Genomic DNA, 55,848 nt, shown 5'->3' with positions numbered 1-55,848 from the left:
ATCGGCCAGCGACCACGTCGCGCTCGAGGTTAATGCCCCGCTTCCGGAAGCAACCTGGCTCACTGCCTACCCGGACGCCCCCGCCGACACCACCAGCCCCGCACCCCTCGACCCCGCTGCCCGCTACGAACAGCGCGAAGCCGTCGAACTAGCCTTCATCGCCGCCCTCCAATACCTGCCCGGCACCCAGCGCGCCGCACTAATCCTGTTCGACGTCCTCGGCTACCCGGCCACCGACATCGCCGCGATCATGAACACCACCCCGTCCGCGGTCAACTCCGCCCTCGCCCGTGCCCGCAAACTCCTCGCCCGCCGCCTGCCCGACCGCACCCAGCAACAGACCCTCCGCCACCTCGGCGACCAAAAGGCCAGACACCTCGTCACCAAGTTCGCCACCGCACTTGAACAAGGCGACACAGACACCCTGATCAGCATCCTGACCGCCGACGTCACCTGGTCCATGCCCCCGCTGCCCGTCTGGTACCAGGGCCGCGACCGGGTCCTCGATTTCGCCGTCGAGGTCCCCATCACCCGCTGCCCCAGCTGGCAACACCGCCTCATCACCGCCAACGCCCAACCCGCCGTCGCCTTCTACCTCGGCGAATCCCAAACGGCAACCCACCTACCCTGGTCGATCACCGTCTTCACCCTCCGCGGTGGACGCATCAGCGGCATCGTCTCCTTCCTCGCCCCAGAAGACTTCCCCCGCTTCGGCCTCCCCGCCAACCTGCCGCCGATCACCGATCCACGCCAAAGCTGAGCTCCGGTGAATCCCCTCGGATCCCCGGAATCCCGCAGGATCTCCTTCGGGTCGGGTCCGGCGCCCGGCCGTCTACTCTGCAACGCCGCCGGTGGCGGATCGTGACGTGCACCGGCGCCGAAGAACGGCATTGGGATCCGTCACCTGCGCTCTCCTGGCGGCGGGCGAGATGCTTCCGGCGCGGTCAACTCCAGGTCCGCGCTGCGCGCCGGAGGCTTCTCCGGGCCGGTGCGCTACGGCCGAAGGAGGACTTTGCCGACATGGCCGGGGTCGAAGTTCGCGTGGGCGGCATCCCGGACGTCGTCGAAGGCGAAGATTTCATAGACGGGCAGGGTCGCCTCTCCCGAAGCGACCCTGCGGAACACTTCTCCCACTAGCTCTGCCCTGCGCTCGGCCGGCATGGCTGCCGAGATCCTGCTGCCCCAGAAGCCCTTAACGGTTGCCTGCTTGAAGATGACGTCGCGCGAGGCCAGATCCATCCTCGGGGACCCCATCGCGCCGAAGGCCACGAGGGTGCCGCCCTCGGCCAGCAGCGAGAGCACCTCGCCCGAGGCCGCGCCGCCGATCGAGTCGATGCCAACGCTGATCGGCGCGCCGCCGGCGAGGGCGGCGACCTCTTCCCGCCACCCTTCGTTGTCGGTCGCGACGACGCGTCCGATGCCCTGGGCGGCAAGCTCGGCGATGCCTTCGGTGCGGCGGACGAGGCCGATGACCCCGATCCCGCGCGCTGCGGCGAACTGCGCGACGAGGCGGCCGACGGCGCCGTTTGCGGTGTTCTGCACCATCAGGTCGCCTTCGCCGAGGCCGAGGGAGTCGACGAGGGAGAGTGCGCTGAAGGGCATCGAGATCAGCTGCGCGGCGGCTTCGTCGGGGATGTCGTCCGGCACCGGGACCAGCGCCGCGGCTGGCGCCGTGAAGGCCTCAGCCCACACGCCGAAAGTGCCTCCGGTGACGACCCGCCGCCCGACGGCGAGCCCCGTGACGCCCTGCCCGAGCGCCTCGACGATCCCGAGCGCCTCAGTGCCCGCGCGGGCGGGCAGCTCGGGCTTGAAGCCATAGGTGCCGCGCACCGTCCAGAGGTCGTGGTTGTGCACTGCGGCGAGCACGGTGCGCACGAGCACCTCGCCTGGACCGGGTGCGGGGGTCGGCACATCCTCGACGAGGAGGACCTCGGTCGGCTCGCCGAAGGTGCGGTGGACGATGGCACGCATGGGATTCTCGATTCTCTTTGGGTTCTGCGCCTGCGCGGACAGGACTGCGGTCGGAGTAGCCGGGGTTGCCGGGTTGGTTGCGGATGTAGGCGGCGCGTCAGGCGGCGAGCGGGACGACGACGGTGGAGCCCGCCCCGCCGCCGATCAGTTTGCGAGCTTCAGGTCACGCGATCGCGAGGCTGACCTCGACATTGCCGCGCGTCGCGTTCGAGTACGGGCAGATGCTGTGGGCCTTCGCGAGGAGCTTGAGCGCTGAATCGAAGCACGCCGCGTACCCGCCGGAGCTGCTCAGGGTGGTCGCCCCGCCTGGCCCGCCGAGGTCGTGGGGAACCCGAACCTGCGCGTCCAGGTGCCCGTCCGTCGACTGGATCCTGCCGTTGCGTCCGTCGCCCATCGCCGCGACGGCTGCCGTGTAGAGAGCTGTCATGCCCGCAATCATATTGCGCACAATTTAATTTGTGCAAGTTCTTGAGGTGTGGGAGGCGCCGGGCTGGGCGTTCGGGTGCGGTGGCCCGAACGGGGTGCGGGCCGTGGTGCGGGAGAGCCGCAGATGGTGGCCGCGGTGGGCGTCGGCGAGTTCCGGCTCCAGCTCGATGTCCGCGAGCAGTCGATCGAATGCGGGTCGTTCGCCCACTACCCGTTGTGTCGTTTCCGCTTCAACGTCTGACCCGGCGACGCGGGACCTTGGACCCGTGCTTCGTCCGCGGTCCGCGGCCTACACTGGCGGCATGTCGACGCAGCCAATGCGGTATCCGCCCGTGCACGAACTCTCGAGCGAGGAGTGCTGGGCGCGGCTCCGGACGATGGTCGTGGGCCGGCTCGCGCTCGCGGGCAAAGAGCACCCCGAGCTGTTCCCCGTGAACTACGTCGTGGATCGCGGAACGGTCGTGTTCCGCTCGGATCCCGGAACGAAGATCGCCGCGTCGATGGACCAGGCGCGCGTCGCGTTCGAGGTGGATTCCTTCGAGCCGGCCACGAACGAAGCGTGGTCTGTCGTGGTCAAGGGCAGCCTCGAGCCCGTCCTCCAGACCGCCGACGTCATCGACGCGATCAGCCTCCCGCTCTTCCCGTGGCAGTGGGGTTCGAAGGGCTTCTTCGTGCGGATCGTCCCGGCCTCCCTCTCCGGACGGCGGTTCGTCGTCGCCGACCCGGGCCACTGGGCCTCCCAGCTCATGGGCATCCGCCGCTCGTCGGACGAGTAGGCCGGAGGCGTAGGCCTCAGATCGCGTTCCATCCGTTGTCCGAGGCGAGAACGATGCCATTGATGTTCGAGGCGTCTCTGCTCAGCAGGTAGGAGATCGCCGATGCAAGCTCCTCGGCCTCGGCGATCGGAGGAACGTTGGCCTGCATGAACGGCCCGAGCACCTCCGCCGCCAGCTGAGACCGGAACTCGGCGTGGATGTTGGTCCTGGTCCCGCCGGGGGCCACGGCGTTGACGCGGATGCCCTTTCGGCCATACATGACGGCCGAACTCCTTGTCAGGCCGATGACCGCGTGCTTCGACACCGTATACGCGGCTCCCGCCGCGGAGCCGCGGAGGCCGGCCTCCGAGGAGACGTTCACGATCGAGCCGGAGGAAGCCTCCAGCATGAGCGGCACGACTGCGCGCATGAGGCGCATCATCGATGTCAGGTTCACACTCAGAACCCGCTCCCACGTCGCGTCGTCGAGCTCGTGCACGGGCTGGAAGCTGTCCATGATCCCCGCGACGTTGGCGAGGCCGTCCACGCGCCCGCCGGCGGCGGCGACGACGAGCCGAACGGCATCCTCATCGCTGATATCGCCTGGGACCGGCACGAACTCCAGTTCGGGGAACTCGGCCACGAGCTTGTCGAGGCCCTCCTGATCAAGGTCGCTCGCCACGACCTTTCCGCCCTCTTTCGCGACCCTGAGCGCCGTCGTGCGCCCGATGCCGGACGCAGCCCCCGTGACAATGACGGTCTGGCCGTCGAAGCGGCCCGGCGTGATGATCTCTTGCCATGCGGACATGAGGTTGCGCCTCCTGAGCGTTCTGTGGGATGGAATCCCCTCAAGCATTGACCACGACGCTGGCCGGACCTAGGGCAGAAGGTCCCGACGCAGGGGCAGCTGAGCAGTCAGCTTCTACCGCTTTCGACGTCGCTGCGCCACAGGAGCCACGCGATGGGCAAGCCCACGAGGATGCCGACGACTGCCGCCCCGAACGCCTGCCCCCACGCGAGGACCACGGCCTCGGCAGTCAGCAGGACCACGACCCTGATGCGAAAGCGCAGCTTGGGCGGGATAGGCATCAGCTTCTGGACGGGCACGCTCATCGTGGCGCCTCCCTTCGGGTATCGAAGGCCGCCCCGCGGCTCAGAACGGCCTAGGAACATCGTCGCCACATCTGCGCCAACTCCACAGGGTCGAAAGTCACCGTGGATCTGAGCAACCTGACTTTGGCCCCGGTCGGAGCGTGTCCTAAGGCCCTATTGGCGGCACTCGTGCCAAACCTACCCTCGAAGGCATGAGCGAAGTCCCGCCTGCCGCAGCCTCATCACCCGCCGAGGTGCAGCCCGCCGAGGAGCCGACTGGCATCGTCGTCGGAGTGGACGGCTCGCCGCTCTCGATCGAGGCACTCAGATGGGCGAGGCGCCTCGCACCCAGCGTCGGCGGTCCCATCACCGCACTGAGCGCGTGGCAGTACCCCGCGACGTGGGCAATGGGAGCGTATCCCACTCTTGATTGGAGCCCTGAGGCTGACGCGAAAGAGGCCCTCGAACGCGCCCTTCAGGAGGCATTCGGCGCCGATCGCCCAGCGGGCCTTACAGCCGAAGCGGTCGCGGGAAGCGCCGCCCACGTGCTCGTCGAGAAGAGCCGCAAGGCCACGCTGCTCATCGTGGGCTCGCGCGGCCTGGGGGGATTCATGGGGCTGCTTCTGGGTTCCGTGAGCGCTGCGTGCGCCGAGCACGCCGTGTGTCCCGTCCTCGTGCTGCACGGAACTGAGCACGAGGCCCGGCCAGTCGTCAGCGTCCCCGGGGCGGCCGGGGATCAGAGGGAAGGAAATGATCGGAAATGAAGAGATGGATGCGGTGGGAAGACTACGTCGCCGGCGCCTGTGGCGTCTTCGCGGCGTTGTCGGTCATCTGGACCGCACAGACAACAGCCTCGACGAGCCTCATGCTCGTCTTCGGGGCGCTGCTCGTGGTGACAGCCGTGCTCAACCTCGCGCTGCCAGGGATTCCATGGCTCGAATATGCACAGGCCGCCGTTGGCGTCCTCCTGTTCGCGTCCCCATGGCTGGGCGCCTACTCCGACCACATGGGCGCGTCGTGGACGTCATGGGTCACCGGGATCATCGCGGCCGGCGTGACGGCAGCGGCCATCCGGCCGGCCATCGACGCGCACCACAAGATGATGCCGTCGCACTGAATCGCGTGCCGGCATCCCAGAGTGACCGCGGCGCACAAGCACCGCGGTCGCTTCGTGCTGTCACGCATGCCGCGCCTGCCGACGCACTTCGGGGCCTCACCTCCCAAGAGGCCGCCGAAAGGTCGGCGCAAGGGCTCGCAAACAGCCAGCCGACAGGGACGAGCCGCACGCTCTGGGCGATCGTCCGCTCCAATGCCCTGACCTTCTTCAACGGCGTCGTCCTGGCTGCCTTCTCCATCTTCCTGGTGCTCGGCCGCTGGCAGGATGCACTGTTCGGGCTCACGGCCCTGGCCAACGGGGTCATCGGGGTGTCGCAGGAGTATCGCGCCAAGCGCACCCTTGACCGGCTCAGGATCGTCAATGCTCCCATGGCTCGAGTCCTCCGCGATGGCCGCGAGGCCGAGCTGCCTGCCGAGGAGGTCGTGCTGGACGATCTCCTGACGCTCCGCGCCGGCGATCAGGTCACGGCGGACGCGGAGATCCTCGCGGCGCGCGAGGCCACCGTCGACGAGTCCCTCCTCACGGGAGAGTCAGAGCCCGTGGTCCGAGGCCCAGGGGAGCGCCTCCTGTCCGGTTCGACGCTCGTGGGAGGTTCCGCCGTCGCCCGCGTCACGGCGGTGGGGGAGGCCGCGACCGCGAGCAGGCTCGCCGTCGAGTCGCGGCGGTTCTCGCTCGTCCGGTCCGAGCTGCGAGAATCCCTTGATCGCCTCCTCTCATGGATCGCCTGGGCCGTGCTTCCCTTGGGCGCGCTCGTGCTCAACGCCCAGATGGAGGTTCAGGGCGGCTGGCCGGCTGCGCTCGCCGAGGGCCGGTGGCGGACCGCCGCGGTCGATACTGCCGCGGCCATCATTGCGATGATCCCACTGGGCCTCGTCCTCATGACGAGTGTCGCGTTCGCGGTAGGCGCCGTCAGGCTGGCGCGCGAGCAGGTCCTCGTGCAGGAGCTCCCCGCGGTCGAGGGACTCGCGCGCGTCGACGCCCTGTGCATCGACAAGACCGGGACGCTCACCGGCCGGGACCTCGAGCTCGACGGCGTCTATCCGGCCCTCGCGCGGCCGGTCCCGGACGAGGCGTGGGCCGCGGCCCTCGGATGGTTCGCGGCGGAACCGGGCGCCAATCCCACGGTCCGCTGCCTCGCGCAACGCTTCCCGCCGCCGGCCGGCGTGGACGCGGCGCTCGCGATCGACTTCTCGTCCGCACGGAAGTGGAGCGCCGCGACCCTCGACGGGCCCGCTGCGGGGACGTGGGTGCTCGGGGCGCCCGAGATGGTCGCCGGGCTGCCTGGCTTCCTCCCCACGACGACGACGACGGCGGCGACGGCGGCGGGCGACGGGAGCGGCCCGGCCGCGCGCGACGCCGTCGAACTCGCCGACGAGCTCGCGGGATCGGGCCTCAGAACCCTCCTGCTCGCCCACGCGAGCGCGCCGCTCACCCCGGAGGAGGAGGCCGCCGAACGGCCTCCGGCGGGCCTCCGCGCCGTCGTCGTCCTGGCCTTCCGCGAAAGCCTGCGGGCCGACGCGGCACAGACGATGTCCTATTTCCGCGGCCAGGGGGTGGACGTGTGGATCCTCTCCGGCGATCATCCCCGGACCGTGGCCTCGGTGGCCCGGGCAGTGGGGCTCGACGCCGGCGTCGGCATGGACGCGCGCGAACTCCCGGAGGAGCCAGGAGAGTTCTCCCGCGCTGTCCTCGCCCATCGCGTGCTCGGCCGGGTCACCCCCGAGCAGAAGCGTCGGATCGTCCACGCGCTCCGCGACGCCGGGCACACGGTTGCCATGACCGGCGACGGCGTCAACGACGCGCTTGCCGTCAAAGACGCCGATCTCGGCATCGCGATGGGCTCCGGCTCGGCGGCGACGAAGGCCGTGGCCCGGATCGTCCTGCTCGACGACTCCTTCGCGCACGTTCCCAGCGTCGTCGCCCAAGGACGGCAGGTCATCGCCAACATCGAACGCGTGGCCGTCCTGTTCCTCGCGAAGACGGCGTATTCGATGACGATCTCGATCATGCTCGGCATCCTCGCCGTGCAGACGCCATTCCTTCCGCGGCAGCTCTCAGTGACCGACGGCCTCACGATTGGGATCCCCGCGTTCTTCCTCGCGCTCGTGCCGGACGCGCGGCGCTATCGGCCGGGCTTCCTTCGGCGCGCCGTGGGGTTCGCGCTGCCGAACGGCGCGATCGTCGCCGCGTGCCTGCTTGGGCTCGCCCTCGTCGGAGACTCGGCCGGCCTGGCCATCGACGAGGTCCGCACCGCGACCACGCTCGTCCTGACCGCCGTCGGCCTATGGATCCTCGTGTGCCAGGCGAGGCCGCTCTCGGGGTGGCGGATCGCCGTCGTCCTCGCGATGCCGGTCGCGGCGGGAGTCGCCTACACCATGCCGTGGACACTCGCCTTCCTCGCGTTCGCGGCCCCGCCGGCTTGGTTCGGCGCACTCGCCGCGGGCGTCGCGCTCGCGGGCTGCGCCGCCGTCGAACTCGTGCATCGGCTCCGCACGCGGTCGGCACCGGCTACTTGAGGCTCAGCACATCGTCGATCGGGCGGCCGTTGACGAAGACGCGCGCGCTCGTCGCGCCGGCCGCCGTCATGGCGGTGAACTCGAGCTGTGCCTTGGCCCGCGGGATATCGCACACTCCGCCGAGCGAGAACTGCCCGCTGAGGTTGATCGTGATCGTGCTCCCGTCGAGCTCCCCGCCCTCGTAGACGAGGTTCGACTGGGAGAGGACGTTCACGAGCCCAGACATGCCGATCGTGCGGCTCTTGTTCGCGAGCAGCGTCCGGATGCTGGGGCCGACTTGGTCTGTAAAGCGGACGGGCTCGGTGTGTGTTGCGACAAGGCTGTCGCCGCAGCCGATCAGGGGACCGGACGCGCCGTTGTCGCCGATCGCGACGTAGTAGATCGTGAGCGGAGCCACCTGCTCGGGGAGCCCCGTCGGGGTCGGCTCGGTCGTCGCCGACTCGCTGGGGCTGGGCGGCGCGGACGACGACGGCGAGGCCAGCGTCGGGGACGGCGTCGCCGACGCGCTCGGGCTGGGGGAGGGGCCCGACGCCGTGGCCGGCGCCGAGCCGGAAGTCGAGGGCGAAGCCGATGGCGGACCGAAGCAGCCCGTCAAGCCGAGCAGGATGGACAGTGCCAGACCGCTCAACGCCGAGCGCCGGTGCGTGGCCATGATGATCTCTCTTTGCGTGGATCTCGAGCGGATCGCCTGCGGGTGCGGGCTGCTTTCACACTACGGCTGCGCCGTAGTCCTGCCATGGGACTTTGGTCCGGCGAAATCGGCCTCCGGACAGCAGCTTCGAAGGCTGGACGCGCGGGCCCGGAACGGGACATCATCGCTCATGGGGATCCTCCGAGTGGTCCGGCGATATCCCGTGGTCGCCGCCGGGGTCGCAGTCCTCGTCGCCTCCCTCGGGCTCTCCGCCTCGGGCCAGAGCGCGGGCGCGGAAATCGTGTCGGTGGCCTTCGCAGGTTCTGTCGGGGCGTGGACTTTCGTCGGCATGGTCCGCGACATGGTCCACGGGCGCTGGGGCCTCGACATCCTCGCGGTGACCGCGATCGCGGCGACCCTGGCCGTCGGGGAGTATCTCGCGTCCGTCATCGTCGTGCTCATGCTCACGGGCGGAGGTGCGCTTGAAGACTATGCCGCGGGCCGCGCGAAGCAGGAGCTCACGGCACTCCTCGACCGCGCGCCACGCGACGCGCACCGCGAGCTGCCGGACGGGCGCGTCCAAGAGGTGGACCTCGGCGCCGTGCGTCCGGGCGACGTCCTCGTGGTCCGACCGAACGAAGTCGTGCCCGTGGACGGCCTGCTCATCTCCGCGGCCGGCGTCTTCGACGAGTCGTCGCTCACGGGCGAGAGCTTGCCTGTTGAACGGTCGGCGGGCGATCCGCTCCTGAGCGGGTCGGTCAACGGCACGGGAGCCATCAGGCTGCGCGCCACGGCGACGGCAGACGAGAGCCAGTTCGCGCAGATCGTCGTGCTCGTCCGTCAGGCCGCCGAGAGCAAGGCACCCGTCGTCCGGCTCGCGGATCGCTACGCGGTTCCGTTCACGGTCTTCTCTTTGGTTCTCGCGGGCCTCGGCTGGTGGCTCTCGGGAAGCCCGCTTCGCTTCGCCGAGGTGCTTGTCGTCGCGACCCCGTGCCCACTCCTCATCGCCGCCCCCGTCGCGTTCCTCGGCGGGATGAGCTGCACGGCGAAGAACGGCGTCATCGTCAAGGGCGGGGCCGTGCTCGAGGTCCTCTCGCGAGTCCGGACTGCGGCGTTCGACAAGACGGGAACGCTCACCCAGGGGCGGCCCGAGCTCGTGGGCGTCCGTCCGGAGCCGGGGATCGACGCCGACGAGCTCCTCCGGCTTACGGCCTCCGCCGAGCAGTACTCGACCCACGCGCTCGCGGCGTCCGTCGTCGCGGCCGCGGCCACACGGGGGATCGAGGTCGTCCCGGGCGAGGACGTGACGGAGGTCGCCACCAACGGGGTGGGGGCCCGCGTGGGCGGCCGCGACGTCCTCGTGGGCAAGCGCGCCTACGTCTCGCGCGCGATCCGCGCCGCGCTCGCCGAGCCGGCCCTGCGGCCCGGCGAGCTTGCCGTGCACGTAGCGGTCGACGGCGAGCCGGGCGGCGTCGTCGTCCTCCGCGACACGCCGCGACCCGAGGCTGCCGCGACGCTGGACCGCCTGCGGAGCGCTGGCGTGTCCCAGCTCATCATGCTCACGGGGGACACCCCGGCGACGGCGAGCAGCATCGCCGACGAACTCGGGATGACGGAGGTGCGAGCCGAGCTCCTGCCGCTCGACAAGGTCGACATCGTGCGCAGCGCGTCGCCGCGACCCGTTCTCATGGTGGGCGACGGCGTCAACGACGCGCCCGTCCTCGCCGCAGCCGATGTCGGGATCGCGATGGGCGCTCGCGGCTCGACGGCCGCGAGCGAGTCTGCCGACGCCGTCGTCCTGGTCGAGGACCTCACGCGTGCAGCGGAGGCCGTCGAGATTGCGCAGCGGACCGTCCGCATTGCGCTGCAGTCGATCTGGTTGGGCATCGCGCTGAGCGTGGGGCTCATGGGTGTTGCGCTCACGGGCGCACTGCCTCCCGTCGCGGGCGCGCTCCTTCAGGAACTCGTCGACCTCGCGACGATCCTCAATGCGCTCCGCGCCGTCCGTCCTCCATGGCGGGCGCGGCCGTAGGCCTGTGTGGTCCCTGCGGCTCGTCGAGCCGGACCGTCTCGAGGTACTCGGGGACGCGCGCGGGCCAGCCGAGCTCGTGGCGGATGCGGCGCCGCAGCGCGTCGGAGGCATTCAGCTCGCCATGGGTCACATACGTCATGCGCGGCGGCGTCTCCGCGTGCGCCATCCAGCGGATGATCGCGTCCGCGTCGGCGTGCGCTGAGAGGCTCTCGAGGCTCACGACCTCGGCGCGGACGGCGACATCGCGCCCGTAGACGCGAAGGGACCGTGCGCCGTCCCGGAGGGCGGCCCCGCGCGTCCCGCCGGCCTGGTACCCGCTCAGCACGATGCAGTTCCGAGGATCGTCCGCATACGCCTCGAGATGGTGCAGCACGCGGCCTCCCGTGAGCATTCCGCTCGCCGAGATGATGACCATAGGGCCGCCGCGGAGATTGAGCAGCTTCGAGTCGTCGACGGTCCGGACCATGGTCGGGAGCCGGTACATCTCGCGGAACTCGGCGTCCGTGATCCGATGCTCCTCGCGGTGCCGCTGGTACATCGCGGTCGCGTCGACCGCCATGGGGCTGTTGAGATAGATCGGCACGTCCGGGATGCGATGTCTGCGGCTCAGGCGGGAGAGATGCAGCATGAGCGTCTCTGCGCGTCCGACGGCGAACGAGGCGATGAGCACGACCCCGCCGCGCCGCACGACCCGGCTCACGACGTCGCCGAGTTCGCGTTCGGCGTCCTCGGGCGGATGGGCGCGGTCGCCATAGGTCGATTCCGTCACGAGGACGTCGCAGCGCTCGAGCGGGGCCGGAGGATACATGAGCGGATCGTCGTCGCGTCCCAGGTCGCCTGTGAAATGCGCGGAGTGGCCGCCTGCCTCGAGGTGTACCTGGGCCGCGCCGAGGATGTGGCCCGCACGCCTGAACGTGGCCCTGAGCCCTGCGCCCAGATCGACCGGCTGATCGAAGTCGCACGGCCGGAACTGATCCAGCGAGTGCACGGCGTCCTCGGCCGTGTAGAGGGGGCGGGGACTCGCGTGCCGGGACGATTGGCGCCTCAGCGCCGTCTCGGCCTCTTCCTCCTGAAGGTGCCCGCTGTCCGGGAGGAGGAGGGTGCACAGCTCGGCGGTGCCGTGCGTCGCGAAGACGGGCCCGCGGAAGCCTTCCCGCACGAGCGCGGGGACGTACCCCGTGTGGTCGAGATGGGCGTGGGTGAGGACGACGGCGTCGATCGAGTCGGGGGAGACCGGGAACGGCCGTCGGTTGCGTTCGCGGAGGACCTTGTAGCCCTGGAACAGGCCGCAGTCGATGAGGATGCGCCGGTTCCCGTGCTCGACGAGATAGCGGGAGCCCGTGACCGTGTCCGTTGCGCCGAGGAACCTCAGGCGAGCGCCGTCGTCGTCCATGGATGACCTGCCTTCCTTCCCGACGAGTGTCGCCGCAGACCGGGGTTCCGGAACAGGGCCAAAGGGCCCGCTCAAGCGCGGGGGAGCAGGGGCCTTTGGACCCGTCGCTACGGAAGGGGACGAAAGTCCCGGGACGCCCTGGCCTCGGCGTCCGCGACGATCGGGAGCGTTCGCACGAAGGTGTCCGGATTGAGGGAGATCGAGTCGATGCCGAGGGCGACGAGGAATTCGGCAAAGTCGGGATGGTCGCTCGGCCCCTGGCCGCAGATGCCGATGCGGATCCCGGCCGCGTGGGCTCTCGCGACGGCGTCCGCGATCATCGAGGTGACGGCTGCATCGCGCTCGTCGAAGAGCAAGGCAAGCTGCTCCGAATCGCGGTCGACGCCGAGGACGAGCTGTGTGAGGTCGTTCGATCCGATCGAGAAGCCGTCGAAGCGCGCCGCGAACTGCTCGGCGAGGATCACGTTCGAGGGGATCTCGCACATGACGTACACCTCAAGGCCGTTGTCGCCACGGGCGAGGCCGTTCTCCGCCATGATGGCGAGGACCGCGTCCGCTTCGGCCGGCGTGCGGCAGAACGGCACCATGACCACGATGTTCCGGAACCCGAGTTCCTCGCGAGCCTTCCGGAGGGCTCGGCATTCGAGGGCGAAGCCTTCACGGTAACGGGGATCGTGGTACCGCGACGCCCCGCGGAAGCCGAGCATCGGATTCTCCTCGTGCTCCTCGAAGGCCGCGCCGCCCACGAGGTGGGCGTATTCGTTGGTCTTGAAATCGCTCAGTCGAACGATCGTGGGCGCCGGGTGGAAGGTGCTCGCGATCTTGGCGATGCCGCGGGCGAGGGAGTCCACGAAGTAGTCCGCGGGATCGGCGTAGCCGCGCGCCAGTTCACGGATCGCCTGCGCGTCCGCCACATCGGCGACCCGCTCGGGGTGGACGAGGGCCATGGGGTGGACGCGGATGAGGCTTCCGATGATGAACTCCATGCGCGCGAGGCCCACGCCGGCCGCAGGCAGGCGCCACCACCGGAAGGCTGCGGACGGGTCGGCGAGATTGACCATGAGGTGCGTCCTCGTCGAGGGGAGCTCGCCGACGTCGACCTCTTCCGTGTGGAACGGCAGGCGACCGTCGAGCACGAGTCCTTCCGCGCCCTCCGCGCACGAGACGGTGACCGGTGCCGCGTCGGCGATCGCGGAGGTCCCGTGGACGGTCCCGACAACGGCCGGCACCCCGAGCTCGCGGCTCACGATGGCCGCGTGGCTCGTAGGCCCGCCGTGATCGGTGACGATCGCCGACGCCCGCTTCATGACGGGAACCCAGTCCGGGTCCGTCATGGCCGTGACAAGGACCGATCCGTCGCGGAAGCGCTTGATGTCGCGCACGTCCGAGAGGACGCACGCCTCGCCGCCGGCGATCCCGTCTCCGACGGCCGCGCCGCGCGCGAGGACCGTCCCCGCGCCGTCGAGGTGATGGACGCGCAGCACGGACTGGCTGCGCGCCGAATGCACGGTCTCGGGCCGCGCCTGGACCATGAAGAGCTCGCCCGTCGTCCCATCCTTCGCCCACTCCATGTCCATGGGACGGCCGTAGTGGTCCTGCACGGCGACGGCCCACCGCGCAAGCTGGAGGATCTCGTCGTCATCGAGCACGCGCGCTTCCCGCTCGGCCGGCGACGTCTCGACAAGGAGCGTCCCCACGCCCTGGGGCGCGAGGATGAGCTTGCGCTCCTTCTGCCCGATGGCGCTGCCGATGATCGGGCGGAGCGAGGAATCGCTGAGGAGTGGGGAGAAGACCTCGTACTTGTCCGGGTTGACACTTCCCTGGACCACCGTCTCGCCGAGGCCCCACGCCGCGCTGATCACGACGACGCGCGGGAAGCCGGATTCCGGGTCGAGCGAGAAGATGACGCCCGAGCCGCCCACATCCGACCGGACCATCTGCTGGATGCCGACCGACAGCGCGACATCGAGGTGGTCGATGCCCCGGAGTTCTCGGTAGACGATCGCGCGGTCCGTGAAGAGGGACGCGTAGCAGCGTCGGCACGCATCCAGGAGCTCGCGTTCTCCGACGACATTGAGGAACGTCTCCTGCTGCCCCGCGAAGCTCGCCTCGGGGAGGTCTTCCGCCGTCGCACTGCTGCGCACGGCCACGGCCGGCAGGTCATGGCCGATGCGGCGTGCGAGGGCGCGGTACGCGCCGAGGACGGCGTCCGCCGTCGGGGTGGGAAATGCGCCGGCCAGCACAAGCCCACGAGCCCGCCGACCGGTCTCGGCGAGGCTTTCCCGCCCCTCGCGATAGGCCGACAGCGCCGCGCCGAGCGGGGCGCGGAGGCCGTTGGCGTCGAGGAATCCGCGGTAGGCCGCGGCGGTCACAGCGAAGCCGTCCGGAACGGCGACCTTCGCGTCCCTGAGCCCCCGGATGAGTTCGCCGAGGGAGGCGTTCTTCCCGCCCACGAGGGGGACGTCCGCGATGCTGACGCTGTCGAAGGCGAGAACCAGCTCGCTGGGAGCAGGCATGGCGTGTCCTCAGACCAGGGCCGTGAGAGCGGCCACTGCGTCGAGCACGCGCTCGCAGGCGGAGGCCGAAATGCCGCAGTGGGGGTAGAACTGGGCGACCTCGAGGCAGGATTCCCGGCACAGCGAGCACCATTCGGACAGGATGCGCAGGATCGAGCCAGGCGTGTTCCCGAAGTCTGAGCCGAACCGCGAGAGGATCTGGACCGCCGCCGCGCACACGGAGGCGCAATTCTGCTGGGCGCGGATGACGCTGCGCAATTCGGCGACGGCAGGTTCCTCGAGACAGCTGTCGGCACCGGACGTACAGATCTGCGCGCAGGCGAGCGCGGCGTCGATGCAGTCTCCGAGGGCGGTCCGCTCGGTCTCTCCCATGTCGGGGGCTGCAGGGTGGACAACGAGTGCCTGGCGAGACGTGGACATGACGGGCTCCTCGGGCTCATGCGGAAGCGTGATGCTGACAGCTTTCGATTGTTCGCCGCCGGAGCGGGGGGTTGAAGAGGCTTTGGTCCCGCGCAGTGCGTGATGCGGAGCTAGTGCTTGCGCGTGACCGGTGGGCATACTCTGTGGTGGAGGTGCACGTGGACGCACAGGGCGAGGGTGGAGGCGGCTCCGTCTTCCCGGAGGCCGCCGCAGGCCGGATCGAGGATCTGCTGCGGCAGTTCGTTTCGCGTGCCCATGAGCTGCTCGACACCCAGGAGCGGATGCGCGGCCTGGTCTCGGCCGTCGTGCCGCTTGCGGAAGACCTCGACCTCGCGGTCGTGCTGCACCGCGTCGTGAACGCCGCCCGCGATCTCGTGAGGGCCGAATACGGCGCGCTCGGCGTCCTGGCCCCCGACGGCACCGCCCTGAGCCACTTCATCACGGCGGGCATCCCGGATGAGCTCATCCGCGCCATCGGGCCGCTTCCCACCGGGCATGGCGTGCTCGGCCTTCTCATCCGCGAGCCGCACCCACTGCGGCTCCATGACCTCGGAACCCATCCCGAGTCCCACGGCTTCCCGGCTCACCATCCCCGCATGAGCTCATTCCTCGGGGTCCCGATCAGGGTCGGCGACGAGGTCTTCGGGAACCTCTACCTGACTGAGAAGCGGGGCGGCGGCGATTTCACGGCCGAGGACGAGGATCTGGTCGTCGCCCTCGCGGCCGCCGCCGGCGTCGCCATCCAGAACGCGCGCCTCTTCGACGACACGGCGCGGCGCGAGCGCTGGCTCGAGTCGAGCATGGAGGTCGCCGGAACGCTCTTGGACGCCGAGGACCTCGACGAGGCCGTCGGGGGCGTCGCGGCAGAGGCCCTGAGGGTTTCGGATTCCGCGATGTCCGCGATCCTCAAGCCGTGGGGGACCGGGCGCGAGCTCTCCTGGGGCGCGAGAGCCGGCGAAGGATGGGCCACGCTTGACTCGGCGGCGCTCGCGTCCGCCGCCGGGCGCGCCGCCCAGGTCGCGTCCTCAGGCAAGGTGGCCGTGGTTCCGGCCGCGGAGCTCTTCGGAGACGGCCCGGCCGTCCGATTCCTGCGCGAGGCCCTCCTCGTGCCCTTCGGCCACGGGACGCAGGACCAGGGGGCGCTGCTGCTCGCCCGCGGTGCGGGCGCGGCGGCTTTCCCGGCGGTCGACGTCGAGATCGCCCCGGTCTTCTGCGGGTATGCGTCGCTCGCCCTGCAGGTCGCACGCTCCCATCGGCTGCGCGAGGAGCTTCTCGTCGTCACGGACCGGGACCGCATCGCGCGCGATCTCCACGATGTCGTCATCCAGCGGCTCTTCGCGGCCGGCCTGAGCCTCCAGGGGCTCCGGCGCTTCATCCCGCCTGGCTCTGCCGAGGACAAGGTCGACCAGATCACGGCGGAACTCGACGACACGATCTTCTCGCTGCGCAGCACGATCTATTCGCTCAACGAGGCGCGGGCCCGCGACAGCCTGAGCGTGCGCCTCGTCCGCGCGGTCCAAGACGGGGCGGTCTCCTTGCGCAGGGCGCCGCGCGTCGAGCTGAGCGGACCGATCGACACCGCAGTTCCGGCCGACGTCGCCGATCAGGCGCTCGCGGTGCTCTCCGAGGGTGTCTCGAACGCGGTGCGGCACGCCGACGCCGACACACTGTGGGTTTCGGCGGGCGTGGCCGACGGCGAGTTCGAGCTCGTCGTGGTCGACGACGGGAAGGGCCTTGGCGAGGTCAGCCGCCGCAGCGGGCTCAAGAATGTCGAGGAGCGCGCTGCCGAACTCGGCGGCGAATTCGAGGTGGGCCCAGCGGACGACGGCGGGACTCGCTTCCGCTGGGCCGTTCCGCTTCCGAGCGGGTGACGGCGCGCTAGCGTTCTGGGTGGCTCCGGGCGATGAAGAGGGCGGCTTGGGTACGGCGCTCGTAGCCGAGCTTCGCAAGGAGCGATGAGACGTAGTTCTTGACTGTCTTCTCCGCGAGGAAGAGCTTGGCTCCGATCTCCCGGTTGGTCATCCCCTCTCCGATGAGCTCGAGCACGCGGCGCTCCTGCGGGCTCAGCAGCGAGAGCCTCGGATCGGCGTCCGGGTGGCGCGCGATTCCGTTCAGGATCCTCGCCTTCTCCGCGGGGTTGAAGAGGGACTCGCCTCGGGCCGCCCGGCGCAGCGACGTGAGGAGCTCCGTTCCGCGGATCTCCTTGAGCACGTAGCCGCTTGCGCCCGCGAGGACGGCGCCGCGCAGGGACTGCTCGTCGTCGTAGCTCGAGAGCATGACGCACGGAATGCTCGGATCGATCGTGTGGACGTCGCGGCAGACTTCGATGCCCGTGCCGTCGGGAAGCCGTACATCCAGGACCGCGAGGTCAGGCCTGAGTGCGGGGATACGCCGCGTGGCCTCGGCCGCGCTGCCCGACGTCCCGACCACTTCGAAGCCCTCGCCTTCGAGGAGTTCCTTGAGCCCGCGCCGCACCAGTTCGTGGTCGTCCAGGATGTAGACGCGAAGCCGCGCGCCCTCGGTGTTCTGCAAAGACTCGTTCACGATTCCCTCCCCTCAGATCGGTCCCAACCGCCAACCCTCGCTCCATTCTGGCCCCGCCCGTGGGCCTCGGATAGGGACTTTGGGCCGGGTGCCGCGCGGGCCGCGTCGAGGCGAAGCCGTCCAGGACTGCGATTTGCGCATCACGGCCTACTCGCGAGTAGGCCGCTTGATTTCGCGATGCAGGTGATTGGGTTTTCCCAATCGGAAGCCGGCAACAGCGCGGTGATGCGAGAAATCTGAAAGATATGTTGCAGCTCGATAACAACCTGAATCTGAAACGTAGCTTTCGTAGCCAGCCGGGCCACTCTGTGCGTAGGCTGTGTGGCATGTGAGGCGCGCCACGTCCCTGTCTCTGGGGGAGGGCCGTCCGGTCGGGTTCATCCGGCACTGACATTCATGGAACAAGGAGGCGGAATGCGTTTCGGGCGTATTTCGAAGGCGATCGGGCTTGCGGCAGTTGCTGCACTTGCGCTCAGCGCCTGCGCTACCCAGGGCGGAGCTCCGGCGGCATCGTCGAGTGGCGCCGCTGCCAAGCAGGGCGGCACTGCCACTGTCGTCGAGGTCAACGCGTTCAACACGTTCAACCCTGAGACAGCTGACGGCAACACCGACATCAACTCGAAGATCAGCCTCGCGACCCACTGGGGCTTCTACTACATCGACAATCAGCTGAAGGTCGTCCACAACGACAAGTTCGGCAAGTACGAGAAGACCTCGGACAATCCGCTCACGGTCAAGTACACCCTCAACGACGGCGTCAAGTGGTCCGACGGCACCCCCGTGACGGCCTACGACGTCGCCCTCAACTGGGCTGCGAACTCCGCATGGTTCGACGATGCGAGCCCCGACGGCAAGAAGGGTACGAGCTACTTCTCCACGGCGGGCGACCCGACCGGCCTCAACAACACGAACTTCCCCGAGGTCTCCTCCGACGGGAAGACGTTCACCCTGACGTACACCACGCCGTACGCTGACTGGGAGACCGCGATCGGCGCCAACAACGGCACGATCGACGTCCCGGCGCACGTCGTCGCGAAGAAGGCCGGCCTCGCAGACGCCAAGGCCCTCTTCGATCTCATGAAGGGCCTCAAGAAGGGCGACCCGAGCAACCCGCAGCCGGCGAACGAGACGCTCAAGAAGGCCGGCGACTTCTACAACACGGGCTTCGACACGAAGACCCTCCCGAGCGACACGAGCCTGTTCCTCTCGAACGGCCCGTACGTCGTCAAGGACATCGTGGCCGACCAGTCGATGACCCTCGTGCGGAACAAGGACTTCACGTGGGGCCCGACTCCGAACCTCGACCAGATCACGATCCGCTACATCGGCTCGGCTCCGGCGCAGATCCAGGCGCTCAAGAACGGCGAGGCAGACATCATCGCCCCGCAGGCCTCCTCGGACACGATCCAGCAGCTCAAGGCGATCCCCGGCGTCACGGTTGACCAGGGCCACCAGCTCTCGTACGACCACATCGACCTGAACTTCTCGGGTCCGCTCGCCGACAAGGACGTCCGCACGGCGTTCATGCTCACGGTTCCCCGCCAGGACATCGTGGACAAGATCATCAAGCAGATGGACCCGAACGCGAAGCCGCTCGACTCGCAGCTCTTCGTGCCGGATCAGGCGGCCTACGCCGACTCCGTCAAGAACAACGGCTCGTCCGCGTACGACCAGGTCAACATCGACAAGGCGAAGCAGCTTCTGGCTGGCAAGACCCCGACGATCAAGATCATGTACAACAAGGACAACCCGAACCGTGTTGACGCCTACACCCTCATCGCGGCAAGTGCGACGAAGGCAGGCTTCAACATCGTCGACGGCGGCCTCGGCAAGTCTGACTGGGGCAAGGCGCTCGGCAAGGGCGGCTACGACGCGACGATCTTCGGCTGGATCAACCCGGGCGTCGGCGTCCAGGGCGTTCCGCAGATCTTCAAGACGGGCAACGGCTCGAACTTCAACAAGTTCTCCGACCCGGAGGCCGACAAGCTCATGACGCAGCTCGTCCAGACGACGGACGCAGCCAAGCAGGTCGACCTCGAGAAGCAGATCGACCAGAAGATCTGGGCCGCCTCCTACGGCGTCCCGCTCTTCCAGGCGGTCGGCGTGGACGCGTACAGCGACAAGGTCACTGGCGTGAAGTACATGCCGAACAGCAGCGGCGTGTGGTGGAACTTCTGGGAGTGGGCCGCGAAGTAGCCCCTTCTGAGTTCTGATGCTTGCGGGGCGCCGGGACCGAGCTAGTGGTCCCGGCGCTTCGCAGCGCCCCGGCACATCCCCGCCACCCGCCGTCGGGCTTCCGCCGACCGCGGACTTCCGTTCACGGCCCCTTCACGAGCAGCCCAGCACCTACCGGGCAGCTGACATTCGAGGTACAACGAAACATGGTGACATACGTCGTCCGGCGCCTCATCACCGCAGCACTGATCCTCCTCGGCGCATCCTTCTTGGTGTACAACCTCACCGCGCTCTCAGGGGATCCGCTCGAGGATCTGAGGACCAACCCCAACGCAGCGCAGCTCATGCAGTCGCGCTCCCAGCTCTTGGATCTGTCCACCCCGGCCCCCATCCGCTACTTCAAGTGGCTCGGCGGTGCGGCCGGCTGCCTCGTGGGCAATTGCGATCTTGGCAAGAACATCGCCGGCCAGCCTGTCACGCAGGCCCTCGGTCAGGCCCTCGTCCAGACCCTGACCCTCGTCACGGGCGCGGCCGTGCTCGCGATCCTCATCGGCATCGCGCTCGGCATCATCACGGCCCTCCGCCAGTACAGCGCCCTCGACTACGGCGTGACCTTCATGGCGTTCCTCTTCTTCTCGCTGCCGATCTTCTGGGTCGCCGTCCTGCTCAAGGAATTCGGCGCGATCGGCTTCAACAACTTCCTCGCGCACCCCGACATCCCGTTGCCTGTGGCCCTTGCCATCGGCCTCGTCTTCGGGATCATCGCGGCAGTGGTATCGAGCGGGGCATTCCGCCGGCGCCTCATCGTCGGTGCGATCGTGTTTGCCTTCGTGACGACCGTCCTCTTCGTCGCGGGCATTTCGCAGTGGTTCCGCACCCCGGCCCTCGGCCTCGGCGTCATCATCCCTGCCGGCGTCGGCATCGCCTTCGGGACGACCGTGCTCGTCGCGGGCCTCCAGAACCGGCGGGCCCTGTACGCGACCCTCACGACGGTCGCGGTCGGCGTCGCCCTCTATTTCCCGATCCAGCCGCTCCTCGACCTCGCGACCCCGCTCATGATCTTCATCCTCGCGGTCGTCGCCGTGCTCGTCGGCGTCGCCGCAGGCTACTTCTGGGGAGGCTACGACCGCAGCCAGGGCATGCGCGCCGCCGGCATCACGGCGTTCGTCGTGGCGGCCATGGTGCTCCTCGACCGCTTCATGCAGTCGTGGCCCGCCTACTTCGACAACAGCAAGATCCGTGGGCGCCCCGTCGCGACGATCGGCGCCTCGACCCCGAATCTCCAAGGCGATTTCTGGCTCTCCGGCATCGACGGGTTCACGCACCTCGTGCTGCCGACCATCGCGCTCATCCTCATCTCGCTCGCGAGCTACACGCGCTACACGCGATCGTCGATGCTCGAGGTCATGAACATGGACTACATCCGCACGGCGCGGGCGAAGGGCGTGAGCGAGCGTTCCGTCATCATGCGGCACGCGTTCCGCAACGCGCTCATCCCGATCTCGACCGTCGTCGCGCTCGACATCGGCCAGCTCATCGGCGGCGCGGTCATCACCGAGACCGTCTTCTCGGTGCGCGGCATGGGCTTCATGTTCCTCGACGGCATCTCCCACGTGGATCCGAACCCCGTCATGGGCGTCTTCGCGTGCGTCGCGATCACGGCCCTCGCGTTCAACCTCATCGCGGACCTCGTGTACTCCGCGCTCGATCCTCGCGTAAGGGTGAAGTGACATGAGCCAGCAGTCTCAGCAGGAAGACCTCGTGTCCGGAACCCCGGGGACCGCTGCGGCCGGCGTTCCGGCCGCAGGCATCGAGCCGGTGATCGAGGCGAAGGGCCTGAGCCTCGGCCAGATCGTCCGCAAGCGGTTCTTCGGCCACTCGGGCGCCCTCGCGGGCCTCGTCGTGTTCGGCGTCATCTTCGTGCTCGCGTTCTCGTCCGAGGGCTGGGGGCCGTTCCCCGGCTGGTGGAAGTACAACCACACGGACGTCCTGCCCCTTGTCGGCGAGGGGCAGCCGACGTGGACGTTCGCCCCGTTCAGCTTCGGAGACCACCCGTTCGGGCAGGACCGCATCGGCCGCGACCTCTTCGCGATGACGATGCGGGGCGCGCAGCAGTCGATCATCATCATGCTCATCATCGGCCTCGTCGCGGGCATCATCGGCGTCGTCGTCGGCGCACTCGCGGGCTACTTCCGCGGCTGGGTCGAGACGATTCTCATGCGCCTGACCGACATCATCATCATCATTCCCGTGCTGCTCCTCGCGGCCGTCATGTCGCAGACCGCCGGCCGGCGCGACACCGGGACGTGGTTCGCACAGTTTGCGGCGAGCAACGGCGTCGTCGTCCTCGGCATCTTCCTCGGCCTTGTCGTGTGGGTCTCGCTGGCCCGACTTGTGCGCGGTGAGTTCCTCTCGCTGCGGGAGCGCGAGTTCGTCGACGCGGCCCGGATCTCGGGTGCGTCGAACTCGCGGATCATCTTCAAGCACATCCTGCCGAACGCCGTGGGCGTCGTGATCGTCAACGGCACGCTCATCATGTCCTCGGCAATCCTGCTCGAGACGGCGCTGAGCTACCTCGGCGTCGGCGTCAAGGCGCCGGACACGTCTCTCGGCCTTCTCATCTCGCAGAACCAGGAGGCGTTCTCGACGCGTCCATGGCTCTTCTGGTGGCCGGGCCTGTTCATCGTGCTCATCTGCCTCAGCATCAACTTCATCGGCGACGGCCTGCGCGACGCGTTCGACCCGCGCCAGAAGAAGTTCAACGCGAAGAAGGCCAAGGCGCGTACTTCGCACGGCGGTTCCGCCGCGGGCGTCTCGGCGCCGGCGCCGGTCGAGGAGGTCGGCGGAACCGTGGTTCCCGCGACCGGCGTCGCGCCTGATTCGGCTGCGTTCGGCGGCGCTCCGGACCGTTCGGAGGGAACGCTCGGAGGGGCTCCCTGACATGAGCCCCTCGGGAGCCGGAGTGGGCCGCCTAGACGGCCAGCGTGACGATCGTCGCCGCGATGAGCACAGCCGCCGCGGCGACGACGCTCCACTCCGCCCTGCGCAGCACGGGCGTCTCGTCGGCCTTGCCGCCGCTCACCACGCCGCGCTCCACCTGTTCCGCCCAGCGGCGGCGCACGAGGAGCGCGGCCTGGCCGGACACAGTGTGCGCGAGGTCGCCTGGCCGGACCGAGCGCTCGGGGCCGTAGCTGCTCTCGGGGAGCCCCGTGAGGTGCTGCGGCTTGGCGCCGCGGGCGCCCCACATCCCCGGCGCGGGGGCGGCCCACGACGTGAAGCGTCCGGAGCCGGTCACGAGGGTCAGCGCGTATTTCGTGTCGACGAAGGCGAGGGCTTCCCAGGGGACGCCGATGCGGCGCAGCGGGTTGACGAGCTCGACGCCGGTGTCGCTCACGACGACGGCGGGTCGCCAGAAGAGAGCCCAGCCGGCGAAGGCCATGAGCACGAGCGGCGCCGCAAAGCGGAGCCCGGGGAGGCCGGTCTGGACGACGGTCACGACGATCCCGAAGGCCGCCGCTGCCCACAGGAGCACCGCCAGGACGGTGTTGCTCCGGGCCTTGAAGACGTTGACCGGACCGGCGTGCTGCATCGCATTCATGCACCCAATATTTCAGGATTTTTTGAATTCCGTCCGCACGGGCCGCACGCGCCCGGCGAGGCGGTGCACGGAAGGAAGAGCAGGGGATGACAGAGAACCTCGGCAGGGCGGGAGGCCCCGGAAGGCCGCGCCGTGGCGCGAAGGGCACCATCGGCGGCGATCTGGTCAAGGGCCAGATGGTGCTCGAGGTCAGCGACCTGAGCGTCGACTTCGGCGTCGAGAAGGAATGGGTTCCCGCTGCGATCAAGCTCAACTACGAAGTGCGCGCAGGCGAGGTCCTCGCGATCGTCGGCGAGTCCGGATCCGGCAAGTCGGCGAGCTCGATGGCCCTCCTCGGCCTCCTGCCCTCGAACAGCCGCGTGTCGGGCAGCGTCAAGCTCGCGGGCCAGGAGCTGCTCGGCAAGGACCGCTCGGCCATCCGGCAGGCGCGCGGCAACGACGTCGCCGTCATCTTCCAGGAGCCCATGACGGCCCTCAACCCCGTCTACACGATCGGCAACCAGATCGTCGAGACCATCCGTCTCCACAACCCGGTCTCGCCCGAGGAGGCGAAGGCGCGTGCCCTCAAGATGCTCGAGCTCGTCGAGCTGCCTGACCCCGAGAAGGCCTTCAAGTCCTACCCGCACCAGCTCTCTGGCGGACAGCGCCAGCGCGCGATGATCGCCCAGTCGCTTTCGTGCGATCCCAAGCTGCTCATCGCCGATGAGCCGACGACGGCGCTCGATGTCACCGTGCAGGCCGAGATCCTCGACCTCATGCGGCACCTCAAGGACAAGCTCAACAGCGCCGTGATTCTCATCACGCACGATATGGGCGTCGTCGCGGACCTCGCCGACCGCATCGCCGTCATGCGCCGCGGTCTCATCGTCGAGGCGGGCACGGCCGAGCAGATCTTCCACAGCCCGCGGCACGAATACACGCAGGCGCTCCTCGCCGCAGTGCCGCACCTCGGGCAGGGCTCCGAGGAAGAAGCGGAGGTCGACATCACGGCGGCGCTCGCTGCCGCGACGGGTACCGAGCTCGAGGCGGTCGACGCCGAAGAGCTCGCCGCGCGCGAGCGGGAGAACCTCGAGGCGCTCGCCGAGGCCGAGGCCGCGAAGGAGCGCAGGGGCGCGCCTGTCCTCGAGCTCAAGGGCGTCGCGATCGAATACCCCAAGCAAGGGCGCGTGCCAGCGTTCCGTGCGGTCGAGGGGGCGGACCTCGTCGTGTACCCGGGGCAGGTCGTGGGCCTCGTGGGCGAGTCCGGCTCGGGCAAGACGACGATCGGGCGCGCCGCCGTCGGCCTCCTCCCGGTCGCGGAGGGTTCGCTCAAGGTCGTGGGCCGCGAGATCTCGAACCTCAAGAAGAACTCGAAGGAGCTCCACGACATCCGGCGCTCGGTGGGCATGGTCTTCCAGGATCCGTCCTCGTCGCTCAACCCGCGCCTCCCGATCGGCGAGTCGATCGGCGAGCCGATGTTCCTCGCGGGCGTCGCGAAGGGCGCCGACCTGCAGAAGCGCGTCGAGACGCTCCTCGACCAGGTCGAGCTCCCGCGCTCGTACCGCAACCGCTACCCGCACGAGCTCTCGGGCGGCCAGAAGCAGCGCGTCGGCATCGCCCGCGCGCTCTCGCTCAAGCCAAAGCTCATGGTCGCGGATGAGCCGACCTCGGCCCTCGACGTCTCCGTCCAGGCCAAAGTCCTCGAGCTCTTCCAGGCGCTCCAGAAGGAACTCGGCTTCGCGGCCCTCTTCGTGACGCACGACCTTGCCGTCATCGATGTTCTCGCCGACCACATCTGCGTCATGCAGCGCGGCAAGATCGTGGAGCAGGGCTCGCGCGACCAGATCCTGCGGAACCCGCAGGAGGCCTACACGCAGCGGCTGCTCGCGGCGGTCCCGCTTCCCGATCCGGAGAAGCAGCGCGAGCGGCGCGAGCTGCGCGAGCTGCTCCTCGCGAGCGGGATCGAGTAGGGCGCGGCGGAGGCCCGCGGCATCACGCCGCGGGCCTTCAGTGTGTCAGAACTGGCCGAGGCTCATCGGCCGAGGGCCTCAGGCGCAGGCTTCGGCTGCCCAAGGCGGGCACTCTTCTCCGAGGGAAGTGGCAGAGTCTCAATCATCGTAAAATGGACGTGCTGGCCCTCAAGAGGGTCTGTTCCGTTGTGCCTCAAACCGCTCCACCATGCTTCCGCGAGGCCTCGGACCGTCGCGACCCACCGAATCGAGCCCGAAGCGAATGACTGAAACTGTGTCCACCGCGTCCCGCACTGACCTCCGCAATGTCGCCATCGTGGCGCACGTCGACCACGGCAAGACCACGCTCGTCGACGCGATGCTCAAGCAGACGAACTCCTTCGCCGCGCACGGCGAGGTCGAGGACCGCGTCATGGACTCGGGCGATCTCGAGCGCGAGAAGGGCATCACGATCCTCGCGAAGAACACGACCGTGCTCTACCGCGGCGACTCCGCGGCCGAGCTCGGGGAGCCGAACGGCATCCTCATCAACGTGATCGACACCCCGGGCCACGCCGACTTCGGCGGCGAAGTCGAGCGCGGCCTCTCGATGGTCGACGGCGTCGTGCTCCTCGTCGACGCGTCCGAGGGCCCGCTCCCGCAGACCCGCTTCGTGCTCCGCAAGGCGCTTGCGGCGCACAAGCCCGTGATCCTCGTGGTCAACAAGACCGACCGCCCCGACGCGCGCATCGACGAGGTGGTCCACGAGACGATGGACCTCCTCCTCGGCCTCGCCTCGGACCTCGCCGACGAGGTTCCCGACCTCGACCTCGACAAGGTCCTCGACGTCCCCGTCGTCTACGCCGCCGCCCGCGCCGGCGCGTCCTCGCTCGAGCAGCCCGCGGACGGCACCGTGCCCGCGAACGACAACCTCGAGCCGCTCTTCGAGACGATCGTCAAGCACATCCCGGCCCCGACGTACGACCCCGAGGGCGTCCTCCAGGCGCACGTGACCAACCTCGACGCGTCGCCGTTCCTCGGCCGCCTCGCGCTCCTGCGCATCTACAACGGGACGCTCCGCAAGGGCCAGCAGGTCGCGTGGGCCCGTCACGACGGCTCGATCAAGCAGGTCAAGATCACCGAGCTCCTCGCGACGAAGGCGCTCGAGCGCGTGCCCGCAGAATCGGCCGGCCCGGGCGAGATCGTCGCCGTCGCCGGCATTGAGGACATCACGATCGGCGAGACGCTCACGGATGTCGACAACCCCCGGCCGCTTCCGCTCATCACGGTGGACGACCCCGCGATCTCGATGACGATCGGCATCAACACGTCCCCGCTCGCGGGTCGCGTCAAGGGCGCCAAGGTCACGGCCCGCCAGGTCAAGGACCGCCTCGACAAGGAGCTCATCGGCAACGTCTCGATCCGCGTCCTGCCGACCGAGCGTCCCGACGCGTGGGAGGTCCAGGGCCGCGGCGAGCTCGCGCTGGCCATCCTCGTCGAGCAGATGCGCCGCGAGGGCTTCGAACTCACGGTCGGCAAGCCGCAGGTTGTGACCAAGAAGGTCGACGGCCACGTGCACGAGCCCATGGAGCACATGACGATCGACGTCCCCGAGGAATACCTCGGCGCCGTGACGCAGCTCCTCGCTGCGCGCAAGGGCCGCATGACCAACATGTCGAACCACGGCACGGGCTGGGTGCGCATGGAGTTCATCGTCCCGTCGCGCGGCCTCATCGGCTTCCGCACGAAGTTCCTCACGGACACCCGTGGCGCAGGCATCGCGTCGTCGATCTCCGAAGGCTATGAGCCGTGGGCGGGGGACATCGAGTACCGCACGAACGGCTCGCTCGTCGCCGACCGCGCGGGCGTCGCGACTCCGTTCGCGATGATCAACCTCCAGGAGCGCGGAACGTTCTTCGTCCAGCCGACCGCCGAGGTGTACGAGGGCATGATCGTCGGCGAGAACTCGCGTGCCGATGACATGGACGTGAACATCACCAAGGAGAAGAAGCTCACGAACATGCGGTCTTCGACCGCGGACAACTTCGAGGGCCTCACCCCGCCGCGCACGCTCACGCTCGAGGAGTCCCTCGAGTTCGCGCGCGAGGACGAGTGCGTCGAGATCACGCCTGAGGACATCCGCATCCGCAAGGTGATCCTCGACGCGAACGAGCGGCTCAAGGCGAGCCGGTCGCGCGCCCGCGCCTGAGCCCTCGGCGGCTTGAGGCGAGCGGACGACGGCGGGTGCCCACCCGGCGTCGTCCGCCCGCCGACCCGTGGCCACATCTCACCTACGGCTGGCCACATCTCACCTGACGCGTGGCCTTCGCCTCAGTCGGCCGTCGGGTCGGGGTGGTGCGCGACCATGAGCGAGCTCGCGACGCCGTCGGGATCGCTCGGCATCGCGACGTATTCGTCGACGACGGCGCGCAGCTTGGCGAGCATCTCATCGCGGTGCTGTGCGTTGAGCTTGAGCCCGAGGCGCCACACCTCGATGTCCTCGGGCGGGAGCGCCGCGGTCTCCTGGACGAACGTCTCGATGAGCACGGGAGCGACGTCGTCGACGTGCTGGCCCCACGACCGGCGGGTCGCGAGGTAGGGAACCTCGCGCGCCCCGCGCTTGCCTCGGCGCTCCTCCTGCGGCTCGAGGAATCCCGTCGCGACGAGCGTCCGCACGTGATGGAGGGTCGACGCCGGATTGAGGCCGAGGAGATCTGCGATCTCCTTGTTGGTTCGCGCGTGGTGGAGGCACAGGCGCAGGATGCGCAGTCGGAGCGGGGAGCTGAGGGCGCGGCCCTTGGCGGCTTCGTCGGAGATCGACATAGAGATCACTCTACCGAGGCCCCTCTCGAGTGATTGACACTTCTCAATCACTGGCGCACACTGGCCGCATGGCAACGCACTCTCTCGAGCAGGCCGCCGCCGTTCCCCTCGTTCGCCGCCCGTCCTTCCTCGCCCTGTGGGTGGGGCAGGGCGTGAGCCAGCTTGGCGTCCAGCTTGGCCAGCTCGCCCTGCCGGTACTCGCCGTGAGCCTGCTGGGCGCGCGTGAAGCAGATCTCGGCGTGCTCAATGCCGCGTCGATGGCGGCGTTCCTCATCGTCGGGCTGCCAGCCGGCGCGTGGGTGGACCGCTGGCTCAAGCGGCGCACGATGATCCGCGCGGACCTCGTGCGCATGGCTGCGATGCTCGCGGTCCCGCTCCTCGCGTGGGCGGGCGTGCTTCAGATGTGGCACCTGATCGCGATCGCAGCGGTCGTCGGCGTCGCGACGGTCTTCTTCGATGTTGCCTACCAGAGCTATATCCCGCTCCTCGTGGACCGCGAGCACGTCGCCGACGCGAACGGCAAGCTCGAGGGCACGGCACAGATCTCGCGGCTCGGCGGGCCCGCGCTCGGAGGCTTCCTGCTCACGATCGTGAGCGCGCCGGCGCTGTTCGCCGCGGAAGCGGGCGGCTATCTCGTCTCCGCGCTGTGCCTCACGCGCGTGCGCGACGACGAGGTCATGCCGGAGCGCGTCGAGGGGAGAAGCCTCGCGCGGGAGATCCGCGAAGGCGCCGCGTTCGTCGTCGGGCATCCGCTCATCCGCCGCATCGTCACGACGACGGCGATCGCCAACCTGTTCTCGTCGATCACGTACGTGCTCATGCCCCTCGTCGTCCTCCGCGACCTCGACCTCGGCCCCGCCGGATTCGGGGCGGTGCTCTCGCTTGGCTCGGTCGGCGGGGTCCTCGGCGCGATCGCGACCCCATGGCTCGCCGCGCGCGTGGGGGAGGGGCCGCTCCTGCCTCTCGGGCTCATGGCGGGCGGGAGCGCCGTCGTCCTCTTCCCGCTCTCGCTCGCCGCGGGGCCCGGGCCGCTCGCCCTCGGCATGCTCGCAACGGGCGAGTTCTTCATGAGCCTCGGCGTCGTGGTCTACAACGTCATGCAGGTGAGCATGCGCCAGCGAGTGTGCCCGCCTCGCCTGCTGGGCCGCATGAACGCGTCGATCCGCTGCGTCGTGTGGGGTGTCATGCCGATCGGAAGCCTCGTGGGCGGCTGGCTCGGCGGGCTCATCGGGATCGGCCCCACGCTCTGGGTCGGCATAGGGGGCATGGTCGCCGCGTGTGTGCCGGTCGCCGTCGGACCGTTCTTCCGGCTCCGGCATCTGCCGGATGCGGAAAGCTAGCGCACGGCGGCGGAGGTATTCGGGCGCGACGCAGCGTCGAACACGGTCCACGTGCCAGGGATCCGGTTCGTGACGCCATTCTCGAGATCGGTCACGAGGAGCTCGGACCACCGGGCCCGCACCAGGCTCACCTTCGTCCCGGGCTCGGTCGGCACGAGGCCCAGGAGGAGGCTCAGCGGCGGGGCCTCGAGCACAAGCTCGGCGCTCGTCCGCGCGAAGCGGTCCGCGGTGGCCTCGCAGTCGTCCGACTGGACAGTCCAGATGGTCTGGCGGCCATGCTGGGGCACGTCGCCCGGCGGGTGGGACACGAGCTCGAGCACGGCGCCGAAGCGGGCGGCGACATGGATCGCGGCGCAGCAGGACCGTTCGGGGAGTTCTTCCGTGACGCGCACGCGCAGTGCGCAGTCGACGAGTGAGGCATCGAGGCCCGTGAACCGCGGCACGCGCTGGCGCTCGCGGGGGAGGAGTTCGCGGACGGTGTAGGCGGGTACTGGGCTCCAGACGGCGAGCCGTTCTTTGAGGGACATGATGGTGCTCTGCTTCGCTTCTGACGGGTGTCATGGGCGCGCCTCCCAGCGGCAACGCACGCGGTGCGGCCCGGAGGCTTCCGCTGCCTGGCATGTGGAGGCGAGACCAGCCCATACCATTAAATCATCTCGATGGATAAATTCTACCGTCGTGATCTTGGTCACGCAAGCTGCGGATCAGATCGCGCGGCGCGGCCTCGGTGCGGGCGGCGGAGGTACCGGCTTCGCCGCGACCACGGCGTCAAGGCGGACGACGTCGACGCCGCGGCGAGTCGTGATCGTCACCTCGGCGTCGGTGACCTGGGAGAGCTCCCCGAGGGAGTCGGTGTACCCGCCTTCGATGCGATGGCGGACGACGACGCGCGTCCCCGGCGGAAGCGAGCGCAGGAGGTCGGCGGGGCGGGGCATGGCGCCTATCCTAGGCCGCGTCCGCGGGGTCGCTGTTTCCCCATGCTACGGAGTGTGACGGCGTGGCGCTCGGCTTGCGACGCGCCAGACAGGGCCGTCTGGATTGGTGCGGCGCGAGGGGACGATAATAGGCTCGTTCGGCGGATATGACCGCCGATGGTCCATGAGCAGGAATCGTCAGAAGGTGAAGCAGTGACATACGTGATCGCGCAGCCGTGCGTGGATGTTAAGGACAAGGCCTGCGTCGAGGAGTGCCCGGTCGACTGCATCTACGAGGGTGAGCGGTCCCTGTACATCCACCCGGACGAGTGCGTCGACTGCGGTGCGTGTGAGCCCGTGTGCCCGGTCGAGGCCATCTACTACGAGGACGACGTCCCCGACGAGTGGGCCGACTACTACAAGGCCAACGTCGAGTTCTTCGACGACCTCGGCTCCCCGGGCGGCGCCGCGAAGCTCGGCAACACCGGCAAGGACCACCCGCTCGTCTCGGCCCTGCCCCCGCAGAACCAAGACTGACGCGTGCGGAACGGCAGAGTGGCGGCCGAAACCACCGGATCCCCGGCGTCGGCCGGAACGCAACGCGCCTTCGGACTGGATCTCCCCGACTATCCGTGGGAATCCATGGCACCCTACGTCGAGGCCGCGCGGCGCCATCCCGGCGGAGTCGTCAACCTCTCGATCGGCACGCCAGTCGACCCGACGCCCGAACTCGTGCAGGAGGCGCTCCGTGCCGCTGCGGACGCGCCGGGCTACCCGACTGTGCATGGGACGACGGCCGTCCGCCAGGCCGTCGTCGAATGGTTCGCGCGGCGTCGCGGCGTCGAGGGCCTCGATGAACAGGCCGTCATGCCGACGATCGGCTCGAAGGAGCTCGTCGCGTGGCTTCCCTTCTTCCTCGGCCTCGAGCCGGGCGACGTCGTCGTGCGGCCCCGCGTGGCCTATCCGACCTATGACATCGGTGCGCGGCTCGCTGGCGCGACGGCAGTCCCTGCAGACAGCCTCGACGAGCTCGACGCAGCCACGCGTGCGCGGGTCCGGCTTGTCTGGCTCAACTCTCCGGGGAACCCGACGGGCGCCGTGCGCACCGCCGACGAGCTGCGCGCCGTCGTGGACGACGCGCGTTCGCTCGGGGCCGTCGTGGCCTCCGACGAGTGCTATGCCGAGCTCGGCTGGGGTGCGTGGGACATTCAGCGCGGCGGAGAGCCCGTCCCGTCGGTCCTCGACCCGCGGGTGAGCGGCGGCGACCTGGCCGGACTCCTGAGCGTCTATTCGCTCAGCAAGCAATCGAACCTGGCGGGCTACCGGGCGGCCTTCGTCGCGGGTGCCCCCGAGCTCATGCCGAACCTCGTCAACAGCCGCAAGCACGCGGGCATGATCATGCCATACCCCGTGCAGGAGGCCATGCGCGTGGCCCTCGGCGACGATGTGCATGTCGAGGAGCAGAAGGTCCGCTACCGGTCCCGGCGCGAGCGGCTCGTCCCTGCCCTCGAAGGCTTTGGGCTCCGGATCAGCCATTCCGAGGCGGGCCTTTACCTATGGTGCACGGCGGGGGAAGGCACGTGGGAGACGGTGGGCCGGCTCGCCGAGCTGGGCATCGTCGTCGGACCGGGCGTCTTCTATGGGGACGACGGCGCGGGCTTCGTGCGCGTCGCCCTCACGGGCAGCGACGAGCGAATCGACGCCGCCGTCGAGCGGCTCGCGGGTGCTTGAGGGCGCGCCTTCAAGGCACTCCGTGATATTTCGCGGCCACCCCGGGACGGCGGGTACCGATTAGTCCGGTGCCCGCCGTCGGGGGTAGTTTTGGAGTGTTGCGAGCTACCCATGTGAGGGGAACCATGACTGACAAGAACGGTGCCACCCTGCGCCACGAGGGCGGGGAGCTGACCCTGCCCCGCATCGCCGCGGTCGAAGGCAATGACGGCTACGACGTGTCGAAGCTTCTCAAGGAAACGGGGGCGGTCACGTTCGACCCCGGCTTCATGAACACGGCGGCGACGACTTCCTCGATCACGTACATCGATGGAGACGAGGGCATCCTGCGATACCGCGGATACCCCATCGAGCAGTTGGCACAGCACTCGAGCTTCCTCGAGGTCTCCTACCTCCTCATCTACGGCAACCTGCCGACCGCGACCGAGCTCGAGGCGTTCGACCAGAAGATCCGCCGGCACACGCTCCTGCACGAGGAGCTCAAGAGCTTCTTCGCCGGCTTCCCGCGCGACGCCCACCCGATGCCGGTCCTCTCCTCGGCCGTTTCGGCGCTTGGAACCTTCTACCAGGATTCGCTTGATCCGTTCAACGATGAGCAGGTGGAGCTCTCCACGATCCGCCTCATGGCGAAGCTGCCCGTCATCGCGGCCTACGCGCACAAGAAGTCCATCGGCCAGGCGCTGCTCTACCCGGACAACTCCATGAACCTCGTGGAGAACTTCCTGCGCCTGTGCTTCGGCCTCCCGGCCGAGCCGTACGAGCTTGATCCGCTCGTCGTCAAGGCCCTCGACCTCCTCCTCGTCCTCCACGCCGACCACGAGCAGAACTGCTCGACGTCGACCGTGCGCCTCGTCGGCTCTGCGAACGCGAACCTCTTCGCGTCGATCTCCGCCGGCATCAACGCGCTCTTCGGCCCGCTCCACGGCGGTGCGAACGAGGCCGTGCTCAACATGCTGCGCCGCATCCAGTCCGAGGGCATCAAGCCCGAGGACTTCATGGAGAAGGTCAAGAACAAGGAGGACGGCGTCCGGCTCATGGGCTTCGGGCACCGCGTCTACAAGAACTACGATCCGCGCGCCAAGATCATCAAGGCCACGGCACACGAGGTCCTCTCGAAGCTGGGCGGCAACGACGAGCTCCTCGACATCGCGATGCGGCTCGAGGAGAAGGCCCTCGCGGACGACTACTTCATCCAGCGCCGCCTCTACCCGAACGTGGACTTCTATACGGGCCTCATCTACAAGGCGATGGGCTTCCCGGAGAAGATGTTCACCGTCCTGTTCGCCATCGGGCGCCTTCCCGGCTGGATCGCCCAGTGGCGCGAGATGATCAAGGACCCGCAGACCAAGATCGGCCGTCCGCGGCAGCTCTACGTCGGCGAACCGGAGCGCGACTACCCCGTGCGCTGACGTCACGGCAGCTCGTACGACGACGGCCGGTGCCTTTCTTGCGAAAGGCGCCGGCCGCTGTTGTCTGCACTTTTTCGGGGAGGATGGCGCTCAGCTGTTCTGGTAGCCCAGGGGGTTGTTCTTCTGCCAGCGCCAGTGGTCCTCGCACATCTGTGCTACGGATTTGGTGGTGGACCAGCCGAGGTCAGCCAGGGCGGCTGAGGGGTCGGCCCAGAAGGCGGGGAGATCGCCCGCGCGGCGCGCTGTGATCTCGTACGGGATCGGGGCGCCGACCGCGGCCTCGAACGCATGCAGCATCTCCAGCACGGATGTCCCCTTCCCCGAGCCGAGGTTCCACCGATGGACCCCGGGGTGGGCCTGGAGGTAGCGGAGGGCGGCAGCGTGGCCCTCGGCGAGGTCCACGACGTGGATGTAGTCGCGCAGGCAGGTCCCGTCAGGGGTCTCGTAGTCCCCGCCGAAGACCATGAGCCTCTCCCGGCGGCCGACGGCGACCTGGGCGATGAACGGCACGAGGTTGTTCGGGATGCCCTGGGGGTCCTCCCCGATCCGGCCCGAGGGGTGCGCGCCGACCGGGTTGAAGTAGCGCAGCAGTGCGATGTGCCAGCGTCCGTCGGACGCGCCGAGATCGCTCAGGATGTCCTCGATCTGCTCCTTGGTGCGCCCGTAGGGGTTCATCGCCCCGATCTCCATCTTCTCGATGTACGGGGTCGGGTTGTGCTCCCCATACACGGTCGCGGAGGAGGAGAAGACGATCGTGCGCACACCGTGGCGCTCCATCGACCGCAGGAGCGCGATCGTTCCGGCGACGTTGTTGTAGTAGTACTCCAGCGGGATGCCCACGGACTCGCCCACGGCCTTGAGGCCGGCGAAGTGGATCACGGCCTCGGGGGAGTGCGCCTCGAAGGCCGCGTCGAGCGCGGCCTCGTCGGTGATGTCCGCCCGGACGAACGCGGCCTCCCGGCCCGCGAGCTCGGCCGCGCGCCGCAGCGCCTCCTCGCTCGAGTTCGAGAGATTGTCCACGACGACGACGTCGTGCCCTGCCTCGAGGAGCGTCAGGACGGTGTGGGAGCCGATATAGCCGGCACCGCCGGTCACGAGAATGCGCATGGGCACCATCCTACGGGGGCTCCGTGCTTCGGCGGCTTCCGCGGTGCGTTGCAGCACGTCCGTGCTGTGAAGCTGTGCTAGACAGGACATGTGCCCAGATTCGTCGACGCGGCCGCACGCCGCCGTGAGATCGTCGAGGCCGTCAAGCGGATCGTGGCCGCAGACGGCCTCGCCCGCGTTTCGCTCCGCGAAGTGGCCGCGGAGGCCGGGCTCGCGGTGGGGTCGGTGCGGCACTACTTCGACACCGCCGAGGAGCTCCGGGTCCATGCGTTCGAGGTCGTCGCCGAGGACGTCGCGCGGCGCGTCGAGGCCCAGGACGATCTTGTAGCCCAACTGTGCCAGCTCCTGCCGCTCGACGAGGCGCGCGCCGTCGATCTGTGCGTGCTCACGGCGTTCCGCCTCGCCGCGCGCACGGACCCGGCGCTCCTTCCCGTTGCCGACGCCGCGCACGCGAGGGTCGCCGCCGTCGTCGGCCGCTCGGTGCGTGCGGCCCTCCCTGACGTCGAGGCGCATGGCCTCGTGGCCGAGGCCGAGCGGCTCCTCGCAACCGTCGAAGGGCTTGCCCTGCACGCGCTCGTCCATGGCCGGTGGCTTGACGCCGAGCTGTGCCTCGCGGTGGTCGCGGCCCAGGCCGCGACGCTCGGCCGGGTCCCGATCACCTGACGGGGAATACACTGGTAGGTGCAGACTGGGCGCGAGGAGTCACACCATGCACCAGACACGTGGGCCGGGATGGACCATCACCACGGATACGTCCAGCCCCATGCTCATCGCGCTCTATCTCAAGGACAACGCGGGGCTCACGGGGGCGGGCCTCCCGCCGGTGGCTCCCGCCCAGCCGCGGATCCGAGAGGCGGACCACCACCAGCTCACGCAGCACGTCGGCGGCATCGGCGCGCTGCGCCGCGAATGGGAGGCGTGGTGGGCGCGCCTCATCGAGGGAGACCCCGACAAGGTCCCCGAGGTGGCCCCTCCCGAATTCTCGGCATTCAGCGACGCGCCCGCGCTGCAGCGCTCCCTTCAGGCGCATTTCGGCTCGGCCCTCACATGGGCGCGCGAGCGGCGGGCGGATTATGAACGCCTCGAGGCGCGTCGCGAAGCCCGCGGAACGTCGCGCATGCTCGAGGAGATGGTCGCGAGCCGCCAGCTCGAGGTCGGCCCTGAGGCGAAGGACTTCAACCTCACCATCATCGAGCTGCCACTCGCGGAGGACCGCGCGTGGCTCGTCAACACGGACAAGGTCATCATGAGCCAATCGCTCATGGAGGATCCCGAGACCTTCCGCAGCTACCTCGAGCCCGTCCTCGCGATCCTCGTGTAACTGTGCCCGCTGCGGCGGCTACTGACCGGGGGCGAGTCGGATGACGACGACGCCGGGCTGGGTCTGCGCGTCGGCCCAGCCCTTGTTGCCGTCGCGAGTCCAGGCCTGCCCGTCGACCTCGACCCGCGTGACCGCGAGCCCCTTCGCGTTCGCGACGGCCCACTGGGCAAGGGACCACGCGAACGGTCCATCGGCCTGGGCCGTGACGGTTCCGCCTGCGACGACGAGGGGAGGCATCGTGCCGTACGCCTGGTTGAGGGCCGCGCGGACGGCGGCGGGATCGCCCGCGGCGTCCGGTTTCCGCAGCGTGCAGTCGAGCGACGCATGCGAGTTGCCTGTGAGCGCTGAGGCGAAGCCGCGGCCGAGGTCCTCGTGCTGCGAATACGCCTCGGGGTAGGCCGAACGCTGCACGCGCTGGGCCGCGTCCGTGATGGAGAGCGACTCGTAGCCGGGGACCTTCACGAGAGCGTCGTAGAACGCGTTCGTCGCGTATACGGGGTCCATGAGCTGGGACTCGGTTCCCCAGCCCTGCGAGGTCCGCTGCTGGAAGAGGCCGCGCGAATCCGGCCCGGCGTGGTCGCCGTAGTTGATGTTGCGGAGCTTGGCTTCCTGCATCGACGTCGCGATCGCGATCGTCGCGGCGCGGGCCGGGAGCCCGCGCCGGACGGCGATCGCCGTGATGAGCGACGCGTTGGCGGCCTGATCCGTCGCGAGACTCACCTTCTGCCCGTCGAGCAGCGCCGTGCAGCCCTCGACGACGGGCGCATCGTTCCGGTTGAGCACGATCGACGCGATGTAGACCCCCAGTCCGGCCAGCACGAGAGCCACGAGTACCGTGAGGGTGCGCCGCACGGTGCGGGCCATGGCCATGCGTAAGCTCCTCGCTGTGGTGCCGGGCGCGCCGACTGCCGGGCACTGCCCGGCAGCCGGCCGGTCTACTGTGTCACGTCAGGGCGCTGCGTCAGTTGGCGTGCAGCGCCTCGTTGAGTGCGACCGTCTGGCCGTTGCGGGGGAGAACCTCGACCTGGCCAGTCGTCGAGTTGCGCCGGAACAGGAGGTTCGGCTGGCCCGAGAGCTCGACGGCCTTGACGACCCTCTCGGCGTCCTCGCCGAACTCGTCCTTGAAGCCACTGATCCGCACTCGGGTACCGGCTGTCACGTACAGGCCGGCCTCGACGACGGAATCGTCGCCGATCGAGATGCCGACGCCCGAGTTTGCGCCGAGCAGCACGCGCTCGCCGAGCGTGATGCGCTCCTTGCCGCCGCCCGAGAGCGTGCCCATGATCGACGCGCCGCCGCCGACGTCGCTTCCATCCCCGACGACGACGCCGGCCGAGATGCGGCCCTCGACCATGGACGTGCCGAGCGTGCCCGCGTTGTAGTTCACGAAGCCCTCGTGCATCACGGTGGTGCCATCGGCCAGATGCGCGCCGAGGCGCACGCGATCGGCGTCGGCGATGCGGACGCCCGTCGGGACGACATAGTCGACCATGCGCGGGAACTTGTCGACGCCGTACACCGTCACGGGGCCGCGGCGGCGGAGGCGGGCCCGAGTCATCTCGAATCCGGCGGGAAGGCACGGGCCGAAGTTCGTCCAGACGACGTTGGGAAGCTTGCCGAAGATGCCGTCGAGGTTGACGGTGTTCGGCTGCACGAGGCGGTGCGAGAGGAGGTGCAGGCGCAAGTAGGCGTCGGCCGTGTCCGCGGGCGGCTGGTCGAGATCGGCCTGCACGAAGACGACCTTGAGCTGGGTGCCGCGCGCGGCGTCGTCGCCGGCCTCGGCCGCGGCCACGAGCTCGGCCGGGGCGGCATCGACGACAGACTCGTCGTTCAGGTGCTCGGCGACAGTGCCGAGTGCGGGAGCGGGAAACCAGACGTCGAGGACGGTGGCCTCTTCGGCCCCGTCGGCCCCTGCTGCAAGAGCAATCGTGGCAAGGCCGAAGCCGTGGGCAGCGCGGGGTACGGCGGAGGATTCAGTCATGCCCCAAGTCTACCGAGGGGCGAGATTCCGGCCGAACTCGCGCCGGGGATGTATCGCGCGCGGACTATGATCGGTGAAATGACAGCCCCTGACGAGGTCCCGGCCGTGACACTCGACCTGACCCGCGACGTCGCCCTGCTCACCGCGGATCTGCTGGACATCCCGAGCGTCTCGGGCACCGAAGGGGCGATTGCCGACGCCGTCGAAGCGGCCCTGCGCACCCTCCCGGGCCTCGCCGTCACACGATGGGGGGACGCCGTCGTCGCCCGCTCCGAGCTGGGGCTCGCCGAGCGCGTAGTTCTCGCGGGGCACCTCGACACCGTCCCGCTGCCGGCGACGGAAGGCGCGCGCGGCACTGTCCCGTCGTCGTGGGATGGCGAGCCTGGCAAGGGGACGCTCTGGGGCCGCGGCGCGACCGACATGAAGGGCGGCGTCGCCGTCCAGCTCGCGCTCGCGGGAGCGCTCTTCGGCTCACCGCAGACACGAGAGGCCGACGGCTCCCCGCGCCCCTCGCGTGACGTCACGTTCGTCTTCTACGACCACGAGGAGGTCGAGGCCGCCAAGAGCGGCCTGGGCCGGCTCGTACGCACGGCCCCGGAGCTGCTCGCGGCGGACTTCGCGATCCTCCTCGAGCCGACGGGCGGCACCGTCGAGGGCGGGTGCAACGGCACGCTGCGCGTCGAGGCAACCACCATCGGCGAAGCCGCGCATTCGGCGCGGGCCTGGATGGGCAAGAACGCCATCCACGCCGCCGCGCCGATCCTCGCCCGGCTCGCAGCGTACGAGCCCGAGACCGTGCGCGTGGATGGCCTCGACTATCGCGAGAGCCTCAACGCCGTGCGGATCGCGGGCGGCACGGCCGGGAACGTCATTCCGGACCGCTGCACGGTGGAGATCAACTACCGCTTCGCGCCGGACAAGAGCCTCGACGAGGCCGACGCACAGGTTCGCGCGCTGCTCGAGGGCTTCGACGTGGTCCGCACGGACGGTGCGCCGGGAGCGCGCCCAGGCCTTACGCACCCCGCAGCGGCGGCGTTCGTCGCCGTCGTCGGCCAGGAGCCGAAGCCCAAGTACGGCTGGACCGACGTCGCCCGGTTCAGCGAGCTCGGCGTTCCCGCCGTGAATTTCGGCCCCGGAGACGCCCTGCTTGCCCACAAGGACGACGAGCGCGTCGAGCCCGAGGACGTCCGCGCGTGCTTCCGCGCGCTGCGCGACTGGCTCACGGCTTAGACTCCTGGGCCTCAATCGTCCAGGCCTTAATCGTCTAGGGGTCACGTCCCGCGGGTGGAAAACCCGCGGGACGTGACCCCTGGACGTGGAGGGCGGCGCCTGAACGCGCGGCTACACGAGCTCCGTGTTGGCCGCCCCTTGCGTTGCGGCGGCGACCTTCCTGGGACTCGCGACGCGCTGGCTGCGGCGGAGCTGCCGCTCGGCGAGCTTGGCGAGTCCGGAGAGGATGAGGCACATGCCTACGTAGAGCACGCCCGCGACGATCGCCGAGGGCACGATGGGCGTCCCGTACTGGACCTGCGAGCCGAAGAACTTCGCCTGGAACAGGATCTCGTTATAGGTGACGATGAAGCCGAGCGCGGTGTCCTTGAGGGTCACGACGAGCTGGGAGATAATCACGGGCAGCATCGACCGGACCGCCTGCGGGAGCAGGATGCTCGCCATGACCTGGGACTTCCGCAGGCCGATGGCGAGGCCCGCCTCGCGCTGGCCCTTCGGCAGCGCCTCGATGCCGGCGCGGAACACCTCGGCGAGCACCGAGCCGTTGTAGAGGATGAGCGCGACGACGACGGCGGTGTACGGCGGCCACTTGACGCCCAGCGCGGGCGGGAGGCCGTAATACAGCATCATCATGAGGATGAGGACGGGAATCGCGCGGAACAGCTCAGTGAACCAGTGGAAGGGCCGCGAGACCCACGGGCGGTCCGAGAGACGGCCGATCGCGAGGACGAGGCCGAGCACGAGGCTCCCGACGGCGGCGACGCCGAACGCCGAGAGCGTGGCCCCCGTCGCGTCGAGGATGGTCTGCTGGACTCGCGGGAACGAGAAGATCTGCCACTTGGCTGCCGAGAACTGGCCCGTGTCGATGAAGCGCCACACGACGAAGCCAATGATCGCGAGGATCACGACGAGCGAGATGACGCCGAACACCAGGTGGCGGGAACGGGCCTTCGGCCCCGGGGCGTCGTAGAGGACAGAGCTCATCGGGCCACCTTCCACTTCTTCTCGAAGTAGCGCTGGAGCTGCGCGAGGATGAGGACGAGGACGACGAAGATGAACGCCACCCACAGGAGGACGACGATTGCTGGCTCGCCGCGCTCGGCGAGGTAGGCGCGGATCGCGCCGGCCTCGTACACCGAGAAGCCTGCGGCCACGGTCGTGTTCTTCAGGAGCGCGATGAGCACGCTGAAGAGCGGCGGCAGCACGGAGCGGAACGCTTGGGGGAGGACGACGAGCGTGAGCGTCTGCGCGAACGGCAGTCCGATCGCGCGCGCGGCCTCGGCCTGCCCAACCGGCACGGTGTTGATGCCGGATCGCAGGACCTCGGCGACGTAGCTTGCCGTGTAGATGCTCAGCGCCACGATGGCCGAGACCGTGAAATCGATCTCAGGGAGGCCCAGCTTCGGGTAGCCGAACGCGAAGAAGAACATCACGAGGGTGAGCGGCGTATTGCGGACCACGTTGACGTAGAGCGTGCCGAATCCACGGAGAGCCGGAACGGGGGAGACCCGCATGGCCCCGATGACCGTGCCCAGGATGAGGGCGAAGACCCCGGATACCAGGAACAGGATGATCGTGTTCTTGAATCCGGTCGTGAAGACATCCAGATTGTTGAGGAGAGTGCTCATTTCAGCCTTCTCTTTCGAGGCGAACGCACGGTGGGCGGGGCGCCGCGCGCCCCGCCCACCGACCGCCTGTCAGTAGTTGTCGACGGCGGGCTGCTCGACCTTCGTGCCGGACTTCCCGAGCGTCGAATCGTAGATCTTCTGCCAGGTGTCCTTGCCGTTCGTGAACATGTCGTTGACGAACTTCCGCAGCGCGGTATCGCCCTTGGTGACGCCGACGCCGTACTTCTCAGTCGTGAACGTCGGGCCGACGACCTTGAGGTTGTCCGGGTCTTGCGACGCGTAGCCGATGAGGATGGCCTGGTCGGTCGTCACCGCGTCGACCTGGCCGTTCTTGAGGGCGTCGACGCACTGCGAGTAGGTGTCAAACGCCCGGGCTTGGGTGTTCGGGTAGTTCTTCTGGATGTTCTGCAGCGGCGTCGAGCCCGTTGCAGAGCACACGGTCTTGCCCGCGAGATCCTTGTCGCTGTTGATCGTCGTGTTGCTCTTCTTCACGAGCAGGCCCTGCCCCGTGATGAAATACGGGCCCGCGAAGTCGATCTGCTTCTTGCGGGCGTCAGTGATCGAGTACGTGCCGACGTAGTAGTCGATGTCGCCGTTCTGGATCGCGGACTCGCGGTTCGCGGACGGGATCGGCTTGAACTCGATCTTGTCCTTCGAGTAGCCGAGCGAGGCGGCGACCCACTTCGCGATCTCGATGTCGAAGCCGCTGTACTCGCCCGTGGCCGCGTCGAGGAAGCCGAGGCCGGGCTGGTCCTGCTTGACGCCGATCCGGATCTTGCCGCTCGACTTGATCTTGTCGAAGGTCGGGCTGCCGGTGAGCGAGACGTTCGAGGCGACAGTGTAGGGCGCCGAAGCTCCCGCCGACTCCGTCGAACCGCCACCCCCTCCGGATCCGCCGCACGCGCTCAGCGCGAGTGCGAGTACCGCTGTGGCAGCGGTGACGGCGGCCTTCTTGGTGCGGAAGAGTGCCATGATCAGCATTCCTTTCTCGGCGGGCGGGTGGGCCCTGAATGGGATTGTGCTGGGGTCGGTGGAAGAGATCAGTGCGTGAGGAGCTTCGAGAGGAAGTCCTTCGCGCGGCTGCTCTGCGGGTTGGTGAAGAATTCCTCGGGCTTGGCCTGCTCGACGATCTGCCCGTCGGCCATGAACACGACCCGGTCCGCGGCCTTGCGGGCGAAGCCCATCTCGTGGGTCACGACGATCATCGTCATGCCCTCGCGGGCGAGCTCGACCATGACGTCGAGCACCTCGTTGATCATCTCCGGGTCGAGGGCCGAGGTCGGCTCGTCGAAGAGCATGACCTTGGGCTTCATGGCGAGCGCGCGGGCGATCGCGACGCGCTGCTGCTGGCCGCCCGAGAGCTGGGCGGGAAGCTTGGGCGCCTGGTGCCCGACGCCGACCCGCTCGAGGAGGGCCATCGCATCCTTCTCCGCAGTCGCCTTGTCGACGCCCTTGACCTTGATCGGCCCAAGCGTGACGTTCTCGAGGATCGTCTTGTGCGCGAAGAGGTTGAAGGACTGGAAGACCATGCCGACGTCGGCGCGGAGCCGCGCGAGCTCCCTGCCCTCGTCGGGGAGCTTCTTGCCGTCGATGAAGATACTGCCGGCCTCGATGGTCTCGAGCCGGTTGATGGCCCGGCAGAGCGTGGACTTCCCCGAGCCGGAAGGCCCGATGACCACGACCACCTCGCCCTTGCGGACGTCGAGGTTGATGTCCTTGAGAACGTGAAGCTGGCCATAGTGCTTGTTCACGCTCTGGACAGAGACGAGTGGAGCCGAGGGTGCTTCGGTTGTCATAGGGTCAATGTAACGGAGAATACGTTGGGGGGCTCGGGAACCGAACGCTCTGCACGTCAATCGTGATTCAGTCGAGACCGCTAGCCTTGGAGCATGACCACGGAATCACCGCGCCGCGACGACCGTTCCGTCCCTTCCCGGCGCAAGGGCCCGCTCGAACTGCGGCGGCGCCAGGCGCTCCAGGGGACGTCGGACCAGCACCTTCTCGACACCCACGGCGCGGGGCGTTTCGTCCACACGGATCCGTGGCGGGTCATGCGCATCCAGAGCGAATTCGTGGAAGGCTTCGGCGCGCTCGCCGAGCTCGGCCCGGCGATCAGCATCTTCGGCTCGGCACGCACGCACCCGGGCAGCGACTACTACGAGATGGGCGTCGAGATCGGGCGCCTCCTCGCGCGCGAGGGCGTCGCCGTCATCACGGGCGGGGGTCCCGGCTCGATGGAAGCTGTCAACCGCGGCGCGGTCGACGGTTCGGGGACGTCCGTCGGCCTCGGGATCGAGCTGCCGTTCGAGACCGGATTCAACCCGTGGGTCGATCTCGGCATCAACTTCCGCTACTTCTTCGCCCGCAAGACGATGTTCGTCAAGTACGCCCACGGCTTCGTGGTGCTCCCCGGCGGGCTCGGAACGCTCGACGAGCTCTTCGAAGCCATGGTGCTCGTCCAGACCGGCAAGGTTACGTCCTTCCCCATCGTGCTCGTCGGCTCCCGGTTCTGGGGCCCGCTCATCGGCTGGCTCAAGGAGACCCTCCTCTCCGAGGGCATGATCTCCCCGGAAGACCTCGACCTCATCCAGGTCACCGACACGGCCGAGGACGCCGTCTACCGCGTGCTTGCCGGCGTCCGGGGGGAGACCGAAGAGCGGCGCGGCGGCATGTACGGCTCGGCCGAAGAAGAAGAGGCCTGGCTGGCAGAGAAGGCCGACGGCGAGTGAGCTTCTTCCTCGTCTTCCTCGCGATCGTCCTCTTGGCGGGGGTCGTGTGGCTCGGCGCGGCCGCGTACCGGGGGCGTCCGGTCTCGGACGCGCTCGCGAAGGGCTTCGACGAGCCCGCCCCCGAATTGCCGCCCATCCTCCTTCCCGAGCATCCGAGCGCGGTCGACGTCGACCGGGTCCGGTTCTCGCTCGGCCTCCGCGGCTACCGCATGGATCAGGTTGACGAGGTGCTCGAGCGGCTCCGCGACCGCATCGCCGAGCAGGACGCCGAGATCGCCCGCCTGCGCGAGGGTGTCGACGCCCGGACCGAGCCTGACGCATGAGCGGCACGAGCGCGGACGACGGCGCGTGGTCGCCGCCGGGCGCTGTCGGCAAGCCGCGCCCTGCCGCCTTCGACGACGAGCGGACGAGGGCGACGACGCCGGCACCGCCGTCAGCGGTTCATGCCGCCCTCGCGTCGGGCGCGCTCCGCGCGGCCGCGTGGCTCGGCCGGCGCCCGTGGTGGATGCAGGTCGTCCTGCTGTTCGCGGCCTCGCGGCTCGTCTCGTTCCTTATCTTCTCCGCCGGCGCACTTCAACAGGGCACGAACCCGTGGTTCGCCCCGCAGCCGGACTACTTCCGCTTCCTCCAGATCTGGGACTCGGAGTGGTACGGCCGAATCGTCCAGCACGGCTATCCCAGCGTCCTGCCGCGTTCGCCGTCCGGCACGGTGACCGAGAACGCGTGGGCGTTCTATCCCGTGTTCCCCTTCCTCGTGAGGTTTCTCTCGGCGGCTACGACGATCCCGTGGCAGATCGTCGCGCAGGCCGTCGCACTGCTCGCGGGATTCGGCGCCGCGATGGTCGTCTACCGGCTGTTCCGCCACTTCGCGGGCCACGGCACGTCAATGTGGGGCGTCGCGTTCTTCGCGTTCTTCCCGATCTCCGCGATCCTCCAAGTCCCGTACGCCGAATCCCTCGGCACGCTCTTCCTTGCCTGGGCGTTCCTCTGGATCGTCGAGCGCAGGTATCTGGCCGCGATTCCGGTCGTCGCCTTCGCATGCCTCACGCGCCCGGTCGGCGTTCCGCTCGCCGTGGCCCTCGCGGCGCTCTTCCTGATCCGATGGATCCGTCGGGAAGCTCTGGGGGTCAGCCTCGGGGAACTCGCACGGCTCGCCCTCCTCACGGCCGCAACCGCCGCCTCGGCCATCGCGTGGCCGGCGATCGCGTGGGCCGCGACGGGAGTCGTGACGGCCTACACGGACACAGAGGCGGTGTGGCGGGGGAGCGACCTCGTGCCATTCATGCCGTGGTTCGACACGGGCCACTTCCTGTTCGGCCCCGTGCTCGGAACCGTCGCCCCCTTCGTGCTCGTCGCCGTCGTCGCGCTTTACCTGACGAGCGCACACGTGCGGCTCATCGGCGTCGAGCTGCGGCTCTGGTGCGCCGCGTACGCGCTGTACCTCCTCGCGTTCCTGTATCCGCAGTCGAGCACGTTCCGCATGATGCTCCCGTTCTTCCCGCTCGCGCTCGCCGGGGCCGCCCTCTCCCGCTCGCGGGCCTACCGAGGGACCGCCCTCGCGACGTTCGTGATCCTGCAGATCGTGTGGGTCGTGTGGCTCTGGGACTGGGCCCAACTCCCCGGCGGCGGCGACTGGCCGCCCTGACCGGCCCGCCTGACTACCGGGCGGTACCCCTGCTGATAATGTAAAGGCAAGTACAACGTGGCGGGGCCTCGCATCACCGTGGTGACAGAGCGGTGGGCGCAAGGGCGCGTCCGACGAGCCTGCGACATCACAGCAGGCGAACTTACTGGAGGGGATGTTCAGATGGCAGCCATGAAACCGCGCACTGGCGACGGCCCGATGGAGGTTACCAAGGAGGGCCGCAGCCTCATCATGCGGGTTCCCCTCGAGGGCGGAGGACGGCTTGTCGTCGAGCTCAACGCCGAGGAGGCTGCGCAGCTCAAGGAGTGCCTCGTCGGCGTGACCGAGTAGACCGCGCCGCTTGACGAAAGGAGGCCGGCCCCCGCGTGGGGCCGGCCTCCTTCGTTGTGCGGCGGAAGTGGCCACGCGTTGGGCGAAAGGTGGCCACGCGTTGGGCGAAAAGTGGCCTCAGTGTCATGCGGTGACGCGTGGCCAGATCAGCGCCGCGAGGCCAGGAACAGGCCTTCTCCCGTCGGCAGGAGGGCCGTGTCGAGCCGTTCGTCGTCGAGGAGCCGGCGATGCAGCGCTCGCAGGCCGACGGCCGCGGCACCCCGGTGCGCGGGGTTCGCGACGCGGTCGCGGTCGAGGGCGTCGTTGATCACGAGGAGGCCGCCGGGGCGCAGGAGGCGCACCCCTTCGTCGGCGTAGGACGGCGTTCCGGGCTTGTCGGCGTCGATGAACACGAGGTCGTAGGCCGCGTCGTTGAGGCGGGGCAGGACGGCGCCCGCGCGTCCCGGGATCGTGCGGACGCGGCTCGCCGGGAAGCCCGCCTCGGCGAACGCCTGACGCGCCGCCTTCAGGTGCTCGACATCCGTATCGATCGTCGTGAACGTCGCCCCGGTGCGCAGGCCCCGCACGATGCAGACGCCGGAGACTCCCGCTCCGGTTCCGACCTCGACGACGGCGTTCGCCTTGGAGGTGGCTGCGAGGACGGTCAGGACGGCGCCGACCCCCGGGGACACGGGGGAGACGCCGAGCTCGAGGGAGCGCTCGCGCGCGCGGGCCACGACAGTGTCCTCGGCGGCAAGCCCCTCAGCGTAAGCCCAGCTGGTGGACTTGTCGGTCATGTCAGGAAACACTTTCGGCTCGGGATGCCTCCCAAGCCTATCGCCTCCGAGGTCACGCGCCGCGCTACGCTCTTGGCTGAATGATCAGCGAACGTTCAGCATCGGCTGTCAAACTGGGGGTCCGCAGCGGTTGCACGTGGATCAAGGGTCCACGGCAGAGTGCGGCCGCCAAGGCAGCGAAGGTGAGGTGCGTGACGTGGCTCCACAGCGTGTCGCGACCACCCAGGCGCCGTCCGAGCCGGTTCCCGCCGATTGGGCGCCGCCCACGTGGGAAGAGGTCGTAGCCCAGCACTCTGCAAAGGTGTACCGGCTCGCGTACCGTCTCACGGGCAATCAGCATGACGCCGAGGACCTCACGCAAGAGGTCTTTGTCCGGGTCTTCCGCTCTCTCGAGAACTTCAAGCCGGGAACGCTCGACGGCTGGCTCCACCGCATCACGACCAACCTCTTCCTCGATCAGGCGCGGCGCAAGAGCCGCATCCGCTTCGACGCGTTCGCGGAGGACGCGGAAGCCCGCATCCCGGGGCGCGAGCCGGGGCCAGAGCGCAGCTACGAGATGAACAACCTCGATCTCGACGTGCAGGCCGCCCTCGAGGAGCTCCCGCCGGACTTCCGGGCCGCCGTCGTCTTGTGCGACCTCGAAGGCCTCTCCTATGACGAGGTCGCGGCCGCGCTGGGCGTCAAGCTCGGAACCGTGCGCTCGCGCATCCACCGCGGCCGCACGCTCTTGCGCGAGAAGCTCGCGCATCGAGACCCCCGGCGCGGCGCCGGAAAGCCGCGCCTTTCGCTGCCGCGCGTCGCCGGCCTTCGCTGAGGCCTGGCCCATGGGAGAACGACGGCGACTGGGCCTCTTCGGGGGCCCAGGGGACCACTCGCGGGACCCTGGGCACCTCGCTGCATGCGCTGAATGCCGCGGCGCTCTTGAGTCGGAGCGCCGCTATCTCGCCGCGCTCCGCGGCGCCCCGGTTCCGACGGCGAGCTCCGACCTGACGGAGCGGCTCGTCCAGCAGACCCGGCATCTCGCGCTCGCGGCCGAGGTCGCCGAGGTCGATTCGCCGCGGCGGAGGCTTCTCAAGGCCGCAGGCGTCGCGGTCGGCGGGGCCGCGATGGCGCTCGCGGCGCTCGCCCTGACGGCCTACGCCGTGGCCGGCGATCCGCTCATCCCCGGAGCGGCGGCGAGCTGGCCCGCGACGGTCAGGATCGACGGCGCGGGGCGCGCCCTCACGGCGTCCGAACTCCAGGCGCTTTCCTCGGCGGGATGGAACTGCCCCGAGCTCGGCACCGACGGACTCCGCGTGGAGTCCGCGGAAGGCTACGTCCTCAACGGCGTCCCGACGCTCATTCTGCGCATCAGCGACGGCACGCACATGATCGCCCTCATGGAGCAGCGGCCCGCCCATGCCTCGTCCGGCGTCCAGACGACCGTCCTCTCGTCTGACTTCCCGAGCTCGCAGACCGCCGCGCTCGTACAGGGCACGGGCCAGGCCGCCGACGCCGCGGCGGCACAGGAAAACCCCGCGGATCGCCTCGCGCGAGGGCTGCATCTCGTGCTGAGCGCGGCAGGGCGCCCGTGACGTGAAGGCCGCCTCGGACGAATCGTCCGGGTGCCTGCGCAGACGGTAGTCTTCGATCGTGCCCGGAATGAACGAACTCTTCATCCTGCTGGTCATCGCCCTCTTGGTGATCGGTCCCAAGCGCCTGCCCGAATATACGCAGAAGCTCACGAACATCGTCCGGGAACTCCGCCGCATGGCAACTGGCGCGAAGGAACAGCTCAAGGAAGAGACCGGGGTCGACCTCAACGAGGTGGACTGGCGGAAGTACGACCCGCGGCAGTATGACCCCCGCAAGATCATCCGCGACGCGCTCCTCGAGGATGCGCCCGCGGGAGCCCAGAAGACCCAGGATCCCGCGGTGGCCCAAGCCGCCGCCGCGGCCGCCGCGGCGCTGGCCGAGGCCGCACCGCCGGCTCCCGTGCGCACGGTCGAGCGCCTCGCGCCCGGGCAGCCCGCTCCGTTCGACGCAGACGCGACCTAGGGTCGGAGCGCCGTCGTTAGACCTCCCGTCCGCACGTCCCGGCTCAGCGGGGCGCGACCCCGAGGTTCCGGCCGGCGAGGCCGCGGGGAGCGGATGCGAGCCGGCTCGCGACCGCCTTGAGCGCGGCGGCCGACGGCGAATCGGGGCTTCGGAGGACAATCGGCACTCCCGCGTCGCCGCCTTCGCGCAGCGCGACGTCGAGCGGGACCTTCCCGAGGAGCGGCACCGGGGCGTCCAGGACCTCGGACAGGCGCGCCGCGACGCGTTCGCCGCCGCCGCTCCCGAAGACTTCGAGCACGGACCCGTCCGGGAGTGTCATGGCGGACATGTTCTCGACGACGCCCGCGACGCGCTGGCCGGTCTGGGCCGATACCGAACCCGCTCGCTCGGCGACGTCCGCCGCGGCGGCCTGCGGCGTCGTCACGATCAGGAGCTGGGCGCTCGGAAGGAGCTGGGAGACCGAGATCGCGACATCGCCCGTGCCGGGCGGCAGGTCGAGGAAGAGGACGTCGAGATCGCCGAAGTAGACGTCCGTCAGGAACTGCTCGAGGGCACGATGGAGCATCGGCCCACGCCACGCGACGGCCTGGTTCCCCGTCACGAACATGCCGATCGAGATGACCTTCACGCCATGTGCGACGGGCGGCAGGATCATGTCCTCGACGCGCGTGGGCCCCTGCGTGATACCCATGAGGGCCGGGACGGAGAAGCCGTGGACGTCCGCGTCGATGACGCCGACGCGCAGCCCACGGGACGCGAGCTCGCACGCGAGATTGACCGTGACGGAAGACTTTCCCACGCCGCCCTTGCCGCTCGCGACCGCGAAGACCTTCGTGAGGGACTCCGGCCGCGTGAACGGGATGCCGCGCACGGGTCGGAGGCGGTCTCGCAGGGCCTGGCGCTGCTCGGGGGTCATGACGTCGAGCTCGATCGCGATCTTGTCGACGCCCGGCACCGCCGCGAGCGCGGCGCGGACGTCGGCGTCGATCGTGCCGCGGAGCGGGCAGCCGGCGATCGTGAGGAGCACGCGCACGGTGACCCGGCCGCCGTCGAGCGCTACGTCCGCGAGCATGCCGAGCTCGTCGATGGGCCGGCGGAGCTCGGGGTCGATCACGGTCGAGAGCGCGGCGCGGACGGCTGCCTCGTCGGGGGAATTCACTGCTCGTCGGGCCTCTCGCCGGACTGCCTGCTGGACTCCGCGGGCTCGAGATCAGCGCCCTGTGGCGTCTCCTGGGCGTCAGCCGATGGTTCCTGGCCGCGGTTGCGGTCCTTCTTGTCCTTCCGGCGCTTCGTCGGCGCCGAGCCGGAGGCGTCGCGCTCCCCGAGCTCGTCGAGGATCGAGCGCAGCTCGGTGCGCAGCTCGGCACGGACGAAGTCGCGCGTCGCGACGTCGCGCATCGAGAGGCGCAGGGACGCAAGCTCGCGTGTGAGGTATTCGGTGTCGGCGAGATTGCGCTCGTTGCGCGAGCGGTCCTGCTCGATCTGCACGCGGTCGCGGTCGTCCTGTCGGTTCTGCGCGAGCAGGATGAGCGGCGCCGCGTAAGAGGCCTGGAGCGACAGGATGAGCGTGAGCAGCGTGTAGTTGAGCGCCTTCGGGTCGAACTGCCACTCCTCGGGAGCCAGCGTGTTCCATCCGAGCCACAGGATGCAGAACAGCGTCATGTAGACGAGGAACTGCGGGGTTCCCATGTAGCGGGCGAAACGTTCCGCGAAGCGGCCGAACGCGTCCGGGTTCGGGGTGAAGACGGGCAGGAGCCGGACGCGGCTCTCGAGGGGCGTGTCGAGCCCCGGGAGCAGTTTGCGCGGCTCAGCCAAAGCTTCCTCCAACCTTCTTCATCGGGACGCCGTCGTCATGGGTTCGCCAGTCTTCCGGGAGGAGGTGGTCGAGGAGGTCGTCGACGGTCACGGCGCCGACGAGCCGGCCGTCGGCGTTCACGACGGCCAGCGAGTTGAGGTTGTACTGCGCCATCGCGTAGGCGACGTCATTGACGGGCGAGAGGTCCGAGACGGGCTCGAGGCCCTTGTCCACGATCGAGCCGAGCTGCTCCGGCGGCGCGCTGCGCAGGAGCTGCTGGATGTGGACCGTGCCGAGGTAGCGGCCCGTCGGCGTCTCGAGCGGCGGCCGGCAGATGAACACTGCCGAGGCGAGGGCGGGGCTGAGCTCTTCGCTGCGCACGTGGGCGAGCGCATCGGCAACGGTGGCCTCGGGCGGCAGGATCACGGGAACGGGCGTCATGATCGAGCCGGCGGTGCCCTCGTCGTACTGGAGGAGCCGGCGCACGTCGTCGGCCTCTTCCGGTTCCATGAGCTGGAGCAGTTCCTCGGCCTTGTCGGCAGGAAGGTCGGCCAGAAGATCCGCCGCGTCGTCGGGGTCCATTTCTTCGAGGACGTCCGCGGCGCGCTCGTTGTCGAGTGCCGAGAGGATCTCCACCTGGTCGTCCTCGGGAAGCTCCTGGAGGACGTCGGCGAGGCGCTCGTCCTGAAGCTCGGAGACCACCTGGAGCCGGCGAGCATCGCTCATCTCCTGGATCGCGTCCGCGAAGTCGGCGGGGCGCAGGTCTTCGTGGCTCGCGAGGAAGTGGGTGGCCCGCGTTCCCGTGCGCGTATCGAGGCGCACGTCCTCCCAATCGGCGAGGACGGTCTCGCCGCGACGGAGGCCCCTCAGCCCTCGTCCGCCGGTTTCGCGGCGGATGAAGAGCTTGCTCACGAGCCAGTCTCCGTTGCGCTGCTGGTCCATCGCGACGTCTTCGACGGTGCCGGGGCCCGCGTCGTCGACGAGGACCACACGATGGTCGAACAGGTCGCCGAGCACGAGCATCTCCGCCCCTCGCTGCTCGAAGCGGCGCAGATTGACGAGCCCCGTCGTGATGACCTGGAACTGGTCCATGGAGGTGACGCGGGTCATGGGAACGAAGACGCGCCGCTTGCCCGGCACCTCGACGACGATGCCGATCGCCTGCGGGGCGCGCTGGCCGCGGGCGAGCACGACGACGTCGCGCAGCCGGCCGACGCGGTCGCCGAGCGGGTCGAAGACGTCAAGGCCGAGCAGCCGCGCGACAAACACACGGGCAGGATTGGGGCTCACGACCCTAGGCTACTCCAGAGGAAAGTCCCTGCTCACTCTGAGCTGAAACACGGGCCGAAGCGGCGATCTCGGGTAAGAATGAAGTCATGTCGAACATGTTCGGTTCTCCCGGGCCCGTGAATCAGGCAAGGTCTCTTCCGCAGGGAGACGTCGTCGGATCCTACACGTCATACCTCGATGCCCAGAAGGCCGTCGACTACCTCGCGGATCAGCAGTTCCCCGTCGAGCTCGTCGCGATCGTCGGCAACGACCTCAAGCTCGTCGAGCGCGTGACGGGCCGTCTCAGCTACCCGAGGGTCGCCCTCAACGGCGCCCTGAGCGGCATGTGGTTCGGCTTGTTCGTGGGCGTCCTGCTCTCGTTCTTCTCGACCGGGGCGGGCATCCCGTCCATCATCACGTCCGTGCTCATGGGCGCGGCGTTCTTCATGCTCTTCGGCATCGTCACGTACGCGATGCAGCGCGGCAAGCGGGACTTCACATCGACGAGCCAGGTCCTCCCGACGAGCTACGACGTCGTTGTCGCGTTCGAGGCGGCCGTCGAGGCGCGGCGGCTCCTGCACCAGCTTCCCATGTCGCACGGGCAGCAGGGCTGGGGCGGCCAGCAGTCGTGGCAGCAGGGCGGTCAGCCTGGCCAGGATCAGTACGGCCAGGACCAGCATGGCCAGCAGGGCCAGCAGGGCCACGACCAGCATGGCCATCAGGGATGGGGCCAGCCCGAGGGCCAGTGGCAGCCGCCGCAGGAGCAGGCTCCGCAGCGACCGTCGGGCTGGACTGACCCGTACGGCGTCAACGCGTCGCATCCCGAGGGACAGCCGGAGCAGGCCACGCAGCCGGAACAGCCCGCCCGCAGCGGCTCCGGCTACCACGACCTTCCCGACGGCCGTCCCCAGTATGGGATCCGCATCGATCAGGACCAGCCTCGCGGAGACCAGGAGGACGAGGCCCGGCGCGAGAGCAGCGAAGAGGGCGGCGCCGCGACGAAGGACGACGGCGCCAACCCCGAACGCTGAGACCGCCCAGCCGCTGAACCGCCGGGCCGAAGCGTGAGATCACGGCGAGAATCGGACGAATTCTCGACGAGACCTCACGCTTCGGCGGGAGCGCGCAGGGCTACTAGCCGTTAGCGCAGGCGCTCGATCCAGGCCTCGACGTCGTCAGGCGTGCGGGGGAGGGCGGCGCTCAGGCTCACGGGGCCGTCCTCGGTCATGAGGATGTCGTCCTCGATGCGCACGCCGATGCCGCGATACTCCTCGGGGATCGCGAGGTCTTCGGCCTTGAAGTAGAGGCCCGGCTCGATCGTGAACACCATGCCGGGCTTGAGCTGCCCGTCGAGGTAGAGCTCGGCTCGGGCCTGCGCGCAGTCGTGGACATCGAGCCCGAGGTGGTGGCTCGTGCCGTGCGGCATCCAGCGGCGGTGCTGCTGGCCTTCGGGGGAGAGGGCCTCTTCGGCGCCCACTGGCAGGAGGCCCCATTCCTCGAGGCGCGCCGCGAGCACCTTCATCGCGGCCGCGTGGACCTCGCGGAACCTGACGCCAGGACGCGCGGCCGCGAAGGCGGCGTCGGCGGCGTCGAGCACCGCCTCGTACACGCGGCGCTGGACCTCGCCGAAGCGGCCGCTCACGGGAATGGTCCGCGTGACATCGGCCGTGTAGAGCGACTCGGCCTCGACGCCGGCGTCGACGAGCAGGAGGTCGCCCTCCCGGACCGGGCCGCTGTTGGTGATCCAGTGGAGGATCGTCGCGTTGTTGCCGCTCGCCGCGATCGTGTCGTACCCGAGGTCGTTGCCTTCCTCGCGGGCTTTCGCGAAGAAGGCCGTCTCGACGACCCGCTCGCCGCGCCGATGGGCGACGGCGCGGGGCAGCGCTCGGACGATCTCCTCGAAGCCGGCGACGGTCGAGGCGACGGCGGCCCTGAGCTGCTCGACCTCCCACGCATCCTTCGTAAGCCGCAGTTCGGAGAGCGCCTCGGCGAGCTCATCGTCGAGCGCGTCGAGCTGGCTCAGGTCGAGGGTCTCGGGATCGAGCGCGGTGTTGTAGCGAGCCGTGTCGACGAGCGCGTCGATGTTCTCGTCGACCTTGCGCACGAGCCGCACGGAGATGCCGCCGATCTCGGGTGCCCCGACGCCCTTCGTGAGCGCGACCTCGAGTTCGTCGAGGTGCGCGGTCGCGATTCCGAGGCGCGCCTCGAGCTCGGAGAGGGTTGGCCGGGGGCCCACCCAGAACTCTCCCGTGTGGGCGTTGGCGTAGAACTGCTCGGTGTCACGGCCGGCGAGGGGCCGGAAGTAGAGCGTCGCGCTGTGGTGACCGCCGCCGTCGCCCGTTCCCTCCTCGACGGGCTCGAGGACGAGCACGGCATCGGGCTCGTGGTCCACGCCGAGGCCCGTGAGGTGGGCGAACGCCGAGTGGGGGCGGAAGCGGTAGTGCGTGTCGTTCGAGCGGACCTTGGGCGGCCCGGCCGGAATCACAAGGCGCTCGCCGGGAAATCGCTCGGAGATCGCGCGGCGCCGACGGGCCGTGTGCTCGGCGACGTCGTCGAGCGGGGGAAGCGCGTCGTCCGCGGGCGCCCACTGCGAGGCCATGAACTTCTTGAACTCGTCGGAGCTCGGCCGCTGTGAACGGTTGTCGACGCGGTCCTCGAGGGGTTGGGCGGAGGGCTGCTGGGAGGGGTGGCGGGGCTCGTGGCTCGGCACCGATTCTGAAGCGATCACTATGCCATTCTTCCACCGAGCCCTTTCAAGTCCAGCGTTCGCCGGGTGGCTCGGGGACCGCGGCGGCGACGGCGGCTATCGTGGTCGAGTGAGGATTGATCTGCACGCTCATTCGAGCGTCTCCGACGGCACCGAGCGCCCCGCGGGCCTCGTTGCCGCCGCGCTCGCCGCCGGACTCGACGCTGTCGCGATCACCGACCATGATTCGACTGGCGGCTGGGACGAGGCGACGGACGCTGCGCTGAGCCTCGGCGTCGCCCTCGTGCCCGGCATGGAGGTCTCGTGCCGCACGGCCGAGGGGATCAGCGTCCACGTGCTGAGCTACCTGCATGACCCGACACATCAGGGGCTCCTCGAGGAGATCACCAAGGCGAAGGACGCGCGACTCAGCCGCGCGGAGCACATGGTCTCCCTGCTCGCCGAGGACTATCCGCTCTCGTGGGACGACGTCACGCAGCACGTCGCGCCCGGGGCCACCGTCGGGCGGCCGCACATCGCGGATGCGCTCGTTGCCGCGGGCATCGTGGGCGACCGCTCGGAGGCCTTCGCGACCATCCTCTCCTCGCGTTCGCGCTACTTCGTCCAGCACTACGCGCCCGAACCGGCGCTCGCCGTCGAGCTCGTGCGCGCCGCCGGGGGAGTGCCGATCTTCGCCCATCCCGTGGCTGAGGCGCGCGGGCGGACCGTCGGAGAGGCGACCTATGACGACATGATCGAGGCGGGCCTCGCGGGACTCGAAGTCTTCCACCGCGACAATCCGGAGGCACGGCGCCCGTTCCTCCTCGACCTCGCCGAGCGGCACGGCCTCCTCGTCACCGGCTCGTCCGACTACCACGGCGCAGGCAAGCCCAACCGCCTCGGCGAGTACACGACCGAACCCGAGGTGCTCGCCGAGATCGAACGGCAGGCGAGCGGCGCCGTCGTCGTCCGCCCGAAGCACCCAGGCGCGCCGGACAGCCTCAGCAGGGCTCGCGGCTAGCTCGGTCGGATCACGGTCGCCGAGCGCAGTCGGCCCGCCATGACCTCGATGGCCTGCGCGTTCGCGTCGACGCACACGAAGCGGCGGCCGAGCTCATGCGCCGCCGCCCCGAGAGTCCCCGAACCCGCGAAGAAGTCCAGCACCCAATCGCCCGGCCGCGAGCTCGCGGCGACCATGCGCCGTACGAGCCTGACGGGCTTTTGCGTCGGATAGCCCGTCTTCTCACGCCCTGTCGGGGAGACGATCGTGTGCCACCACACATCCGTGGGGAGCTTGCCGAGCTCCCTCTTCTCGGGCGTCACGAGGCCCGGGGCCATGTACGGCTCGCGGTCCACCTCGGCGCTGTCGAAGTGGTACTTCTCGGGATCCTTGACGTACACGAGGATCGTGTCGTGCTTCGTGGGCCAGCGCCGGCGGCTGCGCGCGCCGAAGTCGTACGCCCACACGATCTCGTTGAGGAAGCACTCGCGCCCGAAGATCACATCGAGCATGACCTTCGCGTAATGGACTTCGCGGTAGTCGAGGTGGAGATACAGCGTGCCGTCGTTCGAGAGGACGCGCCAGGCCTCGAGGAGCCGAGGCTCGAGGAAGGCCCAGTAGTCGCCGAACGCGTCGTCGTAGCGGTGCAGGGCGCCCTTGATCGTCTCGTAGCGCTGGCCGCCGAAGCCGATGCGGTCGCCGTCGCTGCTCCGCACCATCGTCATGGACTGGCGGCGCTGGGCGCGACCCGTGTTGAAGGGCGGGTCGATGTAGACCATCGTGAACGCGCCGTCGGGCAGCGACGGGAGGAACTCCGCGTTGTCTGCCTCGACGACGAGATCAGGCCCGTCAGGGTGCCACACACCCTCCGGCCGGACCGCGCCCGTCGGCACGCTCGCGCCCACGCGCGCGCCTAGTCGGCCTGCGTGCGGCTCACGACCTCGCCCTCGACGCGGCGGGTCCGCGAACGACGGCGCCGGGCC

General features: G+C 69.2%; 55 protein-coding genes (2 of these 55 cut by a window edge). 28 read left to right on the top strand and 27 right to left on the bottom strand.

Going from position 1 to position 55,848, the window contains the following annotated elements:
- Positions 1–760, top strand: partial view of a sigma-70 family RNA polymerase sigma factor gene (locus SPF06_RS00730; RefSeq protein WP_323277001.1) — the 3' portion only. The gene continues 290 nt to the left of window position 1, outside the view; 760 of the gene's 1,050 nt are visible here — the last part of the coding sequence; its start codon lies off the left edge, out of view; its stop codon occupies positions 758–760.
- A gap of 233 nt (positions 761–993) precedes the next feature.
- Here the strand turns inward: SPF06_RS00730 and SPF06_RS00725 are convergent, their stop codons facing one another.
- Both SPF06_RS00725 and SPF06_RS00720 read right to left on the bottom strand, forming a co-directional pair.
- Positions 994–1,971, bottom strand: a complete 978-nt coding sequence (locus SPF06_RS00725; RefSeq protein ID WP_323277000.1) for a zinc-binding dehydrogenase — start codon at positions 1,969–1,971, stop codon at positions 994–996.
- Between the two features lie 163 nt (positions 1,972–2,134).
- Positions 2,135–2,398 carry an OsmC family protein gene (locus SPF06_RS00720; RefSeq protein WP_323276999.1) on the bottom strand — a complete coding sequence of 88 codons (264 nt, stop codon included), beginning with the start codon at positions 2,396–2,398 and terminating at the stop codon, positions 2,135–2,137.
- 301 nt (positions 2,399–2,699) lie between these two features.
- On the opposite strand from SPF06_RS00720, the gene SPF06_RS00715 reads away from it, so the two are divergent.
- Positions 2,700–3,173 carry a pyridoxamine 5'-phosphate oxidase family protein gene (locus SPF06_RS00715; protein ID WP_323276998.1) on the top strand — a complete coding sequence of 158 codons (474 nt, stop codon included), beginning with the start codon at positions 2,700–2,702 and terminating at the stop codon, positions 3,171–3,173.
- Between the two features lie 16 nt (positions 3,174–3,189).
- On the opposite strand, the gene SPF06_RS00710 is transcribed toward SPF06_RS00715, so the two are convergent.
- Both SPF06_RS00710 and SPF06_RS00705 read right to left on the bottom strand, forming a co-directional pair.
- The gene (locus SPF06_RS00710; protein ID WP_323276997.1) at positions 3,190–3,960 is read right to left on the bottom strand and encodes an SDR family NAD(P)-dependent oxidoreductase; all 771 of its coding nucleotides are present in this window, start codon (positions 3,958–3,960) and stop codon (positions 3,190–3,192) included.
- 107 nt (positions 3,961–4,067) lie between these two features.
- The gene (locus SPF06_RS00705) at positions 4,068–4,265 is read right to left on the bottom strand and encodes a hypothetical protein (protein WP_323276996.1); all 198 of its coding nucleotides are present in this window, start codon (positions 4,263–4,265) and stop codon (positions 4,068–4,070) included.
- Positions 4,266–4,456: 191 nt separating this feature from the next.
- Between SPF06_RS00705 and SPF06_RS00700 the strand changes: the two genes are divergently transcribed.
- Genes SPF06_RS00700 through SPF06_RS00690 form a run of 3 tightly spaced genes read left to right on the top strand, consistent with a single transcriptional unit; the run spans position 4,457 to position 7,877 of the window.
- On the top strand, positions 4,457–5,008 hold the full coding sequence (locus tag SPF06_RS00700) for a universal stress protein (RefSeq protein WP_323276995.1): 552 nt from the start codon (positions 4,457–4,459) through the stop codon (positions 5,006–5,008).
- Positions 5,005–5,361, top strand: a complete 357-nt coding sequence (locus SPF06_RS00695) for an SPW repeat domain-containing protein (RefSeq protein ID WP_323276994.1) — start codon at positions 5,005–5,007, stop codon at positions 5,359–5,361. The genes SPF06_RS00700 and SPF06_RS00695 overlap by 4 nt, the downstream gene beginning before the upstream one ends.
- 5 nt (positions 5,362–5,366) lie before the next feature.
- The gene (locus tag SPF06_RS00690) at positions 5,367–7,877 is read left to right on the top strand and encodes an HAD-IC family P-type ATPase (RefSeq protein ID WP_323276993.1); all 2,511 of its coding nucleotides are present in this window, start codon (positions 5,367–5,369) and stop codon (positions 7,875–7,877) included.
- Here the strand turns inward: SPF06_RS00690 and SPF06_RS00685 are convergent.
- Positions 7,870–8,274, bottom strand: a complete 405-nt coding sequence (locus tag SPF06_RS00685; RefSeq protein WP_323276992.1) for a hypothetical protein — start codon at positions 8,272–8,274, stop codon at positions 7,870–7,872. The genes SPF06_RS00690 and SPF06_RS00685 overlap by 8 nt on opposite strands.
- Between SPF06_RS00685 and SPF06_RS00680 the strand changes: the two genes are divergently transcribed.
- Complete coding sequence (locus tag SPF06_RS00680) at positions 8,261–10,540, top strand: heavy metal translocating P-type ATPase (RefSeq protein WP_323276991.1); 2,280 nt, start codon at positions 8,261–8,263, stop codon at positions 10,538–10,540. The genes SPF06_RS00685 and SPF06_RS00680 overlap by 14 nt on opposite strands.
- Here the strand turns inward: SPF06_RS00680 and SPF06_RS00675 are convergent.
- The 3 genes from SPF06_RS00675 to SPF06_RS00665 form a co-directional block, all read right to left on the bottom strand.
- A complete protein-coding gene (locus SPF06_RS00675; RefSeq protein ID WP_323276990.1) occupies positions 10,494–11,933 on the bottom strand; it encodes an MBL fold metallo-hydrolase in 1,440 nt (479 codons plus the stop codon). The genes SPF06_RS00680 and SPF06_RS00675 overlap by 47 nt on opposite strands.
- Positions 11,934–12,040: 107 nt before the next feature.
- Entirely contained in the window at positions 12,041–14,449 is a 2,409-nt protein-coding gene (gene ppsA, locus SPF06_RS00670) for a phosphoenolpyruvate synthase (RefSeq protein WP_323276989.1), read from the bottom strand.
- Positions 14,450–14,458: 9 nt separating this feature from the next.
- Complete coding sequence (locus tag SPF06_RS00665) at positions 14,459–14,869, bottom strand: four-helix bundle copper-binding protein (RefSeq protein WP_323276988.1); 411 nt, start codon at positions 14,867–14,869, stop codon at positions 14,459–14,461.
- 158 nt (positions 14,870–15,027) lie between these two features.
- Here SPF06_RS00665 and SPF06_RS00660 point away from each other — a divergent pair, with 158 nt between their 5' ends.
- The gene (locus tag SPF06_RS00660; RefSeq protein ID WP_323276987.1) at positions 15,028–16,740 is read left to right on the top strand and encodes a GAF domain-containing sensor histidine kinase; all 1,713 of its coding nucleotides are present in this window, start codon (positions 15,028–15,030) and stop codon (positions 16,738–16,740) included.
- 7 nt (positions 16,741–16,747) lie between these two features.
- Here SPF06_RS00660 and SPF06_RS00655 read toward each other — a convergent pair whose 3' ends face one another.
- A complete protein-coding gene (locus SPF06_RS00655) occupies positions 16,748–17,413 on the bottom strand; it encodes a response regulator transcription factor (RefSeq protein ID WP_323276986.1) in 666 nt (221 codons plus the stop codon).
- A 414-nt stretch (positions 17,414–17,827) separates the two neighbouring features.
- Between SPF06_RS00655 and SPF06_RS00650 the strand changes: the two genes are divergently transcribed.
- From SPF06_RS00650 to SPF06_RS00640, 3 genes are all read left to right on the top strand, one after another.
- Positions 17,828–19,609: an ABC transporter family substrate-binding protein gene (locus tag SPF06_RS00650; protein ID WP_323276985.1), complete on the top strand. Its 1,782-nt coding sequence runs from the start codon at positions 17,828–17,830 to the stop codon at positions 19,607–19,609.
- A 185-nt stretch (positions 19,610–19,794) separates the two neighbouring features.
- On the top strand, positions 19,795–21,318 hold the full coding sequence (locus SPF06_RS00645; RefSeq protein WP_323276984.1) for an ABC transporter permease: 1,524 nt from the start codon (positions 19,795–19,797) through the stop codon (positions 21,316–21,318).
- A 1-nt stretch (position 21,319) separates the two neighbouring features.
- Positions 21,320–22,528, top strand: a complete 1,209-nt coding sequence (locus SPF06_RS00640; protein ID WP_323276983.1) for an ABC transporter permease — start codon at positions 21,320–21,322, stop codon at positions 22,526–22,528.
- Positions 22,529–22,559: 31 nt separating this feature from the next.
- Here the strand turns inward: SPF06_RS00640 and SPF06_RS00635 are convergent, their stop codons facing one another.
- Positions 22,560–23,186 (bottom strand): PH domain-containing protein, encoded by a 627-nt coding sequence (locus SPF06_RS00635; RefSeq protein ID WP_323276982.1) that lies wholly within the window; start codon positions 23,184–23,186, stop codon positions 22,560–22,562.
- Between the two features lie 176 nt (positions 23,187–23,362).
- Here SPF06_RS00635 and SPF06_RS00630 point away from each other — a divergent pair, with 176 nt between their 5' ends.
- Together SPF06_RS00630 and typA are read left to right on the top strand one after the other, a co-directional pair.
- On the top strand, positions 23,363–25,135 hold the full coding sequence (locus tag SPF06_RS00630; protein WP_323277764.1) for an ABC transporter ATP-binding protein: 1,773 nt from the start codon (positions 23,363–23,365) through the stop codon (positions 25,133–25,135).
- A 262-nt stretch (positions 25,136–25,397) separates the two neighbouring features.
- Positions 25,398–27,323: a translational GTPase TypA gene (gene typA / locus SPF06_RS00625; protein WP_323276981.1), complete on the top strand. Its 1,926-nt coding sequence runs from the start codon at positions 25,398–25,400 to the stop codon at positions 27,321–27,323.
- 122 nt (positions 27,324–27,445) lie between these two features.
- On the opposite strand, the gene SPF06_RS00620 is transcribed toward typA, so the two are convergent.
- A complete protein-coding gene (locus SPF06_RS00620; RefSeq protein WP_323276980.1) occupies positions 27,446–27,937 on the bottom strand; it encodes a helix-turn-helix domain-containing protein in 492 nt (163 codons plus the stop codon).
- A 68-nt stretch (positions 27,938–28,005) separates the two neighbouring features.
- Between SPF06_RS00620 and SPF06_RS00615 the strand changes: the two genes are divergently transcribed.
- Positions 28,006–29,277, top strand: coding sequence for an MFS transporter (locus SPF06_RS00615; RefSeq protein ID WP_323276979.1), 1,272 nt, complete (start codon positions 28,006–28,008; stop codon positions 29,275–29,277).
- Here the strand turns inward: SPF06_RS00615 and SPF06_RS00610 are convergent.
- Complete coding sequence (locus SPF06_RS00610; protein WP_323276978.1) at positions 29,274–29,804, bottom strand: hypothetical protein; 531 nt, start codon at positions 29,802–29,804, stop codon at positions 29,274–29,276. The two genes, SPF06_RS00615 and SPF06_RS00610, sit on opposite strands and share 4 nt — an antisense overlap.
- A 177-nt stretch (positions 29,805–29,981) precedes the next feature.
- Positions 29,982–30,212 carry a putative acetyltransferase gene (locus tag SPF06_RS00605; RefSeq protein WP_323276977.1) on the bottom strand — a complete coding sequence of 77 codons (231 nt, stop codon included), beginning with the start codon at positions 30,210–30,212 and terminating at the stop codon, positions 29,982–29,984.
- A gap of 192 nt (positions 30,213–30,404) precedes the next feature.
- Between SPF06_RS00605 and fdxA the strand changes: the two genes are divergently transcribed.
- From fdxA to SPF06_RS00590, 3 genes are all read left to right on the top strand, one after another.
- The gene (gene fdxA, locus SPF06_RS00600; protein ID WP_307965278.1) at positions 30,405–30,728 is read left to right on the top strand and encodes a ferredoxin; all 324 of its coding nucleotides are present in this window, start codon (positions 30,405–30,407) and stop codon (positions 30,726–30,728) included.
- Between the two features lie 18 nt (positions 30,729–30,746).
- A complete protein-coding gene (gene dapC / locus SPF06_RS00595; RefSeq protein WP_323277763.1) occupies positions 30,747–31,922 on the top strand; it encodes a succinyldiaminopimelate transaminase in 1,176 nt (391 codons plus the stop codon).
- A gap of 125 nt (positions 31,923–32,047) precedes the next feature.
- Positions 32,048–33,331 (top strand): citrate synthase, encoded by a 1,284-nt coding sequence (locus tag SPF06_RS00590; RefSeq protein WP_323276976.1) that lies wholly within the window; start codon positions 32,048–32,050, stop codon positions 33,329–33,331.
- A 90-nt stretch (positions 33,332–33,421) separates the two neighbouring features.
- On the opposite strand, the gene galE is transcribed toward SPF06_RS00590, so the two are convergent.
- A complete protein-coding gene (gene galE, locus SPF06_RS00585) occupies positions 33,422–34,438 on the bottom strand; it encodes a UDP-glucose 4-epimerase GalE (protein WP_323276975.1) in 1,017 nt (338 codons plus the stop codon).
- Positions 34,439–34,528: 90 nt separating this feature from the next.
- Between galE and SPF06_RS00580 the strand changes: the two genes are divergently transcribed.
- Both SPF06_RS00580 and SPF06_RS00575 read left to right on the top strand, forming a co-directional pair.
- Positions 34,529–35,101 carry a TetR/AcrR family transcriptional regulator gene (locus tag SPF06_RS00580; RefSeq protein ID WP_323276974.1) on the top strand — a complete coding sequence of 191 codons (573 nt, stop codon included), beginning with the start codon at positions 34,529–34,531 and terminating at the stop codon, positions 35,099–35,101.
- 46 nt (positions 35,102–35,147) lie between these two features.
- Positions 35,148–35,759, top strand: a complete 612-nt coding sequence (locus SPF06_RS00575; RefSeq protein ID WP_323276973.1) for a hypothetical protein — start codon at positions 35,148–35,150, stop codon at positions 35,757–35,759.
- Between the two features lie 18 nt (positions 35,760–35,777).
- Here SPF06_RS00575 and SPF06_RS00570 read toward each other — a convergent pair whose 3' ends face one another.
- Positions 35,778–36,629, bottom strand: a complete 852-nt coding sequence (locus SPF06_RS00570) for a hypothetical protein (RefSeq protein ID WP_323276972.1) — start codon at positions 36,627–36,629, stop codon at positions 35,778–35,780.
- A 91-nt stretch (positions 36,630–36,720) separates the two neighbouring features.
- Entirely contained in the window at positions 36,721–37,740 is a 1,020-nt protein-coding gene (gene dapD / locus SPF06_RS00565; protein WP_323276971.1) for a 2,3,4,5-tetrahydropyridine-2,6-dicarboxylate N-succinyltransferase, read from the bottom strand.
- A gap of 66 nt (positions 37,741–37,806) precedes the next feature.
- On the opposite strand from dapD, the gene dapE reads away from it, so the two are divergent.
- Positions 37,807–38,970, top strand: coding sequence for a succinyl-diaminopimelate desuccinylase (dapE, locus tag SPF06_RS00560; protein WP_428985671.1), 1,164 nt, complete (start codon positions 37,807–37,809; stop codon positions 38,968–38,970).
- A gap of 111 nt (positions 38,971–39,081) precedes the next feature.
- On the opposite strand, the gene SPF06_RS00555 is transcribed toward dapE, so the two are convergent.
- The 4 genes from SPF06_RS00555 to SPF06_RS00540 all read right to left on the bottom strand — a co-directional run bounded on the left by SPF06_RS00555 (position 39,082) and on the right by SPF06_RS00540 (position 42,394).
- On the bottom strand, positions 39,082–39,954 hold the full coding sequence (locus tag SPF06_RS00555; RefSeq protein WP_323276969.1) for an amino acid ABC transporter permease: 873 nt from the start codon (positions 39,952–39,954) through the stop codon (positions 39,082–39,084).
- The gene (locus SPF06_RS00550) at positions 39,951–40,598 is read right to left on the bottom strand and encodes an amino acid ABC transporter permease (RefSeq protein ID WP_323276968.1); all 648 of its coding nucleotides are present in this window, start codon (positions 40,596–40,598) and stop codon (positions 39,951–39,953) included. Before SPF06_RS00550 ends, SPF06_RS00555 begins: the two co-directional genes overlap by 4 nt.
- Positions 40,599–40,667: 69 nt before the next feature.
- A complete protein-coding gene (locus tag SPF06_RS00545; RefSeq protein ID WP_323276967.1) occupies positions 40,668–41,570 on the bottom strand; it encodes a glutamate ABC transporter substrate-binding protein in 903 nt (300 codons plus the stop codon).
- A 68-nt stretch (positions 41,571–41,638) separates the two neighbouring features.
- A complete protein-coding gene (locus SPF06_RS00540) occupies positions 41,639–42,394 on the bottom strand; it encodes an amino acid ABC transporter ATP-binding protein (RefSeq protein ID WP_323276966.1) in 756 nt (251 codons plus the stop codon).
- Positions 42,395–42,487: 93 nt separating this feature from the next.
- Between SPF06_RS00540 and SPF06_RS00535 the strand changes: the two genes are divergently transcribed.
- From SPF06_RS00535 to SPF06_RS00520, 4 genes are all read left to right on the top strand, one after another.
- The gene (locus tag SPF06_RS00535; protein WP_323276965.1) at positions 42,488–43,327 is read left to right on the top strand and encodes an LOG family protein; all 840 of its coding nucleotides are present in this window, start codon (positions 42,488–42,490) and stop codon (positions 43,325–43,327) included.
- Positions 43,324–43,650: a DivIVA domain-containing protein gene (locus SPF06_RS00530; RefSeq protein WP_323276964.1), complete on the top strand. Its 327-nt coding sequence runs from the start codon at positions 43,324–43,326 to the stop codon at positions 43,648–43,650. The genes SPF06_RS00535 and SPF06_RS00530 overlap by 4 nt, the downstream gene beginning before the upstream one ends.
- The gene (locus SPF06_RS00525; protein ID WP_323276963.1) at positions 43,647–44,972 is read left to right on the top strand and encodes a hypothetical protein; all 1,326 of its coding nucleotides are present in this window, start codon (positions 43,647–43,649) and stop codon (positions 44,970–44,972) included. The genes SPF06_RS00530 and SPF06_RS00525 overlap by 4 nt, the downstream gene beginning before the upstream one ends.
- Positions 44,973–45,134: 162 nt before the next feature.
- Positions 45,135–45,302 carry a DUF3117 domain-containing protein gene (locus tag SPF06_RS00520; protein ID WP_138414063.1) on the top strand — a complete coding sequence of 56 codons (168 nt, stop codon included), beginning with the start codon at positions 45,135–45,137 and terminating at the stop codon, positions 45,300–45,302.
- Positions 45,303–45,448: 146 nt separating this feature from the next.
- On the opposite strand, the gene SPF06_RS00515 is transcribed toward SPF06_RS00520, so the two are convergent.
- Positions 45,449–46,078 (bottom strand): O-methyltransferase, encoded by a 630-nt coding sequence (locus SPF06_RS00515; protein ID WP_323276962.1) that lies wholly within the window; start codon positions 46,076–46,078, stop codon positions 45,449–45,451.
- Between the two features lie 196 nt (positions 46,079–46,274).
- On the opposite strand from SPF06_RS00515, the gene sigE reads away from it, so the two are divergent.
- From sigE to SPF06_RS00500, 3 genes are read left to right on the top strand one after another with little or no spacing between them, the layout of a single operon-like run.
- Entirely contained in the window at positions 46,275–46,892 is a 618-nt protein-coding gene (sigE, locus tag SPF06_RS00510) for an RNA polymerase sigma factor SigE (protein ID WP_428985670.1), read from the top strand.
- A gap of 10 nt (positions 46,893–46,902) precedes the next feature.
- On the top strand, positions 46,903–47,652 hold the full coding sequence (locus tag SPF06_RS00505; RefSeq protein WP_323276960.1) for a hypothetical protein: 750 nt from the start codon (positions 46,903–46,905) through the stop codon (positions 47,650–47,652).
- A 58-nt stretch (positions 47,653–47,710) separates the two neighbouring features.
- Complete coding sequence (locus SPF06_RS00500; protein ID WP_323276958.1) at positions 47,711–48,115, top strand: twin-arginine translocase TatA/TatE family subunit; 405 nt, start codon at positions 47,711–47,713, stop codon at positions 48,113–48,115.
- A 43-nt stretch (positions 48,116–48,158) separates the two neighbouring features.
- On the opposite strand, the gene SPF06_RS00495 is transcribed toward SPF06_RS00500, so the two are convergent.
- The 3 genes from SPF06_RS00495 to SPF06_RS00485 are packed head-to-tail and all read right to left on the bottom strand — an operon-like array spanning position 48,159 to position 51,200.
- The gene (locus SPF06_RS00495) at positions 48,159–49,274 is read right to left on the bottom strand and encodes an Mrp/NBP35 family ATP-binding protein (RefSeq protein WP_323276957.1); all 1,116 of its coding nucleotides are present in this window, start codon (positions 49,272–49,274) and stop codon (positions 48,159–48,161) included.
- Positions 49,271–49,942, bottom strand: a complete 672-nt coding sequence (locus SPF06_RS00490) for a DUF1003 domain-containing protein (protein ID WP_428985669.1) — start codon at positions 49,940–49,942, stop codon at positions 49,271–49,273. Before SPF06_RS00490 ends, SPF06_RS00495 begins: the two co-directional genes overlap by 4 nt.
- On the bottom strand, positions 49,923–51,200 hold the full coding sequence (locus SPF06_RS00485; protein WP_323276955.1) for a magnesium transporter MgtE N-terminal domain-containing protein: 1,278 nt from the start codon (positions 51,198–51,200) through the stop codon (positions 49,923–49,925). Before SPF06_RS00485 ends, SPF06_RS00490 begins: the two co-directional genes overlap by 20 nt.
- A gap of 86 nt (positions 51,201–51,286) precedes the next feature.
- Between SPF06_RS00485 and SPF06_RS00480 the strand changes: the two genes are divergently transcribed.
- The gene (locus tag SPF06_RS00480) at positions 51,287–52,210 is read left to right on the top strand and encodes a YflT domain-containing protein (RefSeq protein ID WP_323276954.1); all 924 of its coding nucleotides are present in this window, start codon (positions 51,287–51,289) and stop codon (positions 52,208–52,210) included.
- 110 nt (positions 52,211–52,320) lie between these two features.
- Here the strand turns inward: SPF06_RS00480 and SPF06_RS00475 are convergent, their stop codons facing one another.
- The gene (locus SPF06_RS00475) at positions 52,321–53,904 is read right to left on the bottom strand and encodes an aminopeptidase P family protein (protein ID WP_323277762.1); all 1,584 of its coding nucleotides are present in this window, start codon (positions 53,902–53,904) and stop codon (positions 52,321–52,323) included.
- Between the two features lie 91 nt (positions 53,905–53,995).
- On the opposite strand from SPF06_RS00475, the gene SPF06_RS00470 reads away from it, so the two are divergent.
- Positions 53,996–54,886, top strand: coding sequence for a PHP domain-containing protein (locus tag SPF06_RS00470; protein ID WP_323276953.1), 891 nt, complete (start codon positions 53,996–53,998; stop codon positions 54,884–54,886).
- On the opposite strand, the gene SPF06_RS00465 is transcribed toward SPF06_RS00470, so the two are convergent.
- Together SPF06_RS00465 and SPF06_RS00460 are read right to left on the bottom strand one after the other, a co-directional pair.
- Positions 54,883–55,770, bottom strand: a complete 888-nt coding sequence (locus SPF06_RS00465; protein ID WP_323276952.1) for a DNA-methyltransferase — start codon at positions 55,768–55,770, stop codon at positions 54,883–54,885. The two genes, SPF06_RS00470 and SPF06_RS00465, sit on opposite strands and share 4 nt — an antisense overlap.
- Before the next feature lie 8 nt (positions 55,771–55,778).
- Positions 55,779–55,848 carry the 3' portion of a DEAD/DEAH box helicase gene (locus SPF06_RS00460; RefSeq protein ID WP_323276951.1) on the bottom strand. The gene runs 1,709 nt beyond the window's last position, so 70 of the gene's 1,779 nt are visible here — the last part of the coding sequence; its start codon lies beyond the right edge, outside the window; it ends in the stop codon at positions 55,779–55,781.

It is taken from the genome of Sinomonas terricola (assembly GCF_034931225.1).
Lineage (GTDB): Bacteria > Actinomycetota > Actinomycetes > Actinomycetales > Micrococcaceae > Sinomonas > Sinomonas terricola.
Note: the sequence above shows the minus strand (reverse complement) of the source record. Positions and strands in the feature narration are given on the sequence as shown.

Coding starts and splice junctions, on each gene's coding strand:
- SPF06_RS00505 (WP_323276960.1), top strand. CDS start 46,903: ATGGGAGAACGACGGCGACTGGGCCTCTTCGGGGGCCCAGGGGACCAC.
- SPF06_RS00725 (WP_323277000.1), bottom strand. CDS start 1,971: ATGCGTGCCATCGTCCACCGCACCTTCGGCGAGCCGACCGAGGTCCTC.
- dapE (WP_428985671.1), top strand. CDS start 37,807: ATGATCGGTGAAATGACAGCCCCTGACGAGGTCCCGGCCGTGACACTC.
- SPF06_RS00480 (WP_323276954.1), top strand. CDS start 51,287: ATGTCGAACATGTTCGGTTCTCCCGGGCCCGTGAATCAGGCAAGGTCT.
- SPF06_RS00525 (WP_323276963.1), top strand. CDS start 43,647: ATGAGCGGCACGAGCGCGGACGACGGCGCGTGGTCGCCGCCGGGCGCT.
- SPF06_RS00550 (WP_323276968.1), bottom strand. CDS start 40,598: ATGAGCACTCTCCTCAACAATCTGGATGTCTTCACGACCGGATTCAAG.
- dapD (WP_323276971.1), bottom strand. CDS start 37,740: ATGACTGAATCCTCCGCCGTACCCCGCGCTGCCCACGGCTTCGGCCTT.
- ppsA (WP_323276989.1), bottom strand. CDS start 14,449: ATGCCTGCTCCCAGCGAGCTGGTTCTCGCCTTCGACAGCGTCAGCATC.
- SPF06_RS00635 (WP_323276982.1), bottom strand. CDS start 23,186: ATGAATGCGATGCAGCACGCCGGTCCGGTCAACGTCTTCAAGGCCCGG.
- SPF06_RS00675 (WP_323276990.1), bottom strand. CDS start 11,933: ATGGACGACGACGGCGCTCGCCTGAGGTTCCTCGGCGCAACGGACACG.
- SPF06_RS00695 (WP_323276994.1), top strand. CDS start 5,005: ATGAAGAGATGGATGCGGTGGGAAGACTACGTCGCCGGCGCCTGTGGC.
- typA (WP_323276981.1), top strand. CDS start 25,398: ATGACTGAAACTGTGTCCACCGCGTCCCGCACTGACCTCCGCAATGTC.
- SPF06_RS00540 (WP_323276966.1), bottom strand. CDS start 42,394: ATGACAACCGAAGCACCCTCGGCTCCACTCGTCTCTGTCCAGAGCGTG.
- SPF06_RS00720 (WP_323276999.1), bottom strand. CDS start 2,398: ATGACAGCTCTCTACACGGCAGCCGTCGCGGCGATGGGCGACGGACGC.
- galE (WP_323276975.1), bottom strand. CDS start 34,438: ATGCGCATTCTCGTGACCGGCGGTGCCGGCTATATCGGCTCCCACACC.
- SPF06_RS00710 (WP_323276997.1), bottom strand. CDS start 3,960: ATGTCCGCATGGCAAGAGATCATCACGCCGGGCCGCTTCGACGGCCAG.
- SPF06_RS00650 (WP_323276985.1), top strand. CDS start 17,828: ATGCGTTTCGGGCGTATTTCGAAGGCGATCGGGCTTGCGGCAGTTGCT.
- SPF06_RS00645 (WP_323276984.1), top strand. CDS start 19,795: ATGGTGACATACGTCGTCCGGCGCCTCATCACCGCAGCACTGATCCTC.
- SPF06_RS00555 (WP_323276969.1), bottom strand. CDS start 39,954: ATGAGCTCTGTCCTCTACGACGCCCCGGGGCCGAAGGCCCGTTCCCGC.
- SPF06_RS00640 (WP_323276983.1), top strand. CDS start 21,320: ATGAGCCAGCAGTCTCAGCAGGAAGACCTCGTGTCCGGAACCCCGGGG.
- SPF06_RS00715 (WP_323276998.1), top strand. CDS start 2,700: ATGTCGACGCAGCCAATGCGGTATCCGCCCGTGCACGAACTCTCGAGC.
- SPF06_RS00575 (WP_323276973.1), top strand. CDS start 35,148: ATGCACCAGACACGTGGGCCGGGATGGACCATCACCACGGATACGTCC.
- SPF06_RS00605 (WP_323276977.1), bottom strand. CDS start 30,212: ATGCCCCGCCCCGCCGACCTCCTGCGCTCGCTTCCGCCGGGGACGCGC.
- SPF06_RS00610 (WP_323276978.1), bottom strand. CDS start 29,804: ATGTCCCTCAAAGAACGGCTCGCCGTCTGGAGCCCAGTACCCGCCTAC.
- SPF06_RS00705 (WP_323276996.1), bottom strand. CDS start 4,265: ATGAGCGTGCCCGTCCAGAAGCTGATGCCTATCCCGCCCAAGCTGCGC.
- SPF06_RS00590 (WP_323276976.1), top strand. CDS start 32,048: ATGACTGACAAGAACGGTGCCACCCTGCGCCACGAGGGCGGGGAGCTG.
- SPF06_RS00700 (WP_323276995.1), top strand. CDS start 4,457: ATGAGCGAAGTCCCGCCTGCCGCAGCCTCATCACCCGCCGAGGTGCAG.
- SPF06_RS00520 (WP_138414063.1), top strand. CDS start 45,135: ATGGCAGCCATGAAACCGCGCACTGGCGACGGCCCGATGGAGGTTACC.
- SPF06_RS00615 (WP_323276979.1), top strand. CDS start 28,006: ATGGCAACGCACTCTCTCGAGCAGGCCGCCGCCGTTCCCCTCGTTCGC.
- SPF06_RS00545 (WP_323276967.1), bottom strand. CDS start 41,570: ATGGCACTCTTCCGCACCAAGAAGGCCGCCGTCACCGCTGCCACAGCG.
- SPF06_RS00630 (WP_323277764.1), top strand. CDS start 23,363: ATGGTGCTCGAGGTCAGCGACCTGAGCGTCGACTTCGGCGTCGAGAAG.
- SPF06_RS00515 (WP_323276962.1), bottom strand. CDS start 46,078: ATGACCGACAAGTCCACCAGCTGGGCTTACGCTGAGGGGCTTGCCGCC.
- SPF06_RS00570 (WP_323276972.1), bottom strand. CDS start 36,629: ATGGCCATGGCCCGCACCGTGCGGCGCACCCTCACGGTACTCGTGGCT.
- SPF06_RS00665 (WP_323276988.1), bottom strand. CDS start 14,869: ATGTCCACGTCTCGCCAGGCACTCGTTGTCCACCCTGCAGCCCCCGAC.
- SPF06_RS00535 (WP_323276965.1), top strand. CDS start 42,488: ATGACCACGGAATCACCGCGCCGCGACGACCGTTCCGTCCCTTCCCGG.
- SPF06_RS00620 (WP_323276980.1), bottom strand. CDS start 27,937: ATGTCGATCTCCGACGAAGCCGCCAAGGGCCGCGCCCTCAGCTCCCCG.